The organism is Janthinobacterium sp. SUN176 (genome assembly GCF_030587335.1).
GTDB lineage: Bacteria > Pseudomonadota > Gammaproteobacteria > Burkholderiales > Burkholderiaceae_D > Janthinobacterium > Janthinobacterium kumbetense.
In genome coordinates this window covers 1081168-1135640 of record NZ_JAPWIA010000001.1, presented here as the reverse complement: position 1 = coordinate 1135640, position 54473 = coordinate 1081168, and the positions used below count along the sequence as shown (strand labels likewise).

The 54473-nt window shown below is 66.3% G+C and carries 57 protein-coding genes (2 of these 57 only partly in view); 23 read left to right on the top strand and 34 right to left on the bottom strand.

Annotation, left to right across the window (positions count from 1 at the left end):
* A protein-coding gene (locus O3299_RS05190; protein WP_305061658.1) for an alpha/beta fold hydrolase crosses the window boundary here: on the top strand, positions 1–515 show its 3' portion. The gene continues 301 nt to the left of window position 1, outside the view; only the last 515 of its 816 coding nucleotides appear in the window; its start codon lies beyond the left edge, outside the window; the stop codon is at positions 513–515.
* Entirely contained in the window at positions 506–1555 is a 1050-nt protein-coding gene (locus O3299_RS05185) for a serine hydrolase (RefSeq protein ID WP_305061657.1), read from the top strand. The genes O3299_RS05190 and O3299_RS05185 overlap by 10 nt, the downstream gene beginning before the upstream one ends.
* Positions 1556–1558: 3 nt before the next feature.
* Here O3299_RS05185 and O3299_RS05180 read toward each other — a convergent pair whose 3' ends face one another.
* Together O3299_RS05180 and O3299_RS05175 are read right to left on the bottom strand one after the other, a co-directional pair.
* A complete protein-coding gene (locus O3299_RS05180; protein WP_305061656.1) occupies positions 1559–2689 on the bottom strand; it encodes a YbfB/YjiJ family MFS transporter in 1131 nt (376 codons plus the stop codon).
* Positions 2686–3558, bottom strand: a complete 873-nt coding sequence (locus O3299_RS05175) for a LysR substrate-binding domain-containing protein (protein WP_305061655.1) — start codon at positions 3556–3558, stop codon at positions 2686–2688. Before O3299_RS05175 ends, O3299_RS05180 begins: the two co-directional genes overlap by 4 nt.
* A gap of 87 nt (positions 3559–3645) precedes the next feature.
* Between O3299_RS05175 and O3299_RS05170 the strand changes: the two genes are divergently transcribed.
* Positions 3646–4707, top strand: coding sequence for a nitronate monooxygenase family protein (locus O3299_RS05170; RefSeq protein ID WP_305061654.1), 1062 nt, complete (start codon positions 3646–3648; stop codon positions 4705–4707).
* 20 nt (positions 4708–4727) lie between these two features.
* Here the strand turns inward: O3299_RS05170 and O3299_RS05165 are convergent, their stop codons facing one another.
* Positions 4728–5819, bottom strand: coding sequence for an agmatine/peptidylarginine deiminase (locus O3299_RS05165; protein ID WP_305061653.1), 1092 nt, complete (start codon positions 5817–5819; stop codon positions 4728–4730).
* Between the two features lie 22 nt (positions 5820–5841).
* Positions 5842–6999 (bottom strand): agmatine/peptidylarginine deiminase, encoded by a 1158-nt coding sequence (locus O3299_RS05160; RefSeq protein ID WP_305061652.1) that lies wholly within the window; start codon positions 6997–6999, stop codon positions 5842–5844.
* A gap of 124 nt (positions 7000–7123) precedes the next feature.
* Between O3299_RS05160 and O3299_RS05155 the strand changes: the two genes are divergently transcribed.
* Positions 7124–8020 carry a LysR family transcriptional regulator gene (locus O3299_RS05155; protein WP_305061651.1) on the top strand — a complete coding sequence of 299 codons (897 nt, stop codon included), beginning with the start codon at positions 7124–7126 and terminating at the stop codon, positions 8018–8020.
* Here the strand turns inward: O3299_RS05155 and O3299_RS05150 are convergent, their stop codons facing one another.
* From O3299_RS05150 to O3299_RS05125, 6 genes are all read right to left on the bottom strand, one after another.
* A complete protein-coding gene (locus O3299_RS05150) occupies positions 8021–8572 on the bottom strand; it encodes a phospholipase D family protein (protein ID WP_305061650.1) in 552 nt (183 codons plus the stop codon).
* Positions 8573–8722: 150 nt separating this feature from the next.
* A complete protein-coding gene (locus O3299_RS05145; RefSeq protein WP_099667459.1) occupies positions 8723–9145 on the bottom strand; it encodes a hypothetical protein in 423 nt (140 codons plus the stop codon).
* A 162-nt stretch (positions 9146–9307) separates the two neighbouring features.
* A complete protein-coding gene (locus O3299_RS05140; RefSeq protein WP_305061649.1) occupies positions 9308–10162 on the bottom strand; it encodes a toxin-antitoxin system YwqK family antitoxin in 855 nt (284 codons plus the stop codon).
* 147 nt (positions 10163–10309) lie between these two features.
* A complete protein-coding gene (locus tag O3299_RS05135; protein WP_305061648.1) occupies positions 10310–11359 on the bottom strand; it encodes a hypothetical protein in 1050 nt (349 codons plus the stop codon).
* Between the two features lie 21 nt (positions 11360–11380).
* A complete protein-coding gene (locus O3299_RS05130) occupies positions 11381–12178 on the bottom strand; it encodes a hypothetical protein (protein ID WP_305061647.1) in 798 nt (265 codons plus the stop codon).
* A gap of 47 nt (positions 12179–12225) precedes the next feature.
* Entirely contained in the window at positions 12226–13758 is a 1533-nt protein-coding gene (locus O3299_RS05125; RefSeq protein ID WP_305061646.1) for an MFS transporter, read from the bottom strand.
* A 123-nt stretch (positions 13759–13881) separates the two neighbouring features.
* On the opposite strand from O3299_RS05125, the gene O3299_RS05120 reads away from it, so the two are divergent.
* Positions 13882–14742 carry a LysR substrate-binding domain-containing protein gene (locus O3299_RS05120; RefSeq protein WP_305061645.1) on the top strand — a complete coding sequence of 287 codons (861 nt, stop codon included), beginning with the start codon at positions 13882–13884 and terminating at the stop codon, positions 14740–14742.
* Here the strand turns inward: O3299_RS05120 and O3299_RS05115 are convergent.
* Positions 14722–16116 (bottom strand): MFS transporter, encoded by a 1395-nt coding sequence (locus O3299_RS05115; RefSeq protein ID WP_305061644.1) that lies wholly within the window; start codon positions 16114–16116, stop codon positions 14722–14724. The genes O3299_RS05120 and O3299_RS05115 overlap by 21 nt on opposite strands.
* A 93-nt stretch (positions 16117–16209) precedes the next feature.
* Between O3299_RS05115 and O3299_RS05110 the strand changes: the two genes are divergently transcribed.
* Together O3299_RS05110 and gstA are read left to right on the top strand one after the other, a co-directional pair.
* On the top strand, positions 16210–17106 hold the full coding sequence (locus O3299_RS05110; RefSeq protein ID WP_289909565.1) for a LysR family transcriptional regulator: 897 nt from the start codon (positions 16210–16212) through the stop codon (positions 17104–17106).
* A gap of 108 nt (positions 17107–17214) precedes the next feature.
* A complete protein-coding gene (gene gstA, locus O3299_RS05105) occupies positions 17215–17829 on the top strand; it encodes a glutathione transferase GstA (protein ID WP_305061643.1) in 615 nt (204 codons plus the stop codon).
* A 22-nt stretch (positions 17830–17851) separates the two neighbouring features.
* Here gstA and O3299_RS05100 read toward each other — a convergent pair whose 3' ends face one another.
* Positions 17852–18304: a PaaI family thioesterase gene (locus O3299_RS05100; RefSeq protein WP_099664278.1), complete on the bottom strand. Its 453-nt coding sequence runs from the start codon at positions 18302–18304 to the stop codon at positions 17852–17854.
* A 151-nt stretch (positions 18305–18455) separates the two neighbouring features.
* On the opposite strand from O3299_RS05100, the gene O3299_RS05095 reads away from it, so the two are divergent.
* Positions 18456–19028 (top strand): DUF4337 domain-containing protein, encoded by a 573-nt coding sequence (locus tag O3299_RS05095; protein WP_305055225.1) that lies wholly within the window; start codon positions 18456–18458, stop codon positions 19026–19028.
* Between the two features lie 12 nt (positions 19029–19040).
* Here the strand turns inward: O3299_RS05095 and O3299_RS05090 are convergent, their stop codons facing one another.
* The 3 genes from O3299_RS05090 to O3299_RS05080 form a co-directional block, all read right to left on the bottom strand.
* Entirely contained in the window at positions 19041–19661 is a 621-nt protein-coding gene (locus O3299_RS05090) for a ParB-like protein (RefSeq protein ID WP_289915463.1), read from the bottom strand.
* A gap of 48 nt (positions 19662–19709) precedes the next feature.
* A complete protein-coding gene (locus O3299_RS05085) occupies positions 19710–21371 on the bottom strand; it encodes a SulP family inorganic anion transporter (RefSeq protein ID WP_305061642.1) in 1662 nt (553 codons plus the stop codon).
* A gap of 62 nt (positions 21372–21433) precedes the next feature.
* On the bottom strand, positions 21434–21730 hold the full coding sequence (locus O3299_RS05080; RefSeq protein WP_305061641.1) for a hypothetical protein: 297 nt from the start codon (positions 21728–21730) through the stop codon (positions 21434–21436).
* 119 nt (positions 21731–21849) lie between these two features.
* Here O3299_RS05080 and O3299_RS05075 point away from each other — a divergent pair, with 119 nt between their 5' ends.
* On the top strand, positions 21850–22956 hold the full coding sequence (locus O3299_RS05075; protein WP_305061640.1) for an acyl-CoA dehydrogenase: 1107 nt from the start codon (positions 21850–21852) through the stop codon (positions 22954–22956).
* A 27-nt stretch (positions 22957–22983) separates the two neighbouring features.
* Here O3299_RS05075 and O3299_RS05070 read toward each other — a convergent pair whose 3' ends face one another.
* Genes O3299_RS05070 through O3299_RS05060 form a run of 3 tightly spaced genes read right to left on the bottom strand, consistent with a single transcriptional unit; the run spans position 22984 to position 24983 of the window.
* Positions 22984–23454 (bottom strand): cupin domain-containing protein, encoded by a 471-nt coding sequence (locus O3299_RS05070; protein ID WP_305061639.1) that lies wholly within the window; start codon positions 23452–23454, stop codon positions 22984–22986.
* 36 nt (positions 23455–23490) lie between these two features.
* Entirely contained in the window at positions 23491–23877 is a 387-nt protein-coding gene (locus O3299_RS05065; protein WP_305062946.1) for a carboxymuconolactone decarboxylase family protein, read from the bottom strand.
* A gap of 20 nt (positions 23878–23897) precedes the next feature.
* A complete protein-coding gene (locus tag O3299_RS05060) occupies positions 23898–24983 on the bottom strand; it encodes an alpha/beta hydrolase (protein ID WP_305061638.1) in 1086 nt (361 codons plus the stop codon).
* 206 nt (positions 24984–25189) lie between these two features.
* Between O3299_RS05060 and O3299_RS05055 the strand changes: the two genes are divergently transcribed.
* The 3 genes from O3299_RS05055 (at position 25190) to O3299_RS05045 (ending at position 27521) form a co-directional block, all read left to right on the top strand.
* Positions 25190–26056, top strand: a complete 867-nt coding sequence (locus O3299_RS05055; protein WP_305061637.1) for an HDOD domain-containing protein — start codon at positions 25190–25192, stop codon at positions 26054–26056.
* 92 nt (positions 26057–26148) lie between these two features.
* Positions 26149–26580: a hypothetical protein gene (locus tag O3299_RS05050; protein WP_099664287.1), complete on the top strand. Its 432-nt coding sequence runs from the start codon at positions 26149–26151 to the stop codon at positions 26578–26580.
* On the top strand, positions 26577–27521 hold the full coding sequence (locus tag O3299_RS05045) for a DUF2145 domain-containing protein (RefSeq protein ID WP_305061636.1): 945 nt from the start codon (positions 26577–26579) through the stop codon (positions 27519–27521). The genes O3299_RS05050 and O3299_RS05045 overlap by 4 nt, the downstream gene beginning before the upstream one ends.
* Here the strand turns inward: O3299_RS05045 and O3299_RS05040 are convergent.
* From O3299_RS05040 to O3299_RS05025, 4 genes are all read right to left on the bottom strand, one after another.
* Positions 27518–28786: a nucleotide disphospho-sugar-binding domain-containing protein gene (locus tag O3299_RS05040; protein ID WP_305061635.1), complete on the bottom strand. Its 1269-nt coding sequence runs from the start codon at positions 28784–28786 to the stop codon at positions 27518–27520. The two genes, O3299_RS05045 and O3299_RS05040, sit on opposite strands and share 4 nt — an antisense overlap.
* A gap of 159 nt (positions 28787–28945) precedes the next feature.
* Entirely contained in the window at positions 28946–29395 is a 450-nt protein-coding gene (locus tag O3299_RS05035; RefSeq protein WP_305055216.1) for a GNAT family N-acetyltransferase, read from the bottom strand.
* 46 nt (positions 29396–29441) lie between these two features.
* Complete coding sequence (locus O3299_RS05030; protein ID WP_305061634.1) at positions 29442–30071, bottom strand: NAD-dependent dehydratase; 630 nt, start codon at positions 30069–30071, stop codon at positions 29442–29444.
* A 46-nt stretch (positions 30072–30117) separates the two neighbouring features.
* The gene (locus tag O3299_RS05025; RefSeq protein ID WP_251349086.1) at positions 30118–31398 is read right to left on the bottom strand and encodes an arsenic transporter; all 1281 of its coding nucleotides are present in this window, start codon (positions 31396–31398) and stop codon (positions 30118–30120) included.
* A 257-nt stretch (positions 31399–31655) separates the two neighbouring features.
* Between O3299_RS05025 and O3299_RS05020 the strand changes: the two genes are divergently transcribed.
* Genes O3299_RS05020 through O3299_RS05010 form a run of 3 tightly spaced genes read left to right on the top strand, consistent with a single transcriptional unit; the run spans position 31656 to position 33097 of the window.
* Positions 31656–31943 carry a DUF6150 family protein gene (locus tag O3299_RS05020; RefSeq protein WP_305061633.1) on the top strand — a complete coding sequence of 96 codons (288 nt, stop codon included), beginning with the start codon at positions 31656–31658 and terminating at the stop codon, positions 31941–31943.
* A gap of 22 nt (positions 31944–31965) precedes the next feature.
* On the top strand, positions 31966–32541 hold the full coding sequence (locus O3299_RS05015; RefSeq protein ID WP_305061632.1) for a type VI secretion system tube protein Hcp: 576 nt from the start codon (positions 31966–31968) through the stop codon (positions 32539–32541).
* Positions 32542–32545: 4 nt separating this feature from the next.
* A complete protein-coding gene (locus O3299_RS05010) occupies positions 32546–33097 on the top strand; it encodes a contractile injection system tape measure protein (protein ID WP_305061631.1) in 552 nt (183 codons plus the stop codon).
* Positions 33098–33141: 44 nt separating this feature from the next.
* Here the strand turns inward: O3299_RS05010 and O3299_RS05005 are convergent, their stop codons facing one another.
* The 3 genes from O3299_RS05005 to O3299_RS04995 are packed head-to-tail and all read right to left on the bottom strand — an operon-like array spanning position 33142 to position 38837.
* Positions 33142–34530: an efflux transporter outer membrane subunit gene (locus O3299_RS05005; protein WP_305051681.1), complete on the bottom strand. Its 1389-nt coding sequence runs from the start codon at positions 34528–34530 to the stop codon at positions 33142–33144.
* Entirely contained in the window at positions 34530–37676 is a 3147-nt protein-coding gene (locus tag O3299_RS05000) for an efflux RND transporter permease subunit (protein ID WP_305051680.1), read from the bottom strand. Before O3299_RS05000 ends, O3299_RS05005 begins: the two co-directional genes overlap by 1 nt.
* Positions 37677–37709: 33 nt before the next feature.
* Complete coding sequence (locus O3299_RS04995) at positions 37710–38837, bottom strand: efflux RND transporter periplasmic adaptor subunit (RefSeq protein WP_305061630.1); 1128 nt, start codon at positions 38835–38837, stop codon at positions 37710–37712.
* A 163-nt stretch (positions 38838–39000) separates the two neighbouring features.
* On the opposite strand from O3299_RS04995, the gene O3299_RS04990 reads away from it, so the two are divergent.
* Entirely contained in the window at positions 39001–39750 is a 750-nt protein-coding gene (locus tag O3299_RS04990; protein WP_305061629.1) for a response regulator, read from the top strand.
* A complete protein-coding gene (locus tag O3299_RS04985) occupies positions 39750–40835 on the top strand; it encodes an ATP-binding protein (protein ID WP_099664300.1) in 1086 nt (361 codons plus the stop codon). Before O3299_RS04990 ends, O3299_RS04985 begins: the two co-directional genes overlap by 1 nt.
* On the opposite strand, the gene O3299_RS04980 is transcribed toward O3299_RS04985, so the two are convergent.
* A complete protein-coding gene (locus O3299_RS04980; protein ID WP_305061628.1) occupies positions 40836–41723 on the bottom strand; it encodes a LysR family transcriptional regulator in 888 nt (295 codons plus the stop codon).
* A gap of 115 nt (positions 41724–41838) precedes the next feature.
* On the opposite strand from O3299_RS04980, the gene O3299_RS04975 reads away from it, so the two are divergent.
* Together O3299_RS04975 and O3299_RS04970 are read left to right on the top strand one after the other, a co-directional pair.
* Positions 41839–42837, top strand: coding sequence for an aldo/keto reductase (locus tag O3299_RS04975; RefSeq protein WP_305061627.1), 999 nt, complete (start codon positions 41839–41841; stop codon positions 42835–42837).
* A 121-nt stretch (positions 42838–42958) separates the two neighbouring features.
* Positions 42959–43597: an NAD(P)H-dependent oxidoreductase gene (locus tag O3299_RS04970; RefSeq protein ID WP_305061626.1), complete on the top strand. Its 639-nt coding sequence runs from the start codon at positions 42959–42961 to the stop codon at positions 43595–43597.
* Between the two features lie 60 nt (positions 43598–43657).
* Here the strand turns inward: O3299_RS04970 and O3299_RS04965 are convergent, their stop codons facing one another.
* The 3 genes from O3299_RS04965 to O3299_RS04955 all read right to left on the bottom strand — a co-directional run bounded on the left by O3299_RS04965 (position 43658) and on the right by O3299_RS04955 (position 45881).
* The gene (locus tag O3299_RS04965) at positions 43658–44968 is read right to left on the bottom strand and encodes an ATP-binding protein (protein WP_305061625.1); all 1311 of its coding nucleotides are present in this window, start codon (positions 44966–44968) and stop codon (positions 43658–43660) included.
* Positions 44962–45627 (bottom strand): response regulator transcription factor, encoded by a 666-nt coding sequence (locus tag O3299_RS04960; protein WP_289909527.1) that lies wholly within the window; start codon positions 45625–45627, stop codon positions 44962–44964. Before O3299_RS04960 ends, O3299_RS04965 begins: the two co-directional genes overlap by 7 nt.
* Before the next feature lie 77 nt (positions 45628–45704).
* A complete protein-coding gene (locus tag O3299_RS04955; RefSeq protein ID WP_305061624.1) occupies positions 45705–45881 on the bottom strand; it encodes a hypothetical protein in 177 nt (58 codons plus the stop codon).
* A 249-nt stretch (positions 45882–46130) separates the two neighbouring features.
* Between O3299_RS04955 and O3299_RS04950 the strand changes: the two genes are divergently transcribed.
* Both O3299_RS04950 and O3299_RS04945 read left to right on the top strand, forming a co-directional pair.
* Entirely contained in the window at positions 46131–47996 is a 1866-nt protein-coding gene (locus O3299_RS04950; protein WP_305061623.1) for a LodA/GoxA family CTQ-dependent oxidase, read from the top strand.
* Positions 47993–49093, top strand: coding sequence for a tryptophan 7-halogenase (locus O3299_RS04945; RefSeq protein WP_305051672.1), 1101 nt, complete (start codon positions 47993–47995; stop codon positions 49091–49093). Before O3299_RS04950 ends, O3299_RS04945 begins: the two co-directional genes overlap by 4 nt.
* A 52-nt stretch (positions 49094–49145) precedes the next feature.
* On the opposite strand, the gene O3299_RS04940 is transcribed toward O3299_RS04945, so the two are convergent.
* The gene (locus tag O3299_RS04940; RefSeq protein ID WP_305051671.1) at positions 49146–49724 is read right to left on the bottom strand and encodes a TetR/AcrR family transcriptional regulator; all 579 of its coding nucleotides are present in this window, start codon (positions 49722–49724) and stop codon (positions 49146–49148) included.
* A gap of 92 nt (positions 49725–49816) precedes the next feature.
* Between O3299_RS04940 and O3299_RS04935 the strand changes: the two genes are divergently transcribed.
* Positions 49817–50665 carry a siderophore-interacting protein gene (locus O3299_RS04935; RefSeq protein WP_305061622.1) on the top strand — a complete coding sequence of 283 codons (849 nt, stop codon included), beginning with the start codon at positions 49817–49819 and terminating at the stop codon, positions 50663–50665.
* Positions 50666–50687: 22 nt separating this feature from the next.
* On the opposite strand, the gene O3299_RS04930 is transcribed toward O3299_RS04935, so the two are convergent.
* From O3299_RS04930 to O3299_RS04915, 4 genes are all read right to left on the bottom strand, one after another.
* Entirely contained in the window at positions 50688–51380 is a 693-nt protein-coding gene (locus O3299_RS04930) for a hypothetical protein (RefSeq protein ID WP_305061621.1), read from the bottom strand.
* A gap of 74 nt (positions 51381–51454) precedes the next feature.
* Positions 51455–52117: a DUF799 domain-containing protein gene (locus tag O3299_RS04925; RefSeq protein WP_099393391.1), complete on the bottom strand. Its 663-nt coding sequence runs from the start codon at positions 52115–52117 to the stop codon at positions 51455–51457.
* Positions 52114–52482 carry a DUF4810 domain-containing protein gene (locus O3299_RS04920; RefSeq protein ID WP_231958215.1) on the bottom strand — a complete coding sequence of 123 codons (369 nt, stop codon included), beginning with the start codon at positions 52480–52482 and terminating at the stop codon, positions 52114–52116. The genes O3299_RS04925 and O3299_RS04920 overlap by 4 nt, the downstream gene beginning before the upstream one ends.
* A gap of 8 nt (positions 52483–52490) precedes the next feature.
* Positions 52491–53165 carry a CsgG/HfaB family protein gene (locus tag O3299_RS04915; RefSeq protein WP_077403418.1) on the bottom strand — a complete coding sequence of 225 codons (675 nt, stop codon included), beginning with the start codon at positions 53163–53165 and terminating at the stop codon, positions 52491–52493.
* A gap of 311 nt (positions 53166–53476) precedes the next feature.
* Between O3299_RS04915 and O3299_RS04910 the strand changes: the two genes are divergently transcribed.
* Positions 53477–54473, top strand: partial view of a YbfB/YjiJ family MFS transporter gene (locus tag O3299_RS04910; protein WP_305051668.1) — the 5' portion only. The gene runs 203 nt beyond the window's last position; the window shows 997 of its 1200 coding nt (coding positions 1–997); it begins with the start codon at positions 53477–53479; its stop codon lies off the right edge, out of view.

The following is a 54473-nucleotide window of genomic DNA, read 5'->3' as shown; positions in this document are numbered from 1 at the left end:
AAATCGCCCGCTGCGTGCTCATCAACACCAGCATGCGGCCGTTCAATCCCTTCCATCAACGCCTGCGCTGGCAAAACTACGGCGCCCTGCTGCGCCAGCTGCTGCTGGGCGATGCCGCCAGCCAGGAAGCATTGATCTTGCGCCTGACGAGCCGCCGGCATGCTGGCGGCACTCCCGCGCTGGTGGCCGACTGGTTGACTTATCAGCAGGAATACCCGGTGAGCCGCCGCAACGCCCTGCGCCAGCTGCTGTCGGCCGCCCGCTACCGCGCGCCCCTCGTCCGCCCGACCATGCCCGTGCTGGTGATGGCCGGCGCGCAAGACCGGCTGGTCGACCACCGCTGTTCGCAGCGCCTGGCCCGCGCCTGGCAAGCCGATTGCCTGATCCACGGCGACGCCGGGCACGACTTGCCGCTCGACGAGGGGGAATGGCTGGCGCAATCGGTGGCGCGCTGGCTCGGGGTGGCAGCGGCAGGCGATGAGCAGACCAATACGGCACAATCATCATGCCGATAGCCTATCGCACGGAGCAACTGACGGCGCTGGCAAAAGCCGGCGTGCAGGAACGGATTTTCCCAGGCGCGGCCTGGGCCGTCGGCACCATCGACCATGGCGTGGCGGGCGCGGCCGGGCGGCTCACGCCGGAGCCCGCCAGCGCCGCCATGCAGGTCGACACCCTGTTCGATATCGCTTCGCTGACCAAGATCGTCAGCGTCTGGTCGCTGATCGGCAGGCTGATTGGCCAGCAACGCCTGCGCCTGGACGACCGGCTGGCCGACCTGCTGCCCGGCACGGCGGGCTACGCGCTGGCGCCCATCACGATTTTCCAGCTGCTCACGCATACGGCCGGCTTGCCGCTGCGCGCCCGCCTGCGCGCCAGCTATGGCGAGGTGTACGACGATATCGTGCGCGGCGTGCTGCGCGAGCCGCTGGAAGGCACGCCGGGCCAGGCTGTCGAATACACGGACCGCGCCGCCCTGATCCTCGGCTTTGTCATCGAGCGCCTGCTGGGCCAGCCACTGGAACAGGCGCTTGCAGAGCATGTGCTGCAGCCGCTGGGCATGGCCGCCACGGGTTACGGCCCGCTCGCGCCACGCCACGGCCAGCTAATCGCGCCGACCGAGTATTGCGAACAGGCGGGCGCCCACCTTGCCGGCGTGGTGCATGATTTCTCGGCCCGCCTGCTGGGCGGCGTGTGCGGCATCTCCGGGCTGTTTTCCAATGTGCCCGACTTGCAGCGCTTCCTGCGGGCAATGCTGGCGTCAGGCCTGCATGGCGCAGGCCAGGTGTTTGACGCCGGCTGGGTGCACGCTTCACTGACGCTGCAGACGGGCGACTTGCGGCCGTCGCGCGGCCTGTTCTGGCATCCGGCGGCAGGCACCGGGCCGCAAGACGACGTCTGGTGCCACCAGGGGTTCACCGGCACGGCCATGTGGCTCAGCCCCCGGCGCGGCCGCTATGCCGTGCTGCTGACGAACAAGCTGTATTACACGCGCGATTCCGCCCGGGTCAACGCGCTGCGGGGCGACTTCATGCGCTGCGCATTCGGCCTCTGAGGTTTACAGGCGCAAGCTCACCGCGACGGCCAGCAGCAGCGCGCCGGCCGCCGCCAATAATGCACCGTTGAAATTGTGCGACTGCGCATACAAGCTGCCGGCCAGCACGGGGCCGATAATCTGTCCGATGCCATATACCACCGTCATGATGGCCATCATGCTGGCGCCCGCCTTGACGGCTGCCCGCTGCGCAGCCGGCATGGCAATGGTCACCGTGCCGACGAACGTGCCGCCGACGAGGATGGCGCTGAGCAAATAGCCGGCGGCCGAGGGCGCCAGCACGGGCAAGGCCACGCCCAGCGCCTGCAGCAGCAAGTTCAGCCGCAGCGCCTGGCGCGTGCCCAGGCGCTCGTGCAGCCGGTGCCACAGGAAACACGAAGGCGCCGCGCCCAGGCCGAACACGGCCCACACGTGGGCGGAATTGAGATTGGCCAAGGCCACGCCCACCAGCACGGGCAGATAGGTGGCCGTGACGATGTAACCGAGTCCCGCCAGTCCATAGATCAGCACCAGCGGCCAGGGCGCCACGGGCGCCAGCGCCGGCGCGGCGGATGCAGGCGGCGCATCCGGGGTCGCCTGGCCGCTCACGGCAAGCGCGGGCGAGGCCGCCAGCCCCGCCAGCGCCGTGACGCCGGCCAGCAGCAGCCACATGCCGGCGCTGCGCCAGCCCAGGTGCGATGCCAGCACCAGCAATTCGGCCGAGACGGCAATGCCGGCGCCCACGCCCGCATACAGCAGCGGCGCGCCGCGCGCCTGCCCGCGCTGCACCAGCAGCCACAGCGAGGCCGCCACCATGGCCAGCGCACTGAAGACGCCCGCCACGCCGCGCACCGTCACGATGAGCCAGACGGGCATCGGCCAGGCCAGCACGCCCAGGCACAGGGCCGTGCCGGCCACCGACCATAAACACAGCCGGTGCGCGCCATTCGCCCGCGCGCGCATGGCCAGGATGGCGCCCAGCAAGTAACCGGCATAGTTCGCCGAGGCGGCCAGGCTGCCGTCGCGCAAGGTCAAGACGCCTTCCTCGAGCATGTGCGGATAGATGGCCGTGAAGGCGAAGCGGCCGAAGCCCATGCCGATGGCGAGGATGACGGCCGCAGCGATGGCCGCGCGCAGCCCGGCCGCCCCGCTCACGCCGACTCGCCGAGCTGCGCCAGCAAGTGCTGGAACGCGGGTACGTCGAATCCCGCGCGCCACACCAGCACGGTGTCAATTTGCCCTGCGGAAATAGTCGCCAGGGTGGCCGGCGCGCCGGACAGCGCCAGCACGCTGGCAGGCAGCAAGGTCACGCAGGCGCCGGCCGCCACGCAGGCAATCATGCAGTGATACGAACTCATTTCCTGCACCCGCCACTGCGTACTGCCGGCCACGCCCAGCACCTCTTCCGCGATGCCGCGGTAGGTGCAGCCCTGCGGAAACGCCGCCAGCGAGCGCGTGCGCACATCCATGGCGCGGCGCGCCTGCGCTTCGCTGGCCGGCAGCAGCAGGCACAGTTCCTCGCGCCACACGGCCTTCGATGCCAGGCCCAGCTCCGCCAGGGCGGCGGCGCCGCCGAATGCTGGCGGCAAGGCCACGAAAGCGCAGTCGAGCAAGCCCGTGCGCACTTGCTCGATCAGGGGCCGCGACGGCCCCGTGCCCAGCGCCAGGCGCGTCGCCGGATAGCGCGCGTGATACGCGGCCAGCAAGGCCGGCAAGCGGCTGGCCGCCGTGCTTTCCATGCTGCCGACACGCAAGGTGCCGCCCTCGCGCCCGCCCGTGACGACATGCCGCGCTTCGTCCGCCAGCGCCAGCAGGCGCTGCGCATACTCGAGAAAGCGCTCGCCCGCCGCCGTCAGGGCCATGCGTTTATTGGTGCGCACGAACAGTTCCGCGCCGATATCGGCTTCCAGCTGCTGGATGCGCGTGGTGACGCTGGACGGCGCGCGGCCCAGCCGCGCTGCGGCCTGGGTGACGCTCAGTTCACTGGCGACCGAGCAAAAAATCCGCAATGATTCCGAATCCATCGTATTCTCTTTTTGAAAATGATTATGCTATTATATTCTTAAAATACGAATTAAATGCAGCATCCTCAACCTCATGAAGGAATCATCATGACGTCAATCCAGCGTTTCCTCGACCGTCTCGGCTTGCAATTGCCCATCATCCAAGCGCCGATGGCGGGCGTTTCCACACCGCGCCTGGCCGCCGCCGTCTCGAACGCGGGCGGCCTCGGTTCGATGGGAATCGGCGCCGGCACCGTGGCGCAGGCGCGCCAGATGATCGCCGACACGCGCGCGCTGACGGACAAGCCCTTCAATATCAATGTGTTCTGCCATGCGCCGGCCGTCAGGGATGCGCGGCGCGAAGCGGCTTGGCTGGCCCATCTGGCGCCCCTGTTTGCGGAGCTGGGCGCGGCCGCGCCAGAGGCGCTCGACGAGATCTATAAAACGTTCATCGGCGACGAGGCGGCGTTTGCCCTGTTGCTGGAACAGCGTCCCGCCGTCGTCAGCTTCCATTTCGGCTTGCCGACGCAGCAGCAGATCGCCGCCCTGCGCCAGGCCGGCATCTATACGATGGCCACGGCCACCAATGTGCGCGAGGCAGCACTGATCGAACAGGCGGGCGTCGACGCCATCGTGGCGCAAGGCGTGGAAGCGGGCGGGCATCGCGGCGTCTTCGACCCGCAAGCGCCGGACGAACGCCACAGCACCACCGTGCTGCTGCGCCTGCTGGCGGGCCGCACCGCCCTCCCCCTCATCGCCGCCGGCGGCATCATGGATGGACAAGGCATCCGCGCCGCGCTGGACCTGGGCGCCGTGGCCGCGCAGCTGGGCACGGCATTCGTGCTGTGCCCGGAATCGTCGGCCAATGCGGGCTACCGGGCCAACCTGAGAAGCGAACGGGCGGCCAGCACCCGGCTGACCAGCGTGCTGTCGGGCCGCCTGGCGCGCGGCATGGTGAACCGCTTCATCGAACATGGCGAAGCGCCGGGCAGCCCGCCGCCGGCCGACTATCCCGTCGCCTACGATGCCGCCAAGCAATTGAACGCGCTAGCCAGCCAGCATGGCGACAGCGAATTCGCCGCCCAGTGGGCCGGCCAGGGCGCCCCGCTGGCGCGGGAAATGGGGGCGGAGGAATTGGTGGCCACCCTGGCGCGGGAAATGGCGGCCTGACTTTTCCGGGGCCATCTGCCTCACGCCGGCTGCTGCTGCGTGGTGCAGTGGATGCCGCCGCCACCAGCCGCGATGGCGTCGATGTTCAACTGCACGATGTCGCGCCCGGGGAATTGCTCGCGCAGGATGGCCTTGGTGTTACGGTCGGCTGCCGCATCGCCAAATTCCGGGCACAGCACGGCGCCGTTGCAGACATAGAAATTGATGTAGCCGGCGGCGAAATCCTTGTTTTCATAGCGCGGACGGACTGAACCAGGTCCGGGCAAGACCACCACCTGCAGCGCACGGCCGCGCGCATCCATGGCCTTGCGCAGGATGTCGAGGTGGCGCTGGGTGACGGCCCGTTCGGGCGACGCCGGGTCGCTGTCGAAGCCGGCCGCGACGACGCCGGGGGCGCAGAAGCGGGCATAGAAATCCGTGTGGCCATCGGTGATGTCCTGGCCCGCGATGCCGGGCAGCCAGATGACTTTCTCGATGCCCAGCAGCCGGCGCAATTCGCGTTCGCATGCTGCCTTGCCGACGCCGGGATTGCGGTTGGCGTTCAGCACGCAGCTTTCCGTGATGATGGCCGTGCCCTGGCCATCGACTTCGATGCCGCCCCCTTCCAGCACCAGGCTGCTTTCCAGCACGGCCACGCCGGCGCGTCCGGCCACGAAAGGGGCCACCCGCGCATCGTCGTCATAGTCCTGCTTTTCGCCCCAGCCATTGAAATTGAAATTCACGCCGGCCAGCGCCCCGCCCGCCTTCCTGACGAAGACGGGGCCCGTGTCGCGCATCCACAGGTCGTCGATGGGCTGCACCAGCAGCTTGACCTTGTTGCCGCACAGGCGAGCCGCCACGTCGTAGTCTTCCTCGTTGACGAGCATGTGCACGGGTTCGACGCTGGCGATCGCTTGCGCGATGCGCGCCAGGTCCGCCTGCGCGCCCGCCTTCAGGCGCTTGCCCCACACGTCGTCATTCGCGCCGAAAGCCATCCACGTCGCGGCGTGGCGCTCACCTTCGTCGGGCATGCGCCAGCCGGCACCGGCCGCCAGGGCGGACATGGCCGGCAAACCGGCCGCGGCGCTGGCCGCCAGGCCCATGGCACCGTTCAGAAAATGTCGTCGTTGCATGCTGTTCTCCTGTGCGGCGCGTTTACGCCGGTTCCTGTTGCGTGGTGCAATGGATGCCGCCGCCACCGGCCGCGATGGGGTCGATATTGATCTGGATCACGGCGCGTCCCGGATACAGCTGCGCATACTGCGCCTTGGCGCTGGCGTCCGCTTGCGCATCGCCGAATTCTGGCAGGAAAATGGCGCTGCTGGTGGCATAGTAATTGATGTAGCCGGCGGCGAAGGTGTTCGGGTTGTTTCCAGGCCGAATTTTTTCGGGGCCATCGATGACGACGATCTGCAGCGGCCGGTTATCGGCATCCGTGGCGCCGCGCAGTATCTCCAGGTGGCGCCGGGTCAGCGCGTAATCGTACGATGCCGTGTCCATCTCGCGGTGCGCCGCCACCACGCCGGGGCGCACGAAGCGGGCGTAGAAGTCCGTGTGGGCATCCGTGATGTCCTGGTTCTTGATGCCTGGCAGCCAGATCACCTTGCGGATGCCCAGCAGCCGCCCCAATTCCGCTTCGCAGTCGGCCTTGCTCCAGCCCGGATTGCGGTTACTGTTGAGCACGCAGCTTTCCGTGATGATGGCCGTGCCCTTGCCATCGACTTCCAGCGCCCCGCCTTCCAGCACCAGGCGCGTGGCCAGCAGCGGCACCCTGGCCTGGGCCGCGACCACGTCGGCCACCTGGCCATCCTTGCCGGACTGCTGCTTGTTGCCCCAGCCATTGAAGTTGAACTTCACGCCGGCCCGCTCGCCATTCGGCTTGCGCACGAAGACGGGCCCCGTGTCGCGCATCCACAAATCATCCATCTCGGCGGAAATCAGGTTCACGCGGGCGTCGAGCAACTGCCGCGCACTGGCCAGCTCGGCAGGACGCACCAGCATGTTGACGGGTTCGTAGGCGGCAATCGCGTTGGCGATGCGCACCAGCGCCAGCTGCACTTGCGGCACTTGCGCGCGCGTCCAGACGGCGTTCGAGGCGCCATACGCCATCCACGTGGCCTTGTGGGCTTCGGCCTCGTCGGGCATGCGCCAGCCGTCGGCCTGGTTGACGCCACCGCCGCTGATGATGGGCGGCACTGGCGCCACCGGGCCCGTTTCCGGCGTGCCGCCGCCGCAGCCGGCCAGCATGCCGCCCATGGCCAGCGCGCTGCCGCCCAGCATGCAATGGCGCAAGAAATATCGACGTGTGTTCATATCCATCCTTGATTAGTTAGTCAGAGTGCCGCGCAGTCGATGCGTTGGCATGGACGGCATTGTGGAGCGATCAAGATATGAAAACAAATGATATGATTTACGTAAATTGATTAGGTTTTCTCATATGTCAGAACATCGCATTCCCTCGCTGAAGTTATTGATGGGCTTTGAAGCGGCCGCCCGCCACGGTAATTTCTCGCGCGCGGCCGACGAGCTGCACGTGACGCAGTCGGCCATCAGCCATCAGGTGCAATTGCTGGAAGAACAAGTCAAGCAGCCGCTGTTCCGCCGCGCGGGACGGGGCGTGGAACTGACGGTGGCAGGCGAAGTGCTGCTGCGCAGCGTGCAGCGCTCGATGACCGTGCTGCGCAGCGGCCTGGGGCGCATCGCCACCTATCTCGATCCGGGATTGGTCGTGCTGGTGTGTCCGGCGCCCCTGCTGCACGGCTGGCTGCAGCCCCGGCTGCGGGCACTGGAAGCGCAGCTGCCCGAGCTGTGTCTGCTTTTGTCGGTCGATGAAAGCGCCCGCTTCGTCGATGAAATCGACGTCGATATCGCCATCGGCGACCGTCCCATCCTGCAGCCGGACTTGCAGGAAATCCCCCTGCTGCGCGATGAATGGGTGATGGTCGCCAACAGCGAGCTGGCGGCGCGGCTGGCCGGCGTGCCGCAGGATGCGCATCACCTGCACGCGGATCTGGTTTGCCTGGAAGAAAGCTTGACGGGCGACACTACGGCGCCATTGTTCCTGGGGCCGCTGGCGCGCTTTCGCAAGCGGGCCATCTACGACGATGCGCGCCTCTTGCTGGACGCTACGCTCGACGGGCGCGGCATCGCCTGCCTGCCGCGCCTGCTGGTCGATGCCAGCCTGGCGCGCGGCCTGCTGCACGTGTTGCCCACTTATCCCAGGGTGCCCGGCGCCACGTGGTGGCTATCGGGCGTGGCGGAACACCCGCGTTCGCCCATCGTCGGGCAAGTATTCGACTGGCTGCGCGCGCAAGGCGCGGCGCAGGGGCAATGATCAGGGCCGCGGCACGCGCGCATAGTCGATGCCGCTGGCCCAGCGGTTTTCCCAGTGCGCCAGGTACGATTGCGCCAGGCGCTCGCTGTGCCACACGACAAGCACATTTTCGCTGTTGGCGGTGGCTGCATCGGCCGTGTAATTGAAGCTGCCGTTCTGCACGGTCACGCCATCGACAACGATGTACTTGTCGTGATGCAAGGCATAGCGGGAAATCAGGCGCGTGGGAATGCCCGCGCCGACGAGCCGGTCCAGCGCGGCCCGGCTGTTCTTGCGCGCGTTGCGCCGCGTATCGGCCAGCACCCGGACATCCACGCCCCGTTGCCGCGCCCGCAGCAGGGCCTCGACCACATGGGGCGAGCTGAACGAATAAGCGGCCAGCCGGATCGTCGACGCCGCGCTATCGATGACCTTGAGCACCAGCGCCTCCGCCCCGCCATCGGGGGAAAACGCGTTCTCGATGGTCACCACGGGCGCGGTGTCGGCGGCAAGCGCCGCTGGCGAAACGCCGTTAGCCAGGCACAGCGCAACGGCAAGTACGAGATTCTTCATCGCTGGCATTTCCCTGTTTCAATAATCGGGGGTGGACGAACAAAAAATGTGGACACAGCCTGCAGGCAGACTCGTCGCTTGGGCGAGCGTCCGCTGTCGCCCCGAAGCAGACATAGATCTGACGCATTCGACATATACCACCGCAGCCGATTAAGCGTCGTGATAAACAACGCCGTATGTGTCGAACATAGCTCCAGCTAGCTCGACCATGCTTAAGCCGCTGCGCTCCCAAAAAAACAGAAAGTATTCCAACTTGTCGTAAGGTGCTTCAGCGTCCATGCCGTGCAGCGCACAAATCGTGGTTCTGATACGCAACACCTCAGGGTCATCCGACATATCACGTCCTCGGATGGTCTCCCAAAGCCTCACCCGGACAGCTATGGCCTCGCTATCCGTTGCCGCGCCCTCAAGATATCGTTTAGCAGCCAAAACAGAAGACTGCGCGGTAACGGGTAGACATTCGATCACCCGAGCCAGGGCGTTAACCATAAAGCGTTGAGCATCACCGTGCTCTACCGGATCATCCAGATCAACGGTGGATGAAATAACATCAAAAGGATCACGGTGAGACATGCTGACTTTCTGAGTAAAGCTTTATTGGTCAATTGCCGACTGTCCGCTTCTGGCCGATTTCAGCCAACCACTCCACCTTCAAAACGAACCGGAACCCCACGACGTCGTGCATCACTGCTACGTCTCTCTACATACTCTGGGAGCCTGGCACACCGCAGCAGTTCATTTTTTCGACTTCTGACCATTTGAATACACCAGCACACCTTGCTCGTTGAACTGCTGGGTACTCAGCAGCACGCCCTTATCACTGTAAACCTGAAGAATGCTTACCTTACCGTTGAGATGGTAACTATTTTGCACACCCACGGGCTGGCCATCGCGCCATTGCCCTCGGGACTCCAGCTTGCCATCACTAAAATAGGTAGTTGCTACGCCGTGTTGGCGGCCATGCTCATCTAGCTCTACCTGCGATTTGATATTGCCATCTCGATCATAATAGCGGTAACCGCCAACCATCTTGCCAGAAACAAAATCGGCTGCATTGGTCTGTCCGGAGATTCGTACCAGATCGCTCTTGATGGTATCGAAAATCTCCACCTTCCAAGTGCCGGGCAACGCTGCTTTTGGTAAGGGCAGCACCAGCACATAAGGCGAGCGATGCTTGACCTGCGGCATCAGCTGTTCGTCCAGGTAGAGGCGCGCCTTGCCGTCGGGACAGGAGTCCGGGCCACAGTCGGTCATCATGCGCGCAAACGGAATGGCCTCATCGCCGGCTTTCCCGACAGGGCAGCCAAACAAGGTCACGACCATTGCTGTCTTGTCACGGATGCGCTCGGCGAGTGCGGGTCTGAGGCTCGCATACTCATCTTTGTTTTCCAGCATCCCCTCTTTTATGCGCAGCTGATTGCCGCCGCAGGCCGTAGATTCCGCCACGGTCAGCACATCGGCGCCTTTGCTATCTTTCTCGTTAGAAATAGCCGTAAACACGTGTCGCTGAATAATATCGGCCTGCGCCACTACTGGCCACAACAGCATCGCACCTAGCGCCACGCATATCATTTTCTGATGTTTTTTCAAGTACATCTCTAATCAAGTGCATCTGTAATATTAGCTGGGTTAGCGGAAAAGTGCTTTCCCATGGCCGCTTGTGGCTGCTGTCATTGGCAGCTTCCGCCCCATTGTGCCGCTCGAAATCACATTCAACGTCAAAGTGATCGCCGCGCTTCAGCGCGTCAAATGCGCCATGGTGTTATCCATTTGCTTCAACTTTGCTTCGATCTGATCCAAAGCATGTAGCTTTTCTTCGCGATGAGACCAGTCCCCCGCGGCCAGCGCCTGGGCTCTTTGCTGCCCGATAGCGTCCAATGCCAGTTGTCGCGCCTGTTGGTTGCATGCCGCCCTTAACTTTATATCCGCAAATGCGAGAGCAATCGACGCTTCGCAGCGCACGTCATCGTCCATGGCGTGTATGTTGGCGTATCCCCACTGCTTTGCCAGTTTCTCGAGGAATCGAATTGGCGTGACATCCTTGTGCGTCTTGTGCCAATCGCGATAGCTCTCCAGAAGATCAGCGCCAGTATCATTGCCGTTCGGCGAGAAATCATCCGTGCAATTCCAAAAAAATGGATCATCCAATATCTCGCGTGCCTTGGGATGAAAGTCTTCCCAGTCGATTCCCAACTGCTCCCAGGCCGACATTCCATCACGCTTGGCTTGTGCCGCTGCCTCCAGCCCGGATGCAAGGAGTTGCAGAGCTTCCTCGGAATCCGGGACGCGTTTCCTGGCAGCTTCACAGTGGTCCAGAAATTTCTCCAAGCTAAAATCATCAGTGCGCTTCAATCGCTTGCTCAATAGCCCTAATGCATGGATGACTTCATCAACACCTGCTTTAAAAAGTGGCAAGGACAATGTTGAAGAATGCGTCCAGTCCCGGCCTTCCATCAAATCGCTGGCGATGGCGATCTCGACCTTGCCCTTTGCTCTTCGATAAGTGACCTTGGGTAGCGTTGCGCGGAAATTATTGTGCGCCTCCAACAGAGATTCCAGCGTCTTCTTTGCCGGACCAGAGTCCCTGAAGTGAAGCGTGACCGCAATTTCCTGAATCGCGGCGCCAAAACTGCCGCTGCCCGCCAGAAGAAAATCCCCGATCGGAGACAACGTTGTGTGACCGCCGTAGCAATTATAGGAATTTGCGACTACATGGAAATCCATTGAATACTGCCTTTCATCCGAAATTTCAATTGTTCTGAATGTCGATATATATTGCTTGTTCACCTCAAGCCAGCCATGCCGTGGCTACGACAGCCGGTGCCGGAAGGTCGGTTCGATGTTGCGCGCATGCAGCCAGCGCACGATGTCTTCCAGGGTGGCGTCCTGCAACAGCAAGCCTGGCGCGGTGGCGGAAGATGCAACAGGCGATGCGGCCACGGGAACAGGCGCTGGCGAAGACTCCGAAAGGCCCGCATGTCCCTGCAATTTCGCCAGCGCCTGCGCGAACTGGGCTGGGTTGATGCTGCGCAAGCTTTCCAGGAAGCCCAGCTGGGCGGCGGGCGGCGGCGGCATGTCCAGGCCAGGTTCGTCGACGAAGGCGGCGCCCATGCTGGGGTGGATGAAGGCGGCCCACTTGCCCGACGGCTGCAGGCTTGGCGGCAGCGCCACCTGTTCCACGTCGGCGGGCGGCGCGGCGGCGAGGATGTCGGTCGAGGCAGGCAAAAAGGTCGAGCGCAGCAGTTGCACGAACTGGCGCGCCTGGGCGACGGGCACGGGCGTGGCCAAGGATAACCACAGCTGGAACGCCGTGCCGGAAATGCTGACGGCGGGCGCGGGCAAGTCCAGCTCGTGCTGCACGGCATTGGCGATCGCGCACAGTGCGCTCCAATGCGCCTCGCCGCCGCCCTTGCCGCCAAACTCCAGCACCAGCGCGCGCGTCAGGCCGCTCCCGGTCACGAGTCGCACCGCTACCGTCTGCTCGCCCGACAGATGGCGCGCCAGCACGGCCGGCGTCAACGGCTGCACGCCGCCCTCGCCATCGACATAGTGCTGCTGTTCATCGAACAGGTACAGGCGGGTGAGTTCGGAAATCAGTTTATGCATGGACGGCCTCGTAATGACGTTGAGCAACACTTGTCAACGTGCCCAGATTATAGCCTCCCAAGCCTTGGCGCACCCGCACGTCCGACGCCAAACACGAGCCAGCTGGCCACGGCGAACAGGCAGGCGGCCACGCCGCCGTACAGCATCACGGCGCCGAAGCCTTGTGCCAGCGCAAGCTTCGCCACGCCGGCCGGCAGCGCACCGCCCTTGCCTGCCGACACTGCCTCCGCCAACGCCCGCAATGCCGCCCCGTCAATCTCGGCAGGCACATGCCGGCGCAAGGCGGACTGGATGGCTGCGACGAGCATAAAACCCATCAGCGCGATATTGATCGACAGGCTGACCATGCGCGCACTGATGTCGATGCTGGACGCCATGCCGGCCCGCTCGCCCGGCACGGCGCCCGTCGTCGTGTTGGTGACGGGCGTGTTGGTCAGCCCCAGGCCCGCGCCCGCCAGCAGGCAGCCGGGCAAGATCGTCAGCCAGCTGGCGGCCTCCGCGCGGCTGCCCCAGCACATCAGCAGCAAGCCCGTGCCGATGGCCAGCAAGCCGGCGGGAATCACCGCATCGGCCCGGTAGCGCAGGGCCAGCCGCTCGGCCAGCGGCGGCACGAGCAAGGTGGGCAAGGTGTAGGCCAGCAAGGTCAGGCCCGTGTCCAGGCTGCTGTAGCCGAGGCCATGCTGCACGTACAGGGGCAAATAGATCATGAGCGGCCAGAAACTGCAATTCATGCCCGCCGAACCGAGCAGCGCGCCCGAGAAGCGGCGGATGCGAAATACGGAAAAGTCGATCATCGGTTCCGCCTGACGCTTCTCGATCACGACAAACAGCATCAGGCTAACCAGCGCCACGGCCAGGCTGGCCAGCGTACGGGGATCACTGAAACCCAGCGCCGGCCCCTGCGTGAGGCACCACGCCAGGCTGAACACGGCCAGCGACAGCGTGGCGATGCCGGCCACGTCCAGCTTGCGCCGCTGCGGGTCGCGCGATTCGCTCACGCCCAGCGCCGCCAGCAGCAGGGCCGCCAGCGCCAGCGGGCCGTGCACGAGAAATACCCACTGCCAATTCGACAGCGCGACGATGGCGGCGCCGATGATGGGGCCGAAGCCCAGGCCCAGGCCAAACACGATGCCCCAGGCGCCGAACGCCCTGCCCCGCGCCGCGCCGGCCGGGAACTGCTGCGACAGCACGGCCACCTGGCAAATCAGCATGGCGCCGCCGGCCATGCCTTGCAGCGCGCGCGCCGCGATCAGCACGCCCGTGCCGCCGGCCCAGCCGCAGGCCAGCGAACTGAGGCCGAACAGCGCCAGGCTGGCCAGCAGCAGGCGCTTGCGGCCATAGCGGTCGGCCAGGGTGCCCGTGGCCATCAGCACGGTGGTGCACGCCAGGGTGTAGGCGTTCATGATCCACTGCAAGTCCTTGAAGTCGCCATGCAGCACGGTTTCCAGGGCGGGCAGGATGACGGGCACGCTGGAAATTTCCAGGCCGAACATGAGCGAGGCCAGGCACACGGCGGCCAGGGTCAGTGCGTTTTGTTGCGAAGTAGTCGGTAGCATCGAAGCCTTGATGTCGGTAGTCATGGTGGGACGCGTGGTGCCGGGGCACCGGGAGCCCGCATTCTAGAAAACCCCGACTCATGAGGGAAATGATAAAATTTCGTACAATTCATTCATTTTCATCATGAATCACGGGAGCGTCACGCCATGGACTTCGATACCGCCCTGCTGCGCGCCTTTGTCGCCGTACAGGACACGGGCGGCTTTACGCGCGCCGCCGAACGGCTGCACCTGAGCCAGTCCGCCATCAGCCACCAGATCCGCCGCCTGGAAGAGCAAGCGGGCACGGAGCTGCTGGTGCGCACGACGCGCAGCCTGCGCCTGACGGAAGATGGCGAGGATTTCCTGCGCCACGCGCGGCAGGTGCTGGCGGCCCAGGAAGCGCTGTCGCGCCGCTTCCAGCGCTCCTCACTTGCCGGCGCCGTGCGCTTCGGCGTGCCGGAAAATTTCATGGGCGCGCGCCTGCCGGCCCTGCTGGCGCAATTTGCCCACCTGTTTCCCGCCGTACGCCTCGATGTGACGGTCGGCACCTATCTTGACTTGCAAAAACTGGTCGCCGCCGATGCGCTGGACCTGGCCGTCGTCATGGCCCTGGCGGACGGGCAAGATGAAGCGGCCGTGCTGCGCCGCACGCGCTTCGTCTGGGCTGCGGCGCAGGATTTCCGGCACGACGGCGCGCTGCCGCTGCCGCTGGCGTTTTCACCGGCGCCCTGCATGCACCGGCAAGTGGGCGTCGACGCCCTCGAGGGCGCCGGCATCGACTGGCGCGTGGCGTTCACCTCGCCCAGCCAGCAGGGCTTGCGCGCCGCCGTGCTGGCGGGCCTGGCCGTCACGGCCCTGCCGCAAGGCGACCTGGAGCCCGGCATGGTGGTCATCGATGGCCGGCATGGCTTGCCCGCCCTGCCCGCCGCCCGGTTCCAGCTGCTGTGGCGCGCCGCCGGCGCCACGGCGGCGGCCGAAGCGTTCGGACAGTTGCTGCGCGAGTGGTCAGCCGCCGCGGCGGCTTGACAGCACCAGCAGCAAGGCCAGCGCCAGCATGACGCTCGCGCCGCCCAGGGCCACCGTCACGCGGTGCGCCAGCAGCGGCACGCCAACGAGCTGGTGCGCGCCAAAGGCCGAGATCGCCACCAGCGCCGCCAGCCCCAGCGAACTGCCCAGCTGGTGCGCCACGCTGACGACGCCCGAGGCGGCGCCCGCATCCTGCGCCGGCACGCCGGCCACGCCGGCCGCCGTCAGGGGACTCAAGGCCATGCCCTGCCCCGCGCCGATCAGCACCATGGGCAGGGCCACGCCCAGCCAGTAGGCCGTGCCAGCGTCGACACGGCTCAGCCAGGCCATGCCCAGCAGGGTCAAGCCCAGTCCCATCGCCAGCAAGCGCGCATTGCCGAGCCGGCGCGTCAAGCGCGGCACGCACAGGGCCACGCCGAAGTTGACCAGGGTCATGGGCAGGAAAGCGAGGCCCGTCAGCGAGGGCGGATAACCGAGCACCACTTGCAGCAATTGCGTGGTGAAGAAGAAAAACCCGATCATGGCGCCCATGAACAATACCCTGGCCCCGTACGCGGCATTGCGCTGCCGATCGGCAAACAGGCGCAGCGGCAGGATGGGCTGCGCGGTGCGCCGTTCGATCAGGATGAAAGCGGCCAGCAACAGCACGCCCGCCGCCAGCGCAGCTTGCGTCAAGGCATCCCCCCAGCCGGCGCCGGCCGAGCGGATCAAGCCGTACACGAGGGCCGACATGCCGAGGGTGGAACTGGCCGCGCCGGCCACGTCGAAGCGGCCCCGGATGGTTTCACTGTCGGCGATATAGCGGCGCGCGGCCACCAGCATGGCGGCGCCGATGGGCAGGTTGATGAAGAAGCCCACGCGCCACGACAGCCACTCGGCCAGCACGCCGCCCAGCACCAGGCCCACGCTGGCGGCGATGCCTGCCACCGCGCTGTACAGGGCGATGGCCCGCGTGCGTTCGCGTCCCTCCGCAAACGTGGTTTGCAGCAAGGCCAGGGTCGATGGCGCCAGGATGGCCGCGCCCACGCCCTGGACGGCGCGCGCGGCGATCAGCATGGCTGGCGAGCGCGCCAGGCCGATGGCCAGCGATGCCAGCGTGAACAGCGCCAGGCCCAGCTGCAGCAGGCGGCGCCGGCCAAGCACGTCGCCGGCGCGCGCGGCCAGCAGCAGCAAGCCGCCAAACGTCAGCGTGTAGGCGCTTTGCACCCAGGCCAGGTCCGTATCCGTAAAGCCCAGTTCCTGGTGGATGTTCGGCAAGCCCGTCAGCACGATGGACGTGTCGAGCACGATCATCACGTAACTGACGAGAATGATGGCGAGGATGGCCGCCTTGGGCGGCGCGGCAGAGGGAGTAGCAACTGGCGGATTGTTCATGCCATCACTGTAAGCCGTATGCATTACCATGAATAGATGGTAAAGTCCGCATGAACTTATTAGCACAACTAATGAATTGGAAAGACATCCGCCATGGCACAGACCAACTTCAACGACATACTCGCCTTCGTGGCCGTGGCCCGCGAAGGCAGTTTTACTCGGGCGGCGGCCAAGCTGGGCGTGTCGCAGTCGGCGCTGAGCCAGACCGTGCGGGCGCTGGAGGAACGGCTCGACTTGCGCCTGCTGGTGCGCACCACGCGCAGCGTCTCGCCCACGGAGGCGGGCGAGCAGCTGCTGCGCACGGTGGCGCCCCGCTTCGACGAGATCGAGGCGGAACTGGCCCTGCTCAGCGCACGGCGCGACAAGCCGGCCGGCAACATCCGCATCAGCGCGGGCGAGCATTCGGCACTGACGGTGCTGCAGCCGGCCATCGCCCGCCTGCTGCCCCACTACCCGGACATCCACATCGAAGTCATCGTCGACAACGGCATGACCGACATCGTGGCCGCGCGCTGCGACGCGGGCGTGCGCCTGGGCGAGCAAGTGGCCAAGGACATGATCGCCATGCCCATCGGTCCCGATTTCCGCATGGCCATCGTTGCCTCGCCAGCCTATTTCAGCCGGAATCCGCCGCCCGTCACGCCGCAGGACTTGATGGCGCACAATTGCATCAACATGCGCCTGCCCACCTTGGGCGGCCTGTTTGCCTGGGAATTTGCCAAGGATGGGCAGGAACTGAAGGTACGCGTGGAAGGTCAGATGATCTATAACAACATGGCCATGCGTTTGCATTCGGCGCTCGATGGCCTGGGCCTGGCCTGCATGCCGGAAGATGTGGTGCTGCCCTACGTGGCCGATGGCCGCCTGGTCCGCGTGCTGGACGACTGGTGCCCCGCGTACGCGGGCTACAAGCTGTATTACCCGAGCCGGCGCCACCCGTCGCCCGCGTTTACCTTGCTGCTCGACACCTTGCGCTATCCCCGCGTTTGAGCCAGCGCAATCGTCCACCGGGCGTGGACAGTCGCCAAACGAACATGCGTTTACCGTGCGGCGGCGCAGGACTATAGTGGCTACTTTCCCACCTGTTCAAGGATCGCCATGAAACTCTTTTATTCGCCGGGCGCCTGCTCGCAGGCGCCGCACATCATCCTGCGCGAAACGGGCACGCCATTTACCCTGGTCAAGGTCGACCTGGGGCAGCACCGGACGCAGGAAGGCGGCAATTACTACGAACTCAACCCGAAAGGCCAGGTGCCGCTGCTGGCGCTCGCCGATGGAACGACCTTGAGCGAAGGCCCCGTCATCGCCCAGTACATCGCGGAACAGGCTGGCCGGCAGGACTTGCTGCCGTCCGTGGGCAGTTTTGCCCGCTACAAGGTGCTGGAATGGCAGAACTACATCACGTCCGAGCTGCATAAATCGTTCAGTCCCCTGTTCGATCCGCGCATCGACGCGGCCGCCAAGGCCTTGTTCGTCGAGCAACTGGGCAAGAAATACAAATGGGTGGACAGCCGCCTGGAAGGCCGGGCCTACCTGACGGGCGACACGTTCACGGTCGCCGACGCCTATCTGTTCGTCATCACGGGCTGGGCGCCAGGCGTGGGCGTGGACTTGTCCGCGCTGGCGCATGTGCAAGCCTTCCTGGCCCGCGTAGCCCAGCGCGACAGCGTCAAGGCGGCTTTGGAAGCGGAAGGACTGGGCAAGGCGGCTTGAGCGCCATCGCCCGGTGCACGGCTCACGTCTTTTCCGACTTGCCGTGCATCACCATGATGGTTTGCTGCATCAGCGCGCACAGGGTTTCCTTGCCATCGCGCACGGCGAATACTTCGGCTTGCGTGACGATCAGGGTGCGCCCCGGGCGCACCACCTTGCCGCGCGCGATCAGTTTCTCGCCATCGGCGGGCGCCAGCAGGTTCATCTTGTATTCCACCGTCAGCACGGATGCGCCGTCGGCCACCATGGTCATGGCCGCGTAGCCGGCGGCCGAGTCCGCGATCATGCCCACCACGCCGCCATGCACGAAACCGTGCTGCTGCTCGATGCCGCGCCAGTGCGGCACGTGGATTTCCGTGCTGCCGTGGCTGACCACAGGCAGGCTGGCCTGGATCAGGGTCATGGCGTTTTGCAGATCGAAACTGGCGCGGACTTTCTCGGCGAAGTGCGGGTCGGGCAGACGGGACGTGCTCATGGGCTGTGCGCTTTCAAGGGGAGAACGCCTTACTGTACCCGCTTATGCCCGTTCGCACCATGTCGCGGCGCCCGCCAGCTTGCACGGCGGATGCGGTAGTATCACCATGTCGACACATGATCCCTCCTCCTGCCCCCGCGAAAGGTCCGCCATGGAAGAAGAATACGAAGTACCCAGCCCCCATGAGCACGCCGTGGAAGAGGCGACGGAGAGGGAGCGCGATGGCCTGACGCAGAAAATCGCCCTGATGACGGCCATCCTCGCCACCATCGGCGCCCTGATCAGCTACCAGAGCGGCAATGCGCAGAACGAGGCCATGTTCCTGAAGAACGAGAGCATCCTGAAGCAGGCGCAGGCAAGCGACCAGTGGGCCTTGTACCAGGCGAAGTCGACGAAGGGCCATATCGCCGAAGCGACGGCCGCGCTGGCCAGCGTACCCGAGGTGCGGGCCCGCTTCCTGGCGGAACAGGCGCGGCAGGAACGGGAAAAGCCCCTGGTGCAGGCGCAGGCGCGCCAGCTGGAAGAGCAGTCGAGGAAGCTGGGCGAGGCATCGGAAGCCAAGCTGCGCCCGCACGAACGGCTGGCCATGGCCCTGACCTTCATCCAGATTGCCGTGGCGCTGGCCGCCATCACCGTGCTGACGCGGCGGCGCTGGCTGCTGTGGGGCTCGGTGGGCGCGGCGGCGGCCGGCATACTGGCGGCCGGCAGCGCCTTCCTGCTGTAGCGGCAGGCGGGGTCAGGCGGGCGGCAGGACGCCGCTCCAGCCTGGCAAATAGCGCGCCTGCTGGCTGCGCGCCAGCTTCATGGCCTGCGCCAGTGCCTTGGGGAAATTTTTCTGCAGGCTGGCGGGCGCGATGCGGCTGCGCAAGAAATCGGCCCACAGGAATTCGCTGAACGGCGTCACGTCCTTGGCGTAGCCGCCCGCGCTGCGCAATTCGCCGGCCAGGCTGCGGTAGGGATCGTCGTGCAAGCCGCTCAGGTGCCGGGGGATGGCGGAAAAATCGCGGCGCAAGCCTTCGCTGTCGTACGGGTGCACCCACTGGTGGTGGTCCATCACATGCCAGAAGTGCAGCGGCTCCAGCCAGGACAAATCCTTGAGGATCATCAAACTGACGCTTTTCACGCCTTCCTGGTGCAGCGCCAGGCCGAAATGGTGGTGGTCGACGATGTAGTGGCGCCCTTCCGGACCGATAATGCTGGGAAACCAGTGGTCGGCCAGCGCCGCCGCCCGCGCCTTCCGGCCCAGGCTGGCCCAATGCGCGCGCTTGAGCGCCACCTCGGCCATGCCCACCGTGATTTGCGTGGGCAGCAGCTTGTTCAGCCGTCCCTTGACCAGTTGCGGTTTCGCGCTTGTCATACCGTCTCCCAGATGCATGGCCTGGCCGCCAGCGTAGCATAGTCGCCGCTACTTTTCAGGCGCGGCGCAGCCCAGCAGGCGCACGGCCTCGGCCACGCTCAACTCACTGAGCAGCAGCGCTGGCCCCGCCTGGGCAGCCAGCATGTCGCGCAGCGCCAGTTGCAGCACGGCGCACGCCGGCTCCTTCAGCCGCGCCAGCGCCAGGGCCAGCCCCCGCTGGCGCGCAAACGCGGCAAAGTCACGCAAGGCTTCGACGCTGCTGCCATCGAGGTCGGGCGACTCTTCCAGGCTGAGGATCACCTTGCGCAGCGGACCGGACCGCTCTTCCAGCATGGCGCGCGCCAGGTGCAGGCTGCGCTCGGCATTGACGAAGAACAAGGGTTCATCGAGGCGCAGGATCAACGTGTCGGGCTGCGCGCGGGCCGCCGGGTACAAGGCCAGCTTCACGTAATCGTGGCTGTCGCCCAGCCGGCCCAGCACGGACAGGCCCGGCCGCGACAGGCGGCGCAGCATCAGCAGCAGGCTCATGGCGATGGCTGCCAGCAAGCCGTCGAGTACGCCGAACAGCAGCACGCCGGCAATGGCCGCCAGCGCCAGCAGGCGGTCGCGGCGCCAGGTGAAATAAGGCCGCAAGGAAACAGGGTTCAGGGTATGGCTGACGGCATGGATGACCACGGCAGCCAGCACGGGCACGGGAATCAGGGCCACCAGCGGCAGCAGGGTCAGCACGATGACGCCCACGACGGCGGCCGCCACCAGCCCCGCCAGGCGCGAGGTGGCGCCGGCCGCCTCGTTGGCGGAGGTGGCCGAATAGCCGGCGCCCACCGGCATGGCCTGGAACAGGCCCGCCGCCACGTTCGCCGCGCCCAGCGCCAGCAAGTCGCGCTCGGGCGCCACGGCGTCGCCATGCTTCAAGGCAAAACTGCGGATGGCGCCATACGATTCCGCATACAGGATCAGCGCCAGCGCAAACGCCAGCTCGGCCAGGCGCGTCCATTCCTCCTGCGTCAGGCGCGGCAGGACAGGCATGGCCAGGCGCACATCGATGGCGCCCACCAGGGCCACGCCATGGCGCGGCAAGTCCAGCCATTGCCCGGCGGCGATGCCCAGCGCGATGACGATCAGGCCGGCAGGCCAGCGCTGCAGCCGCCGCAGCAGGAACAGCGACAGCAGCGCCGCCGCGCACAGGCCGGCGCCGCTCCCGTTCCACTGCCCTTCGCCTGCCAGCAGGCCCGCCAGCAGATGCGGCACGTCGCCGTGCGCCGGCTGCACGCCCAGTACGCCGGGCAACTGTTTCACGATGATCACGATGGCCAGGCCGAAGGAAAAGCCCCGCAGCACGGGCTTGGCGATGAATTCCGTGATGCTGCCCAGCCTGGCCAGCCAGGCCAGCAGGAAAAATGCCCCCGTCAATATCACCAGTCCCGCCATCAGCATCAGCCGGTGCCCCGCCGTGCCGCCCGGCATGGATGCCATGGCGGCGGCCAGCACGGCGGCCGAGGACGACGTGGCCGAGACGATGGCAAAGCGGCTCGTGCCCAGCACGCCGTAGCACAGCAAGCCCGCAAACAGGGCCAGGATGCCCGCCTGGGGCGCCATGTTGCCGATGCTGGCATACGCCACCGCTTCCGGCAGCAGCAGGCCGGCAATCGACAGGCCGGCGCTGGCATCTTGCCAGCGGTTCATTTGCGTCGCAGCCGATGCGCTCATGGAAGCTCCTGGTGGGTGGCGCCGGTCCGCGCCATGATGCGGTAAAACGGCGGCATGCAGGCTTACGGCGCTGCCGCGCCGTCCACTTCCGACACTTTCCTGCCGGCGCGGAAGATGGAATAGATCACGGCACCGACGCGCTCATACGGCACGTCCGGCTGCGTGCGCAAGGCAACGCTGGCAATGTGCTCCTCGGACAGGACGGCCAGCATCTCGTCCACCGTGTGGACGCGCCGGCCCGCCACGGTAATGTCTTCCTTGCCCAGCATGACCACGGGCGGCGGTGGCGGCACGCTGGCGCAAGCCTCCAGGCACAGCAGCAATGCCGCCGCGCTTCCCGCATGGACGAATCTGCACATGTTTTTCCCCTTTTCCTGCAGCTTACAGGCGCGGGACTGGCGCCGCAACAGGCGCCGACTACCGCCGGCACCCCGCGCCGTGCGAAAATGCCCGCCTTCGCCATTGCCGGATTCTGCCCATGCCGCACGCTGCCCTCGCTACCCCTGCTACCCTTTCCGGGCGTGACGCGCGCCGCATCGCGCGCCATGCGCCGGCCGCCGACGCCGCCCGCTTCCTGCATCCGGCCCAGCAAGCCTTGCTGCACCGGCGCGGCTGGCTGACGATGCTGGCGCCGCGCGGCGCGGGCGGAGCCGAGCTGCCCTTGCCGCAAGTGGTGCGCCTGGAGGAAGCCGTGGCCGCCGTCGACGGCAGCATGGGCTGGGTGCTGACCCTGTGCGCGGGCGCGGGATGGTTTGCGGGCTTCCTGGCGCCCGACATGGCGCGGGCCATCATCGGCACGCCCCGCGTCTGCCTGGGCGGCAGCGGCGCGGCCACCGGTGATGCGGAAGAGGAAGGCGACGGCTACCGCATCACGGGCAGCTGGGACTACGCCAGCGGCGCGCCGATGGCGACCCACTTCACGCTGAACGCCCGGCTGCGGCGCGATGGCCAGCCCCTGCTCGATGCAGATGGCAAGCCGCGCATCCGCGCCTTCCTCGTGCCCGCCGCCCTGGTGCAGCTGGTGCCCTCGTGGAACAGCATCGGCATGCGCGCCAGCGCCTCGCACAGCTACCGCATCGACGGTCAATGGGTTGCCAAGGAGCACGGTTTCACCATCGATCCTTCGGCCGCGACGGCCGGCGGCCCCCTGTACCGCTATCCGTTCTATTCGCTGGCCTACGTAACCCTGGCCGCCAACGTGGCCGGCATGGCCAGCCATTTCATGCAGCTGGCCGAAGAAGGCATGCGCCACCGCCGCCATGCGCGCGCCGGCTTGCCGCTGCTCGATGTGCCGGAAGTGGCCGCCATGCTGCAAGCCAGGAAACAAGCGTTCACATCCGCCCGCACCCGCTTCTATGCCGTGCTGGACGACAGCTGGGCGCAGGTGGCGGGCGGCGCGGCGCTCGGCGCGGATGCCATGCAAGCCGTGCAGGACCGTTCGCTGGACCTGGTCGCCGCATGCCGCGCGGCCGTCGGTGATGTGTATCCGTATTGCGGCCTGTACGCGGCCCGCGAAGACAGCGCCATCAACCGCGTGTGGCGCGATTTCCACACGGCCAGCCAGCATGCGCTGCTGCTGCCGTAATCTGCCTGAACGCCCGGCGCGGCATCGTCATTGAGCGCCTTGGCGGGGATAGCTATCGTCCGCCACCTGTTCCAGCCACGTCACCGCCGTGCCATCTTGCGCCTCGGCAATAGCGACGTGCTGCATGGCGGACGTGGCCGTCGCGCCATGCCAGTGCTTGACGCCGGGCGGTATCCACGCCACGTCGCCCACGGCCAGCGCCTGCAGCGGGCCCTGCCAGTGCTGCACCCAGCCCTGGCCTTCCGTGACGATCAGAGTCTGGCCCAGCGGATGCGTATGCCATGCCGTGCGGGCGCCGGGCGCGAAGGTGACGATGGCGCCGCCCACGCGGGCCGGCGCCAGACGCTGGAACCGGGCGTCGACTGCGACCTTCCCCGTGAAATAGGCGGCGTCGCCCATGCTGGCCGGCATGGCGGCGGCGCGCGTGACGGTGACGGCGGCGGACGCGGCCCCGGCGGGCAGGCAAAGCGGCAAGAGTGCCGCGGCGTATCGGTGCATGTAGATATCCTTTCTTGCCGCGCGGGGCGGCGGTCGTTATTTGCGGAAGACTTCTTTCGCCACGGCCAGCGCCGAGACGGCGTTCGGCCAGCCCGCATAGAAGGCCAGGTGGGTGATCGCCTCGACCAGCTCGTCCTCCGTCAAGCCGTTCTGGCGCGCCAGCAGCAGGTGCGATTTCAGCTGCTCGGGACGGTGCATGGTCACCAGCGCGCTGACGGTCACCAGGCTGCGGTCGCGTTTGGACAGCTGGGGACGCTCCCAGATGTCGCCGTACAGCACCTTGTCCGTGAGGTCGGCCATCTTCGGCGCAAGGTCCCCCATCAATTGCTGCGCGCGCGAGGGCGGCTTGCTCTGCGCATCCAGCGTTTGCGCTGGCGCAAAGACGGGCAGCGCCAGGCAGGCCGCCAGGAAGCCCGCTTTCATGCCGTTCAAGAAAACGCCCATCACGCCCCCAGGTGCTGGCGAAAGAAGGCGTCCAGCCTGGCCAGCGACTGCGCGATATGGGGCGGCCGATCGTACAGGTCCACGTGCGAGGCGCCGGGCACGACAAACAGTTCCTTCGGCTGCGCCGCCCTGGCGTACGCATCCTCGCTGAAATATGCCGAGACGGCGCGCTCGCCCACGATCATCAGCAACGGGCGCGGCGCGATCGTCTCGATCTGCGCGAACGGGAAGAAATTCATCATCAGCGCCAGGCTCGTCAAGGCGTACAAGCTGGTCGAGTGCGGGTGCTGGCCCCGGGGCGTGGCGTAATAGTCGAGGAATTCGCGCACGATTTCCGGCGCGTCCGGCCCGGCCGACTCGGGCAGCGCGCGGATGTCGCGCCGCGGCTCGCCGCGCGCCTCGCGCGTGCGCTGCTCGCCGACCTCGGCCAAGGTCTTCATGCGCTGCTCGTAGGTGAGCGTGTCGCCCAGCCCCTGGCGGCGCGCGCGGCCCATGTCGTACATGCTGACGGTGGCGATGGCCTGGATGCGGTGGTCGACCTGCGCCGCGCTGACGGCATAGCCGCCGCCACCGCAAATGCCCAGCACGCCGATGCGCGCCGGGTCCACGGCCGGATGATTGCTGAAGAAATCCACGCAGGCGCTGTAATCGCCCACGCGCGTGCCCGGCACTTCCGTGTAGCGGGGCAAGCCGCTGCTGTCGCCGTAATGCGAAGCGTCGAACGCCAGGGTCACATAGCCCAGTTCCGCCAGTTTTTGCGCGTGCAAGCCGGCCGTCTGTTCCTTCACGCCGCCGAACGGGTGGCCGATGACGATGGCGGGATATTTTTTGGCCGCATCGAATCCGGCTGGCGTGAACAGGTTGGCCGCGATGACCGTCTGCGCGCTGGTGTTGGGGAACGCGACGCGTTCGATAGCGACGCCGTTGCGCCGGGGATGGCCCACGACCATGGGCCGGGTGGGCGCGGACGCCGGCCCTTGCGCCTGGGCCGCGCCTGCCAGGGCCATGCCGGCGCCGCCGGCCACCATGGCCAGCGAGGTGTTCAGGAAGGTGCGCCGCTGCAGCTGGGGAACTTCATCACGCATCTGTATTTTCCTTGTAAACATTGATATGGAACAAGCCGCGTACGAGGCACGCTTGTGGCAGATCAAGCGTACCCGCCCTCGCCCACCGTGAATAGACAGGCAAATCCACTAAAGTCTATAAGTACAGCTTATGAATGGCGCCACCGGCCAGCCGTGCCTGACAGCAAAGGCAGCCGGGCGCCATGCGGCCTGGATTGCCTGATAAGATGGGGACATTGCTACTTCCCGCTCCCCTATCCATGCACGTCAACACGCTCAGCAGCCTGGCGCAACTTTTGGCCAGCGCCGAAACGGAAACCCTGGCTTTTCCCACCAGCATCAATACGGCCCTGCTCCTGCAAAAGGAACTGGCCAACCCGGATTGCCACTCGGCCGACATCAGCCGCTTGCTGCTGTGCGAACCGACCTTGTCGGCGCGCGCCGTGGCGCTGGCCAATTCGGCCCTGTTCTCGCCCGGCCAGGCGCCCGCCATCACCAGCGTACGCGCCGCCGTCGAGCGGCTGGGCCACCGCAACCTGTATGCGCTGGTGACGGCGGCCGTCATCCGCCAGCTGAACGCGGGCATCCGCGACGAAGCCTTGCGCGCCCGCGCCACCCAGCTGTGGGCGCACACCGTGCACGTGGCGGCGCTGGCGCACGGGCTGGCCACAACCGTCACGCAGACGGATGCCGATACGGCGCTGTTCGCCGGCATCGTGCATGAAGTGGCCGGCTTTTATTTGCTGGCCCAGGCCGACAAGACTCCGGGCCTGTACGCCCAGCTGGAAACGCAGATGGCATCCACGCTGGAAGTAATCGGCCGCGCGCTGATGCGCCAGCTGGGCGTGCCGCTGCCGGTGGCCGACGCCATCAACGCCTTGCCCGGCTCGACCATCATGCTGCCGCCCGAGGGCTTGCGCGACACCCTGCTGCTGGCCAAGGCGCTCTCTCCCGTCCCGTCGCCGCTGCCGCAGGCCGGCGTCACCGTCAGCGAGGCGCTGCAAACCTATCTGGAACACGATCCCGTGCTGCAGGCGCTGCGCACGCAGCCGTCGGCCGAAGCGAAGGGCCTGATCGAGGTACTGCTCAGCTGATGGCCGATCTGCTATGATGGCGCGAGCCGGGATGGACCCGGTCCGCTTTCATTGATGCTCACTGGAAAACTGCCTTGACTACCTCCTTACGCATGCTCGGCCTGGCCGCAGCTCTGACCATGGCGTGCAACGCCAACGCCGACAGCTTCGTTTCCTCGGCCTCCAGCGCCGGTTCCCAGTCGAGCGGCAGCATTTCCGATTCGCTCAACGGTTCGAGCAACAGCTCTTCGCGCGACAACAAGGTGGCCAATGGCCCCTACCGCATCATCGACGTGGCCGCCGTGCCGGGCCGCGCCGGCATGACGCGTTTGACCATGCAGGCCGACGCCACGGCCACGCCGCTGGTGCTGGACTTGCCGCAAGCGGCGCTCGACAAGCAGCAGCTGGCGCAGGGCGACGTGGTGCATGCGCAAAACCGCGCCTACGGCATCGAATTCTCGCGCAACGACACGCGCGCCGCCTTCTTCCTCGTGCTGGCCGACGACTGGTACGGCGAAATGGCCACGCGTCCCGTCAGCCTTTGATTTTGCGCAAACTGGCGCCGCTGCTGGCCGGCTGCGCCGCACTCGTCCTGGCTGGCGCCGCCCAGGCGGGCACCTCCATGTCCTCCTCGCGCTTTTGCGACCGCGCCCAGGAACTCACGGCCACGGAACAGGACCGGCTCTTGCGCTTTGCCGCCGTCGTGCGCGAAGAACTGGCCGCCAGCGAAGGCAGCGTGGCCCTGATCAGCCGCTCCGGCCTGGACCTGGCCCGCTTCGGCATCCGCTATTCGCACGCCGCGCTGGCCTGGCGCCACGACAATGACAGCGGCTGGTCCGCGCGCCAGCTGTACTACGCCTGCGACGAAGGCCGCCCGCGTATCTTCGACCAGGGCACGGCCGGTTTCGCCATGGGCACGGAAAACCCGGCGCTCGGCTACATCTCGCTCGTGAAATTGCCGGCCGAAACCGTGCCGCCCCTGCGCCGCGCCCTGCTCGACCCCGTGCGCGTGCAACAGTTGCTGGCGGGCCGCTACAGCGCCAACGCGTATGCTTTCAATTTGACATACCAGAATTGCAATCAGTGGGTGGTGGAAATGCTGGCCTCGGCCTGGGGCGAACTGGCGGCAGGCGGCGACTTGCGCGCCCGCGCCCAGGACTGGCTGCGCGCCGCACCATATGCGCCCGCCCCCGTCGACGTGGGTGCGCGCTGGCTGATGCTCGGCTCCATCTTCGTGCCCCTCGTGCACATGGATGACCACCCGCCTGAGGCAATTCGCTCGATGCAGCTGGCGGTGAGCCTGCCGGCCAGCCTGGAAGCGTTCGCGCGCCAGCGCCTGCCCGCCAGCGAACGCGTGGAAATCTGCCACGACGGCAAGCAGGTGGTGGTGCACCGGGGCTGGGAACCGATCGCCGACGGCTGCGTGCCCGGCGCAAACGACCGGGTCATCGCCCTCGACGACACCTGGCGTCCCCAGGCAGACTAAGCGGCCAGGGCCGCTTCGACGTGATCCAGCAGGCGCGCTGATTCAAGCCCCTGACCCATCCGGCGGGCCACCTCGCCGCACGCCAGCCTGACTTCGGGCGCGGCCAGCAGGCGCGCCAGCTGCCGCTGCATGCGCCCGGCAGACAAGCGCCTGGCCAGCAAGACTTCCCCCACACCGAGCCGTTTGGCGCGCCAGCCATTGTCGAACTGGTCGTACGCGAACGGCACGATCAGTTGCGGGATGCCCGCGCGGAAGGCGTCCGCGCTGGTGCCGATGCCGCCGTGGTGCACCACGGCCGCCACGCGCGGCAACAGCGCCGCGAACGGCACGTACGCCTGCCACATGACGCTGGGGGGCAAGTGCTGCGGCACCTGCGCCGCATGGGACGTGAGGAACAGGCCGCGCCGTCCCAGCCGCCGCAACACGTCCAGGGCGATGCTGAAATAGCGCTGCGCGTGCTGGTGACCGGTACCGGGCGTAAACACGATGGGCGGCTCGCCCTCGCCCAGAAAACGTTCCAGTTCCGCTGGCAGCGCTACGGCGCCAGGCATGGCGGCGGCGGTGAAATCGGCTTGCGCGAAGTGCGGCGGCCAGTCCGCCTGCGGCGCGGCGAACCAGGCGGGAAACAGTCCCAGCGAGGCGTCCGGCGCGGCCAGCATGTGTCCAAAAAAATGCGCTTCCGGCGGCAAGCCGTGCTGCGCGCGCGCGCCGTTCAGTCCAGGCAGCAGCACCGGGTCGATCATGGCGCGGTGGATCATGCGCCACAGGGCCTGGCGCCAGGCCAGCGGCACCCACGCGGGAATGCGCAGCGAACCTGCCGTCAGGAAATCATGGCTGCTGCACAGGTTCGATGGCGCGAGATACGCCGCGACGATGCGCAAGTCCGGGCGCACGGAACGCGCCAGGGCCGCCATCGGCACGAGGATGGGATGGCACAGCACCACGCAAGCCTCATCGGCCGGCAAGCCTTGCACGATGTCGCGCACGGCGCCCAGGTGCGGCACGAGGCCGTTCCACACCACGCCCCAGCCCTTGCGTTCATCCCACAGGCCGGGGTTGCCCAGCATGGCCTGCCCCTCTTCCGCGCTGCCGAAGGTACGATACGGCAACTTTGACGCCTGCGCGGCCGCTTCCTGCCAGCCCGGCACCAGCAGCAGCACGCGCCGGCCCCGTTGCTGCAAGCCCTGCGCCAGCGCGATAAACGGCTGCATGTCGCCGCCGGTGCCGCTGCTGGCGATGATGACGAGCGGAGATGGATCAGCCATGCAGCCATCCGTGCCTGGCGGCAATTTTCAGCGGGAAATCAAGCAAGAACGAGGGGTGCATGGGCATCTTTCCTAGTTGAAACACCCAACGATAGTAAGCGATTAACGTTAGCATTTCAATCAATTATTGAGCGCGGCACGGCGCCATGCCTGCCGCTGCTACACCGGCAGTTGCAGCACCATGTCCCATTGATCGATGCCCGGCCCGAAGCCGTCCGGCGTCACGTTGACCGTCACGAAACCGTAGCCCGCATAAAAGCCTTGCGTGTGCTGGCTGGTATTCATGCGCACGCTGGCGATGCCCGGCACGGCGCGGATGGCGTCCAGGCGCGCCTGCGTCAGCGCCCGGCCCAGTCCCTGGCCATGCGCATCCTGCGCCACCATGCCCCAGCACAGGCTGGCGACGCTGCCGCCCGCCTCGATGGCATGGCCGCCGCAGGCGACGATGCGGCCGTCGCGCAGAATGACCAGGTAGGGATGCGTCGAGGTATCGAGCCAGGCGGCAAAGTCCGCGCGCTCGGACGGGTCGAAAAAGCGCGGTGTATTGCCGTCGAACAGGGCCAGGCAGGCATCGCGGTCGCCGGCCTGGTAAGGGCGTACAGTCTGCATTGCTATCCTTTTCAGAAACAGGAAGGGAGATTACACGGGCGCGCACTCACAGCAGCTGCTCCGACGTCACCGCATGCACGCCCGGCGCGGCGGCCAGCGCCGCTTCCAGCAAGGCGCTGGCGATGCGCGGCGCGGGATTGATGCGCCAGCGGCGCGGCAGCACGGGACCGAGCACGCGCAGGATGCGCAAGGCGGCGCCCTCGCCCGCCCGCGCCACGGCGCGCTCGCCGCCGATCAGCCCCGGGCGCACGTGCGTGAGCGAACGAAAACCCAGCGCTTGCAGGTCGCGTTCCAGCTCGCCCTTGACGCGGTTATAGAAGATGCGCGAAGCGGCGTCGGCGCCGGCCGCGGAATTGAGCACATAGACTGGCGTGCCGGCCGCCAGCGCCAGCCGCGCCACGGCCAGCGGATAGTCGTGGTCCACGCGCGAAAATATTTGCCGCGTGCCGGCCACCTTCATCGTCGTGCCCAGGGTGCAGATGACGGCGTCCGCCTGCCACCACGATGCGTCCGGCGGCAATTGATCGAAATCAATGACAGGCGCGGCCAGCTTGGGATGCGACGGCAAGGGCTTGCGCACGGGCGCCACGATGGCCGTGATCCGCGCATCCATCAGCGCCAGGCGCAGCACTTCGCTGCCGACGAGACCGGTAGCGCCTACGAGCAGTAATTTCATTGCATCCCAATATAAAGTTGCTCACAGCCACCACCATACACGGAACTCAGGACAGGCGCAGCGCCAGCGCGGCCAGGGTCACCAGCAGCACGGGCACGGTCAGCACGATGCCGACGCGGAAATAGTATCCCCAGGAAATGTGGATGTTCTTGCTATCGAGCACGTGCAGCCACAGCAAGGTGGCCAGGCTGCCGATCGGCGTGATCTTCGGCCCCAGGTCGCTGCCGATGACGTTCGCGTAAATCATCGCTTCGCGCACGGCCCCCTGCGCCGTCGTCGGGTCGATGGCCAGGGCGCCGACGAGCACCGTCGGCAAGTTGTTCATCACGGACGACAATAACGCCGTCAGCACGCCCGTGCCCATGGCCGCGCCCCACACGCCGTACTGCGCAAAGTGGTTCAGCATGCCCGTCAGGTAAGCCGTCAAGCCCGCATTGCGCAAGCCGTACACGACCAGGTACATGCCCAGCGAAAAGACAACGATGTGCCATGGCGCGTGGCGCAGCACGTAGCGCGTGGAAATCACGTGGCCCTTGCCGGCCACGCCCAGCAGCAGCGCGGCGCCCACGGCGGCGATCAGGCTGATGGGTACGCCCAGGGATTCCTGCGAGAAAAAGCCCACCAGCAGCAGCGCCAGCACCAGCCAGCCGGCGCGGAAGGTGGCCAGGTCGCGGATGGCGGCGTCCGGACGTTTCAGCTGCGCCACTGCATAATCACGGGGAATATCCTGGCGGAAAAAGAGCAGCAAGGCCGCCAGGGTGGCCAGCACGGCGACGACGTTGACGGGCACCATCACGGCCGCGTACTCGGCAAAGCCGATCTTGAAGAAATCGGCCGAGACGATATTCACCAGATTCGACACCACCAGCGGCAGGCTGGCCGTGTCGGCGATGAAGCCGGCCGCCATCACGTAGGCCAGGGTGGCCTTGGCGGAAAACTTCAGCGCCCGCAGCATGGCGATGACGATGGGCGTGAGGATCAGCGCGGCGCCGTCGTTGGCGAACACGGCGGAAACGAGAGCGCCGAGCAAGACCAGCAGCACGAACAGTTTTCGTCCGCTGCCGCCGCCCCAGCGCGCCACGTGCAAGGCGGCCCATTCGAAGAAACCGGCCGCGTCCAGCAGCAGGCTGATGATGATCACGGCGATGAATGTGCCGGTGGCGTTCCACACGATGTGCCAGACGACGGGGATGTCGCCCCAGTGGATGACGCCCGCCAGCAAGGCGACACAGGCGCCGATGACGGCGCTCCAGCCGATGCCCAGGCCACGCGGCTGCCAGATGACGAGGATGAGGGTGGCGAGGAAGATCAGGAAAGCGGTCAGCATGCGGTAATGGTCCCGTGCAATGCGGCGTCGCGGGCACCATGCGCCGCAGCCTGTGAAATAAAACAATACTTCTATATTACTGGAATTATTGAATCAATGCAAAACCGCAGTGCTTGCGCCTCACTGCAGCGCCATGCCAGCCGGGAGGCCGGCGGCGCAAAAAAAAGTGGGCGCCACCATTTATGATTGTCTTTAAGCAATTTAATCGGTGTATAGTCGCAGCACCGTTGACACCAGGATCGAACAAGGAAGCATACATGGCGCGCATTTACCAGACCAACAATATGGGCGAAGCGGACGTGCGCGTGGCCATCGTGCAGCGCGGCAACGCCGACTTGCTGGTGCAACGGGTGAGCAGCTGGGGCCTGGCGCATGGCGACGCCCATTGGTTCCTCACCCGTGAGCGGCAGGACGCCTCGGCCAGCGTGTATTTCACTTCGCCAGGCTTCGCGCAACTGACCATCTGCTTTGTCGACCACGCGGGCGAGGCAGGCTGGACCCGGCCACACCGATTTAAAGGTTGCCTGTCGCACGGCGGCACCTGACCATCAAGCGGAGGAGTTCGTCATGGATTTGATCTTACTGGAACCCGGCGACGGGGAACTCGTGTTCGGCAAGGCGCCTGACGGTGAAAGCAAGAGCGGCGGTATCGACGCCATCTGGCGCGACGACGCCGCGCTGCGGGGCATGGGCCGGTGCATCGAGCTGGTGTCATTACATCAAGGCATGAAGCAGCAAATAACGACCGACGTCAGCAACTCTGCGCGCACGTCCGGCCGGCCCGTCATCACCGAATTTACCTGCGTCAAGTATGTCGATGCGACCTCGGTCAAGCTGTACGATCTGTGCCTGCGGGCGAAGCCGCTGGGCAGCGGCCCGGACCAGCCGACCAGGCTGTACATCACCCGCCAGACGGGCGACAAGACGGCCAACATCATCACCATCGCCCTGCGAGACGCCCTGATCAGCGAAATCCAGCTGCAAACCCATCCCGACGACATGCCCACCGAGCAGTTCAAGCTGAACTTTACGGAAATCCTCTGGACGTACAGCGTGCAGCAGGCCGACGTCCAGCTCGGAGACCAGCAGACGACGGGCTGGAGCCTGGCGCGCAACCGCCCGATCGGGGCATTTACAGGATAAGCACATGAACGACGCTGTACACGCGACTGACATCGCCGACATCGGCAACGCCGGCCTGGCGCTGCTCCACCCGTTCCTGCCGGCAATGTTCCAGCGGCTGGACTTGCTCGCCACTGGCGGCGATGGCAGGCCGCAGCTGCGCGGCGAACACGGCGCGCGCGCCGTTCACTTGCTGCAATACCTGGTCGATGGCAGGAGCGACGCACCGGAGCAGGAGCAGGAGCAGGCACTGTCGCTGAACAAGCTGCTGTGCGGCCTGGAACCGGACTTCCCTGCTCCCCCTGTCGACCTCGGCGAAGAAGAACGGGCCCTGTGCGAACAAGTGCTGGCCGCTGTGATGCGCCATTGGCCAGCGGTGGGACAAACCTCGCCCGAGGGATTGCGCCAGGTATTTCTGCAGCGCGAAGGCCGACTGCAAAAAGGCGACGGGAAATGCACGCTGGCTGTCGCGCGCAATCCCTTCGATGTACTGCTGAGCCGCTTGCCGTGGAACCTGGCTGCCATCCGGCACCCGTGGATGCCGCAACCGCTGTTGATCGACTGGCCCGGCGCGTAGCCTGGCAAGCCCACGCCCGGCTGGCCGCCCCCCCGCAAGGCGGGCTACTCTTCCAGCCCGCCCCCCAGCGCCTTGTACAGGGCCACGGCCGACTTGAACTGGTCGCGCCGCGCGTCGAGCAAGGCTTGCTGCGCCGCATACGACTGACGCTGCGCGTCGAGCAATTCCAGCCGGCTGTCCTGGCCCGCGTCGTAGCGCAGCTGCGACAGGCGCTGGCGCTGCTGCGCCGCCGTCACCACGCGTTCCTGCGCGGCGATCTGCTGCGCATACGTGGCGCTGCCCGCGAGGCCGTCGCGCACGTCGCGGAAGGCCGCCTGGATCGCTTGCTCGTATTGCAGCACGGCCACGTCCTTGCGCAGGCGCGACAGCTGCAGCTCCGCGCGCAGCTGGCCGCCCTGGAACAGCGGCTGCGTCACTTGCGGCGCGAACGACCAGCTGCGCGCGCCGCCGCGGAACAAGTCGCCCAGTTCCGGGCTGGCCAGGCCCAGCTGCGCCGTCAGCGACAGGCGCGGGAAGAAGGCGGCGCGCGCGGCGCCGATTTCCGCATTCGCCGCCACCAGCGCGTATTCCGCCTGCAGGATGTCGGGACGGCGCGCCAGCAAGTCCGACGGCAGGCCGGGCGGCAGCTGCGTCAGCACGGGCTGGCCATCGAGCGGCCGGCCCGCCGGCAAGTCGGCGGGCAACGGCGCGCCCAGCAGCAATTCCAGGTTGTTGCGCGCCAGGGCAGTCGCCCGCTCGCGGGCCTGCACGTCCGCTTCCGCCGTGGCCGCCTGCCCTTCGGCTTGCGCTACATCAAGACCGCTGCCCTGCTGCGCGCCGTGCAGGCGCTGCGTCAGGAGCAGCGCCTGGCGCCAATCGAGCAGGGTTTGCCGGGCCAGCGCCAGCTGTTCCTCGGCTAGGCGCTGTTCCAGGTAGGCGTCGGCCACGGCGCCGATCAGGGCCATGTGGGCGGCCCGCTGGCCCTGCTGCGTGGCCAGGTAGCGCGCAAAGGCGGCCTCCGACAGCGAGCGCAGGCGGCCGAACAGGTCGATTTCGAACGCGCTCATGGCGATGCCGGCCGTGAACTGGTTTTGCACCGTGGGATTTTGTCCCGTGGCATCGGCAGCGCGCTGGCGCGTGCCGCCGCCGTTGAGACCAATCGCCGGATAGTGGCCCGCATCCTGGATCTGGTACTGGGCCCGCACGGCTTCCACGTTGAGGGACGCCACGCGCAGGTCGCGGTTGTTTTCCAGCGCGATGTCGACCAGGCGCTGCAGGCGCGCGTCGAGCAGCATCTGGCGCCAGCCCAGGTTGGCCGCCGTGTCGGCCGTGCCTGGCGCGGCGGCCTCGGCATATGCGGCGGGAATCGGCGGCGCCGGCTTGACCAGCGGCGGCGTCAATGAACAGGCCGACAAGGCCAGCGCGGCCAGCGGCGTGATAAAAATCAAACGCATTACAACTCTCCTTCCACCGCCTTGACGGCGATGCGATTACTGCGTTTGTTGAAATAACGGTCCATCTTGTCGACGGCGCCCAGCACCACGACAAAGAACACGGGCACGAAAAACACGGCAAGCACGGTGGCGGTGATCATGCCGCCGAACACGCCCGTGCCGATCGCATGCTGCGTCTCGGCGCTGGCGCCCGTGGCCAGCATCAGCGGCACCACGCCCAGCGCGAACGCCAGCGACGTCATCAGGATCGGGCGCAAGCGCAATCTGGCCGCTTCCACCGTCGCCTCGACCAATCCCTTGCCCTGCGCCTGCAACTGGCGCGCATACTCGACGATCAGGATGGCGTTCTTCGCGGACAGGCCGATGATGGTGATCATGCCCACCTTGAAGAACACATCGTTCGGCATGCCGCGCAACATCACGGCCAGCACGGCGCCCAGCAAGCCCAGCGGCACGACCAGCATGACGGAGACGGGAATCGACCAGCTTTCATACAGGGCCGCCAGCACGAGGAAGACCACCAGCATCGACAGCGCCATCAGCATGGGCGCTTGCGAGGCCGATTCCTTCTCTTGCAGCGATTGCCCCGTCCACGCCAGCGCGAAGCCGGGCGGCAATTGCTTCACGAGCCGCTCCATTTCCAGCATGGCGTCGCCGCTGGACACGCCGGGCGCCGCGCTGCCCGAAATGCGCGCGGCAGGATAACCCTGGTAGCGCACTAGCTGCAGCGGCGATTCGCTCCACACGGGGCGCACCAGTTCGCCCAGGGCCACCATGCCGCCCGCGTTATTGCGAATGCGCAAGGCCAGCACGTCGTTCAGCTGCATGCGCGACGGCGCATCGGCCTGGATGATCACTTGCTGCATGCGGCCCGCATTCGGGAAATCGTTGACGTAGGTCGACCCCATCGCCGCCGTCAGCATGTCGGCGATGGCCGTAAACGACACGCCCAGCGCTTCCGCCTTGGTGCGGTCGATATCGAGGCGCACGCTGGCGCCGGGCGGCAAGCCGTCCGGATACACGCCCGCCACCTTGGCGCTTTGCGCGGCCAGGCCCAGCAGCTGGTTCTGCGCCGCCTGCAAGGCAGCGATGCCCTGGTTGGCGCGGTCTTGCAGGCGCAGGGAAAAGCCGGACGAGTTGCCCAGTTCATCGATGGCAGGCGGCATCAGGCTCATGATCACGCCCTCCTTCGCCTGCGACATGGCGGCCTGCGCCAGCGCCACTTCTTCCTGCGCCGTGGCGCCGTTGCGCTGTTTCCAGTCCTTCAGCATGGTGAACGCCAGGCCCGCATTCGGCCCCGCGCCGGAAAAGCTGAAGCCAAGGATCGATTGATTTACCTCAATACCGGGCCGCGTGGCCACGTGCTGTTCGTACAGCTTGACGACATCGAGCGTGCGCTCCATGGTGGCGTCGGACGGCAGCTGGATCGAGGTAATGAAATAGCCCTGGTCTTCTTCCGGCAGGAAGGCCGACGGCAGCTGCATGAAGGCCACGCCCAGCGCCGCGACGATGGCGCCGTACAGCACCATCGAGCGCCCAGCGCGTTTGAGCATCGCCACCACGCCCTTTTCATAGCGCGCCGTCATGCGCTCAAACTGGCGGTCGAACCACAGGAAGAATCCCTTCTTGTCATGGTCGTGCGGGCCGATGGGTTTCAACATCGTGGCGCACAGGGCCGGCGTCAGGGTCAGCGCCAAAAACGCCGAGAACAGGATCGACACGGCCATGGCCAGCGTGAACTGGCGGTAGATGGCGCCCACGGAGCCGCTGGCCAGCGCCATCGGGATGAACACGGCCGTCAGCACCAGGGTGATGCCCACTACCGCACCGGTGATTTCGCGCATGGCCTTGGAAGTCGCTTCCTTCGGCGACAAGCCTTCGGTCGCCATCAGGCGCTCGACGGCTTCCACCACGACGATGGCGTCATCAACGATGATGCCGATGGCCAGCACCATGCCGAACATGGTCAGCACGTTGACGGAATAGCCGGCCAGCAGCATCACCGTAAACGTCCCCATCAGGGCGATCGGCGCGACGATGGCGGGAATCAGCGTGTAGCGTATCTTTTGCAGGAACAGGTACATGACGAGGAACACCAGCACCATCGCTTCCAGCAGGGTGACGATGACCTTCTCGATCGAAATCTTGACGAACGGCGCCGTATCGAAGGGCACCGAATACTTGATCCCGGCCGGCATGGTGTGCGCCAGTTCGGCCATGCGCGCGCGCACGGCGGCCGCCGTCTGCACGGCGTTGGCGCCGGGCGACAGCATGATGGCGGCGCCCGACGCGGCTTGCCCGTTTTCGCGGATGCTGAAATTGAAGCTTTGCGCGCCCAGCGACACTTTCGCCACGTCGCCGATGGTCACTTTCGAGCCATCGGGATTCGCGCGCAGCACGATGGCGGCAAATTCCGCCGGCGTTTGCAGCTGGCCCTGCACCGTCAGCGGGATGGTCACGCGCTGGCCGTGCACGGCGGGCGAGTCGCCCAGGCGGCCCGGCGCGATCTGCGCATTTTGCTGCGCGATGGCGGCCGTCAGCTCGCCCATGGCGATGTTGTACGACACCAGCTTGGCCGGATCGACCCAGATGCGCATGGCGCGCTCGGAACCGAACAGCTGCACCTTGCCCACGCCGGGAATGCGGCGCAGTTCTTCCGTCACGTTGCGCGCCAGGTAGTCGCCCAGCGCCACTTCATCGTGCTGGCCATTGTCCGAGATCAAACTGACGATCATCAAAAAGCCGGACGACGCCGACTCCACCGTCAAGCCGTTTTGCCGCACGGCTTGCGGCAGGCGCGGCTCGATGGCTTTCAGGCGGTTTTGCACGTCCACTTGCGCCATTTCCGGATTCGTGCCGGGCTGGAAGGTGACGGTGATCGAGGCCGAGCCCGACGTATCGGTGGACGACTCGAAATACAGCAGGTGCTTGACGCCCGACAGTTCGCGTTCGATCAAGCCCACCACGGAATCGTTCATGGTTTGCGGCGTGGCGCCGGGATAATTGGCGCTGATGCTGACGCTGGGCGGCGCCACCGAGGGGAAGCGCGCAATCGGCAATTGCGGTATGGCGATCAGTCCGAACAGGACGATGAAGACCGCCACCACCCACGCGAAGACGGGGCGGTTGATGAAAAATTGAGGCATGTGCTTAGACTTTCATTGTATTCAAAGTGTGCATCAACGCGCCCTGGCGGCGGCCGCCGTCGCCACGACGGCTGGTTTCCACGGTTGCGGCGCGGCCGTGGCGCCCGGCTGCAGGCGTTCCTGGCCTTCGATGACGACGGTTTCGCCAGCCTTCAAGCCGCCGTTGACCACGTACTGGTGCTCGATCACGTCGCCCACGCTGATGGCTTTAAGACTTGCTTTGTTCGTGCCATCGAGCACCCAGGCCTGCGCCTGGCCGCCGCTGCTGTGCAGGACGGCTTGCTGCGGCAACAGCACGCCATTCGCCTGCACGGCGCGGGCGATGCGGGCCCGCACGAACATGCCCGGCAGCAACTGGCGCTGCGGATTGTCGACCAGCACGCGGATGACGGCGTCGCCCGTGCCCGCATCGACGCTGATGCCGGAGAACAGGATGCGGCCCGTGACGGGATGCGGCTGGCCATCGGCGCCTAAAATGGTCACGGGCAGCTTGTCGGCGCCGCCCGTGCCGGAGGCTTGCAGCGCGGCCAGCGCGGCGGCCGGCTGGCGCACGTCGACATACACCTTGTCGATCTGCTGGATGCGCGCCATCGGCGTGGCATCGGCCAGGCCCACGAGCGCGCCTTCCGTCACCAGTTCGGAGCCGATGCGCCCGGCAATGGGCGCCTCGATGCTGGCGAAGGCCAGGTCCAGGCGGCGGCGCGCCAGGGCGGCGCGCGCCTGGGCCACGGTGGCCACGGCTTGTTCGCGCTGGGCCACGGCGTCGTCATACGCCTGGCGGCTGATGGCGTCCGCCTCCACGAGCGGCTTCAACCTGTCGGCCTGGCTGCTGGCGCGGTTCGCCGTGGCCACCGCATGCTGCAGGGCGGCGGCGGCCGAATCGACGTCCGCCTGGAACGGCGCCGGATTGAGCTGGAACAACTTCTGCCCCGCCTTCACTTCGGCGCCCTGCTCGAACTGGCGGCGCAGCACGATGCCGCCCACTTGCGGACGGATATCGGCCGTGCGGAAGGCGGCCACCCTGCCCGGCAATTCATCGCTGAGGACGACGGGTGCCGCTTGCAGCTTGAGTACCGTCACGGCGGCGGGCGGCGCCGCGCCTTCTTCCGGCGCGGGTTTGGAACAGGCGGCAAGGCTGAGCAGTGCCGCGGCGATCAACATGTTTTTCCTGGTGAGGTACTTTACTGGCATGACTTTTCTCTATGACTGATCCCAACCGGCGGTCCGGTCGACAGATAACAAGAGCATAGAAGGCCAACATGGATGTTCCGTCAAAGAAATGTGGAGATTCGATGGAGAGCGCGAAGAATGCTAGACTATTTGCATGAACTATCATCACAGCGCCAGCCAGCCCTCGTTTCTTGCCACCACACCCCCTTCCGCCCTCGTCCTGATCGCCGAAGATGAACCGCAAATCGCCCGCATCCTCGCCGGTTACCTGGAGCGCGACGGCTACCGCACGGCCTTCGCGCACGACGGCCAGGAAGCGCTGCAGCAGCACCTGGCGCTGGCGCCGGACCTGCTGCTGCTCGACGTGCAAATGCCCAGGGTCGATGGCTGGGGCGTGCTGGCGGAAGTGCGGCGGCGCGGCGAAACGCCCGTCATCATGCTGACGGCGCGCGACCAGGATGCCGATAAACTGGCCGCCCTGCGCGTGGGCGCCGACGACTACATCATCAAGCCCTTCAATCCGGCCGAGGTGGTGGCGCGCGTGGCGGCCGTGCTGCGCCGCTCGCGCGTGCGCCACCACCCGGTGGGCGGCCAGCGCCTGCGCTGCGGCCCCATCGAGATCGACCAGGAAACGTATGTGGCCAGCGTGCTGCGCGACGGCGCGCCCGTGCCCATGAGCCTGACGTTGACGGAGTTCCGCCTGCTGGCCCACCTGGCGCGCACGCCGCGCCGCGTCTGCAGCCGCCTGGAATTGCTGGAGTCATGCATGCCCGAGAGCAACTCCATGGAACGCACGGTGGACAGCCACGTCAGCAAGCTGCGCAAGAAACTGGAAGAAGCTGGGGTGATGAACATGCCGGCCAGCCTGCGCGGCGTGGGCTACCGCCTGGAAAGCGACCTCTGATGCGCTTCACGGGCTTGAACCGGCAGATCGTGCTGTCGATGTCCGTGCTGATGGTCAGCGGCATCCTGATCATCTGGATCGGTTCCTGGACCTTCTTCGCCATCGCCTTCAAGATCGACCCCGGCATGCTGTCCGAGCCGGACGACTGGTCGCCGACGACGGCCGAATGGCTGTGGATCTTCGCCATCACCATCTTCGGCCTGGGCCTGGCCGCGTTTTTCGCCATCAAGCTCGCTTCGCGCATTCTCAAGCCGATCAATTCCGTGATGGACAGCGTGCGCCGCGTGGCGCATGGCGACCTGTCCGCGCGCGCCTTTGCGGGCGACCGCAGCCTGGGCGAGACGGCCATGCTGGTCGACGATTTCAACAGCATGGCCGAGCGCCTGCAGCGGGCGGCCAAGGAAAGCGAGACGTGGAATGCGGCCATCGCGCACGAATTGCGCACGCCCGTGACGATCCTGCGCGGCACCTTGCAAGGCGTCGTCGACGGCGTCTTCAAGCCCGAGGAAGTGCCGTTTTCCAGCCTGCTGGCGCAAGTCGAGGACCTGGGCCGCCTGATCGAAGACTTGCGCACCCTGAGCCTGGCCGACAGCGGCCACATGCAGCTGCGCATGGCGTGGACAGACCTGACCCTGGAAATCGGGGAAGTGCGCCGCCTGCTGGCGCAGGAGATGGAAGCGGCCGGTTTTACGCTGCAACTGCACCTGTCCGACCATCCCGTCTGCTGCGACGCGGCGCGCATCCGGCAAATCGTGCTGGCCCTGCTCGACAACGCGCGCCGCTACGCGCATCCGGGCTTGCTGCGCGTGCGCACCCGCGTGCAGGCCGGCCAGTACTACCTGAGCGTCGAAGATGCGGGTCCCGGCATTGCCGACGACCTGGCGCCGCACGTGTTCGAAGCGTTCCGCCGCGGCGACAGCGCCAGGGTCGACTTGAACGCGGGCAGCGGCCTGGGCCTGGCCGTGGTGGAAGCCATCGCGCGCGCCCACGGCGGCAGCGCCGTCTGCACGCGTGGCAAGGCGGGCGGCAGCCTGTTTACCATCAAGTGGCCGGTCGAGCATGGCGCCCCGCCGCCCGCCGGCTGACTACGCGAGCGGCGCGCGCAGCATGTCGACGAAGGCGCGCAGCACGGGCGGCATCTGGCGCCGGCCCGGGTAGTACAGGAAATACCTGGGCGGCGGCGGCAGGCAGCGCTCCAGCACGCACGCCAGGCGCCCCGCCGCGAGATCGGCGCGCGCATCGGCCTCGTACACATACGCCAGTCCCGCGCCATCGCGGGCCGCGCGCAGCATCAATTCATCGTCGTCGAACACCAGCGGGCCGCCGACGGCGATGCTGACGGCTTCCCCTTCCAGCTCGAACTCCCACGCATACTGGCGCCCGCTGGGAAAACGCCGGCCGATGCAGGCATGGTCCAGCAAGTCGCGCGGCGTGCTTGGCGCCCCATGCGCCGCAAGGTAGGCGGGCGACGCCACCACGACGAACGGTTGCGGCGCGCCCACGGGCACGGCGATCATGTCGGCCGCCACCTGCTCGCCAAAGCGGATGCCCGCGTCAAAGCCGTCGCGCACGATATCGATCATGCCGTCATCCGTCACCACGTCCACCTGCACGCGCGGATAGCGGGCGACGAAGCTGGCCAGCATGGGCGCCAGCAGCAGCCGCGCGGCCGGACGGGGCACGTTCAGGCGCAGCTTGCCTGCGGGCACATCCTGCAAGGCGCTCAGGTCCAGCAAGGCATCGTCGATTTCCCGCATGGCCGGCGCCAGCCGCGCCAGCAGCTGCTGCCCCGCCTCGGTCGGCGTGACGCTGCGCGTGGTGCGGTTCAGCAGGCGCACGCCCAGGCGCTCTTCCAGCGTCCGCAGCGCATGGCTGAGGGCGGAAGCGGAGACGCCCCGTTCGAGGGCCGCCTTGCGAAAGCTGCGCAGGCGGGCAACGGCGGCAAAGGCCGTCAATTCATTCAGGTCAGCCATTATTCGGAAAACAATTCATGAGCAATATTCAGTAATACATGCAGGATTAGGCATCTTATCGCATGCTGTTGCTTCATCCATACTCCTCGCATCTTTTTTTGAAGAGGAGTGAAAAATGGAACACAGAACACTGGGCAAGTCCGGCTTGCGCGTCGCCCCCATCGGCCTGGGCTGCATGGGCATGAGCTTTGCCTACGGCGGCGCGGACGAAGCCGCCTCGCTGCGCGTGCTGCACCGCGCCGTGGAATTGGGCGTGACCCTGATCGATACAGCGGAAGTCTATGGCCCCTACGCCAACGAGGACTTGATAGGCCGCGCCCTGAAGCAATTTCGCGGCAAAGTCAGCATCGCCACCAAGTTCGGCTTCAATATCTTGCCTGAAGGAAAAGGCGTGGCACGCATGGCGGGCGTCGACAGCCGCCCCGAGCATATTCGCCAGGCGGTGGAAGCGTCGCTGTCCCGGCTGGGCATCGAGTGCATCGACTTGCTGTACCAGCACCGCGTGGACCCCGCCGTGCCCATCGAGGACGTCGTCGGCGCCATGGCCGGCCTGGTGCGCGCGGGCAAGGTGCGCCACCTGGGGCTGTCGGAAGTGTCGGCCGCGACTCTGCGCCGCGCCCACGCCGAGCACCCGATTGCGGCCGTGCAGTCCGAGTATTCGCTGTGGAGCCGCGACGCGGAAGCGGAGGTGCTGCCCGCCTGCCGCGCCCTCGGCATCGGCTTCGTGCCCTACAGCCCGCTGGGCCGGGGTTTCCTGACGGGCCAGCTCACGTCCAGCGCGATGCTGGCGCCGGACGATTACCGCCACAGCCTGCCCCGCTTCCAGCCGCAGGCGATGGCGGCCAACGCGCACCTGGTGGCAGAACTGCAGCGCCTGGCGGCGGCGCGCGGCGTCACGGCGGCCCAGCTGGCCCTGGCCTGGCTGCTGGCGCAAGGCGACGACCTCGTGCCGATACCCGGCGCCCGCAGCCTGGCGCACCTGGAAGAAAACGTGGCCGCCGCGCGTATCCCCCTGGGCGACAGCGAGCTGGCCGCCATCGGCGCCGCCATCGCGCCCGCCGGTGTGCAAGGCGCGCGCTATCCGGACGTGGAACTTGCCATGCTTGGCCTGTAGACAAGCGTACTCGAGTACGCTAATTTGAGTACGAATACCGCTTCTTTTTGCCCGCCGCACTTGAAATGCCTGAATCCGCTATCATTTCCAATCTGAACTATTCATTATGAAAGGGATTTACATGTCCGATTTGCTCGAAACACTGCAATGGCGCTACGCCACCAAGAAAATGGACCCGACGAAAACGGTGCCGCAAGACAAGGTCGAGCGCATCCTGGAAGCCGTGCGCCTGACGGCCAGCTCCAGCGGACTGCATCCTTATGAAGTCTTCGTCGTGACGAATCCGGCCCTGCGCGAGCAGATCAAGCCGCACGCGTGGAACCAGGGCCAAGTGACGGACGCCTCGCACCTGCTGGTGTTTGCCGCCTGGGACAATTACACGGTGGAACGCATCAACGCGCGCTTCGACCTGGTCAACGAGGTGCGCGGCTTCAAGAATGAAGGCTGGGAAGCGTATCGCCAGCAAATCCTGGCCACGTATCCGCAGCGCGATGCCGAGACCAACTACCAGCACGCGGCACGCCAGGCCTACATCGGCGTGGGCACGGCCCTGATCGCCGCGGCGCAGGAACAAGTCGATTCGACGCCGATGGAAGGTTTTGATCCGGCCAAGGTCGACGAGATCCTGAACTTGCGCGAAAAAGGCTTGCGTTCCGTCGTCATGCTGCCGCTGGGCTACCGCGCCGACGAAGGCGACTGGCTGGTGGACTTGAAAAAAGTGCGCCCTGCGCGCGAGCAATTCATCACCGAGCTGGCGTAAGCGCTACGCCAGTGACTGAAAAGCGGATGCCCTGACCGGCATCCGCTTTTTTTTTACCGTTCAGGCCGCCTGCGGGAAACGCACCGTCACCTGCAATCCCCTTCCAGCCTCGCCGTCGGCCAGCGCGATATCGGCCTGGTGGTGCTCGGCGATGTGGCGCACGATGGACAGGCCCAGGCCGCAGCCCCAGGCGTCGTTGCCGTCGGGACGGAAGAAGCGGTCGAACAGGCGCGCATGGTGCTGGCGCGGCACGCCGGGGCCGTTGTCGGACACGCGCAGCAAGGGCCTGCCCTCTTCCACTGCCGCCAGCAAGTCGACCCGGCCGCCCTGCTGCGTGTAACGCAAGGCATTGTCGATCAAGTTGTTCAGCAACACTTGCAAGCCGTCGGGATCGGCCTGCACCAGCACCCTGGCGGGCAGCGCTTCCACCACGCCCAGGTCGATGGCGCGGCTGTCGGCCAGCGCGCTATGGTCGCCCACGGCCGCTTCCAGCAATTGTCCCAGGTCCACCGTGTGCAGTTGGCTGACCGTGAGCGCCGTTTCATGGCGCGCCAGGCTCAGCAACTGGCGCACCAGGTGCGTGCTGCGGTCCAGCCGTTCGTGCAGCCGCGCCAGCGCCACGCGCCGTTCTTCCTCGCTGCCGGCCCGTTCGGCCACCTGCAGCTGCAGTTTCAGCGCCGTCAGCGGCGAACGCAATTCATGCGCGGCATCGGCGACAAAGGTGCGCTGCGCCGTCAGCGCCGCCTCGAACTGCCCCATCAGGCTGTTGAGCGCCAGCGCCACGGGCCGCAGTTCGGGCGGCATGTCGTCGGCCGCCAGCGGCGTCAGCGCGTCCGGCGAACGGCCCGCCACGGACTCGGCCAGCCGGTGCAGCGGCGCCAGCGCGCGTCCCACGACAGCGACGATCAGCAGCGCCAGGATCAGCGCGAACACCAGCAGGGGCGCGCCGGCCCGCATCGTCATCCGCCAGGCCAGCTGGTCGCGCACGGCCTGCGCCTGCGCCACCTGCACGTAGCGGCCGCGCCGGGTTTCGCCGTACAGGCGCCAATCCTCGCCGTGCAGCTCGACATCGGCGAAACCGGCCAGCGCATAGCGCGGCAGTGCCGGCTGCTCCTGCAGGACGGGCAAGGGCTGGCCATCCTCGTCCCACGCCTGCAGCACGAACGCTTCTTCCGGCTCTTGCGCGGCGGCCAGTCCCTCCTGCGGCTCGAACTCGTCGGGCAAGGCCACGGCCAGCTGGCGCAGCTGCAAGTCGGCCAGCTCATTGGTTTCTTCCAGCAACGAACGGAACAACGAAATGCCGGCGCCCAGCACGCACAGCAGGGTGGCGGCCAGCAAACCGAGCAATAATTGGCGGCGGATGGTCAGCAAGATGCTACCCGCATCTTGTAACCAACGCCGCGCACGGTCTGGATGCAATCCGCACCGAGCTTCTTGCGCAGCTGGTACACGTACACGTCGACGGTATTGCTTTCCACTTCGCTATCCCAGCCGTACAGCTTTTCGCTCAGCTGGCGCTTCGACACCACCTTGCCCGGATGGTCGAGCAAGGCGCGCAGCACGGAAAACTCGCGCGGCGGCAGCTTGATCAGCTCGCCTTCGAACGTGACGTCGTGGCTGGCCAGGTCGAGGATCAGCGCGCCATGCTCGATGACGGAGCGCGAACGGCTGACGCGGCGGCGCAGCAGCGCGCGGATGCGCGCCAGCAGCTCGTCGAGGTCGAACGGCTTGACCAGGTAATCGTCGGCGCCGCTGTCGAGCCCTTCCACGCGGGCCGGCGTGCCGTCGCGCGCCGTGATGATCAGCACGGGCAACTCGGCGCCCCGCGCGCGCATGGCGCGCAGCACGTCCATGCCCTCCTTGCCGGGCAAGCCCAGGTCCAGCAGCATCAAATCGTAGGCGAAGCCGGCCAGCGCCAGCTCCGCATCGTGGCCATCGCGCACCCAGTCCACGGCATAGCACTCGCCGCGCAAGCCCTCGACCAGGCTTTCCCCGATCATCGGATCGTCTTCCACCAGCAACACGCGCACGCGGGCCTCTCAAAGTCTTGAAAAAGCCACCATCTTACCTTGACTGGCGCCGCGCCGCAGGGGCTGCCGCGGTAGCCTTACTTGGACCCGGACCCGCGGAAAGGCGGGATATTGCCTTCTTGCGGATACAGCGCCACGCCTGTCGCAAGCGGTGCCGCCGCAGCGAGCGCCTTGCCGGGCTGGGCCGCTTGCGATACGGGCAGAACGGCCAGCAGGGATACCGCGCCAACACAGAAAATAGCCTTGATTTTCATATCATTCCTTCAAAGGTTGCATAGAAAAATATCGGATCAATACATTGTTTCGTATATTGATAAACAGGCAATGCCAGTCCAAGATAGCTACATGCCGGCAACAAGTCAATCTCCGCAGCAACTGAATTGCTCCCGTGTCCGCCCATGCCAGGCATGGCGTGAATTCGCGATACCGTGACTATGTGCGCATTTGGCGCGTTTTTTATGCGGTATATTTTCCTTCCCTCCACGCATCTGGAAAGGCATGCCATGTCCAGTTCCACCCAAGATACCGTCATCGTCAAGGCGGCGATTTATCCGCCCATCGGCATTGCCCGCGTGGGCAACAGCCCCAGCGAATACTTTATGGGACCGGAGGTGCCGGAACCGGCGCCGCGGCCGGCCGGCTATTACCGCGATGCGTCCGGGGCCATCAAGCGCCAGGCGGCGGGCTTTCGCATCTACGGCTTGAACGCCGCCGGCGTGGCGGTGGCCGAGTTGAACGCCAGCAATGCCGACATCGAATGGTCCGTCACGCTGGCCAACACCAAGGCGGCGTGGTACCAGTTCCAGATCGCGCTCGACATTCCCGAGGCGAATGCCACCCAGCCCTCGTTCCTGCGCAACATGGCCGTCACCGACCGCGCGCAACTGTCCATCACGCCGGGCGAGCGCAAGATCGGCGGCAGCGAACAGCCGGCCGTCGCCTTCGACAGCGGCCGCTTCATGGGCACGCCCGTCTACCTGGGCGAGTTGCGCACGGACGCCATGGGACGGCTGATCGTGCTGGGCGGCCATGGCAAGTCCGCCTCGTGGAATGGCGCGCGCGCCATCACCTTCGCCAACAACGAAGGCTGGCATGACGACACGGCCGACGGCCCCGTCTGCGCCACGGTGCACTACCAAGGCCAGGCCTTGCCCGTCGACATGGCCTGGGTGGTCGTCGCGCCGCCCGACTACGCGCCGCAGCAAAAGTCGGTGCGCACCATGTGGGACTTGATGCGCGACCTGTTTGTTTCCGAAGACAAAATTACCGCGCCTGCCGTTCCCTCGTTCCAGGACGACATCCGTCCCATTTTCGAGCGCCTGTCCAACCTGCAATGGGTCAACGCCGGCTTCGCGGCCGCCTTCGGCTGGGATGGCAGCACGCCGTTCAGCCGCGACGAATGGATGGCGCGCCTGGCCAGCCCGTCCGAAAACCGCAAGGAGTGGCGCAACGTCATCTATAACCAGTTCCGCCAGTTCGAGCGCGACGCCTGGGCGCCATCGCCGTGGCCGTGGCTGTATGGCGACGCGATGGCCATCCCGCCGGCAGACACGCCGCGCCAGAACTGCGCGCTGAGCAATTTGCAGTTGCGCTTCCTCAAGCAATGGGCCGACGGCAAGTTCACGGACGACTACGCACCCGGCAAGACGCCGCCGCAAAGCCTGGCCGACGTGGAAGTGGCGCAGCAACCGGACACCCTGCTGCGCGCGGCCATGGAATTCTGCCTGGCCGACGCGTTCCACCCCGGCTGCGAAATGACCTGGCCCATGCGCCAGGCCAGCATGTACAGCGCGCCGTTCCGCCTGGCGCACCGGCCTCCCGGCTGGGTGGAGCCGGATTACGGTGCCGTATTGACGCCGGACAATATCGGCAGCCCCTGCTCGGCGCAGATCGCCGGCGGCGTCACGCGCTGGATGGCCGTGCCTTGGCAAACGGACACGGCCAGCTGCCGCTCCGGCTACCAATCCGACTACGATCCCTATGTGCCGACCTTCTGGCCCGCGCGCGTGCCGAACCAGGTGATGAGCAAGCTCGCCTACGACACGGTGATGAACCGGGAAGCCCCCACCGACGACCGCCTGGCCGCCTTCGCCCGGCGCGCCGCGTGGATACGTCCGCTGGGCAACATCAACTATGAAGAGCAAATCAACAACATGATCGCCGACCTAGCGCAAGTGGGCGTGGTCGAGGTGCGCCCCGGCCCCACGGACGTGAGCGGCTTCCCCGCCTTCCTGCAGGTGGAAAACCTGCCGCAAGCGATCGCCGGCAAGCATACATTGCGTGCCGCGGCGCCCATACCGGACGAGTTTGTCGACGTCGACCTGGAAGGCACGGAAAAAGCGCGGCATCTGCAGCGGCACCGCTCGTGACGGTGCTGCAGGCCGACGTGCTCGTCGTCGGTGCCGGTCCGGCCGGCGCCACGGCCGCCCTGAACCTGGCGGGGCGGCACCGGGTCTTGCTGGTCGACCGGCTGGCCGCGCCGCTGGCGCGCATCGGTGAATCGCTGCCGCCCGCCGCCGCGCGCCTGCTGCAAGACATGGGCTTGCTCGACGCCTTCCTGCGCCAGGGCCATGCGCCCTACCACGGCAACCGCGCGTGGTGGAACGGCGCCTGGGCGGAACACCACTTCCTCAGCGACCCCGATGGCCACGGCTGGCACCTGGCGCGCGGCACCTTCGACCTGTGGCTGCGCGACGAGGCGCGCCAACGCGGCGCCGCCCTGCTGGCCTCGGCCAGGGTCGCGGACATCGCGCCGGACGATGGCGGCTGGAGAGTACGGCTGGAAACGCAGCACGGCCCGTGCGACGCGGCGGCGCGCATCGTCATCGACGCCACGGGACGCAGCGCCCGGCTGGCCCGCAAAGCGGGCGCGCAGCGCCGGCACAGCGACCGGCTGATATCGATATGGCAATACGGACATGAACGCACGCCCTCCGCGCGGGGCTTTGCCCACATCGAGGCGTGCGAATACGGCTGGTGGTACAGCGCGCCCCTGCCCGGCCAGCGCCGCGTGCTGGCCCTGCATACGGATGCAGACTTGCTCGGCAACACCGCCCTGCGCGATGCCGGCTGGCTGGAAGCGGCGGCGCGGCGCTTGCCGGCCACGCGGGAATTGCTGGAGCAGCAAGGCTACGGGGCAGATACACCGGCCCTGGCCACGCCCGCCCATACGGCCGCCCTGGACGCCGCCGCAGGACCAGGCTGGTTCGCCGCCGGCGACGCGGCCCTGAGCTTCGACCCGCTGTCGTCGCAAGGCATCTTCAACGCCCTCTACACGGGCCTGGCCGCCGCCGAAGCGGCCGACCGCACGCTGCAGGGCGACGCCACGGCTTGCCAGCAATACAATGCGGAACTGGCGGCCATCGGCGCGGCATACGGACGCCACCTGGCATACTGTTACGGCCAGGAAACACGCTGGCCGTCGGCGCCATTCTGGAGCCGGCGCCGGCCGCTCGCGGCCCGCTGACCCGCCGGCCCGCAAAAAAATCGCCGCGCCGCCGTGCTGCCACGCGCTGCCGCTATGGCTGCATGGCCAGCGCCCCGATCACCAGCGCGCGCATGCCCAGGTCGAACTCGGCCTCGATGAGCGCATCGTCCTCTGCTTCCCAGGCGTCGCCGGCCGGCGCATACACGGTGTCGGCCAGGGCCACGCAGTGGAAGGCCACGGTCGACAGCAGCCAGCGGGCGCGCTCCCTGGGCAGCCGGTAGCTGTCCGCCACTTGCGCCTGGTGGGCGTCGATCCGGGCCAGCATGGCCGGCGTCGTCGCTTTTCTGCGCAGCAGGTACGGCGCCAGCCCCGGATGCGACTTGACCAGCGCGCGCAGCGAGGCGCTGAAACGCAGCAGGTAGCCCTCCAGGTCGTCGTTGCCCGTCGCCGGCAGTTTCCATCGAACAAAAATTTCCTCGGCCACCAGCAGCTTGAGCGCCGCCAGGTTCTCCACATGCTTGTACAACGCCACATGGCTGACGCCGAGCAAGGTGGCGACACCAGTGAACGTCATGGCGGGCAGGCCCAGCGCCATGCCGGCGTCGGCGATGCGTTCGCGCGTGATGCTGGGGGGACGCCCGGGGCGGGGCGAAGTGCTTGCAATAGTCATCGTTATGGTCCGTGGCGGCAGCTGCGTTGTCGGTTTCAGTTAATTAGTTTAGCATGATGAAACTAATTACCCAATACCAAGGAGTACTTACCATGGCAACACCAGTAGAACAGCAATTCAACGGTCCCTTGCGCAATGCCGAGCATGACCGCAGCCTGCATGACGTCACGGCCGCCGTCGTCGCCATCGCGCATCCCGTTCCCAGCGTGTTGCGCGTCACGGCCCGCCTGGACCGTTCCGGCGACGATCCCCAATGGGCGTTGCCCAACGTGGCCTTCCGCATCCACCTCGACGGACCAGCGTATGGCGGCGCGTCGCGCATCTACACCGTGCGCAGCTTTGACGCGCAGGCAGGCGCGTTTACCTTCGATATCGTGCGGCATGCACACGCGAGTCCGATGATGCACTGGGGTAACAACCTGCGCGTGGGCGAGGTCTTCCGCCTGACGGGGCCGCGCCCGCAGTTCGTCGTTCCTGCCGGTGCCGAAAAGAAAATCGCCCTCTTCCTCGACGAAACGGGCATACCCGCGCTGTACGCCATGCTGCAGCAGTGGCCCGCCGGCGCGAGCGGCATCGGATGGGTGGTGACGGATGATGCGGCCGCCTTTGCCGAGCTGCCCACCGTGCCGGGCCTGGCGTTGCAACGCCTCGGCACGGCCCACGTGGCGCCGGACGGGCCGCTGGCGGCCCAGGCCAGGGCCTTGCAATATCCGCACGATTACGCGATCTGGGGCGCGGGCGAGCGCGATGAAATGCGCGCCATCCGCCAGCATTTTCGCGTCGACGCCGGCCTGTCCAAGGAACAGGTGCTGGTGGCAGGCTACTGGAAACGGGGCGTCAGCAACACGGACATCGATCTGCGCCGCCGGCAAAATTTCGAGCAGCTGATCGCCGATGGCGGCACCTTGGCCGACTTCGACGACCTGGCCGTCGAAGTGTGAGCAGCGCCGGTCGCGGCGCGCGCTAGCGGGCGGCGAAGTCGAAGCGCCACGCGTCCTGGCTGCGGTGCAAGGTAACGTCCACTTCGGTCACCGAGACCGGCATTGCATACTGCGTCATGTCCTGGAAACTCTCCAGGCTGTAGGTCTGGCCCGCTGCCGGCCGCATGGCCACGACGAAATACAGGCTGGGCAGGTATTCGAAACCGACCGTCATGTTGACATCGACATCGGGCATGGTCGCGACCGGCCGGTCGTTCACGTACCAGTTGCAGCTGAATGGGATGAATGGGCTGGTCTCGTTCATGACGCCGCATTGTGCCGGCGTCAGCTTCGATTGCGCCAGCGAGGCGGCGGCCGGCTGCAGCAGCGGCGACAAGCCATGCGGGCTCACGGCCGACAGCAGCTGGCCCGGCGCGATGACCTGGCGGCCCGAGACGATCTTGTTCCCGGTGATGCCGAAACTGTTCACGTCGGTCGAGATCCTGTCCTCGTAGTGGAACGATTCGGTGGCGCCGGCCGACCCCGTCAACACCTGCCAGGCATGGCTGCGGTAATGGCCCTGCGGGTTGTGCAGCTTCAGGAAAACCAGCACGGAGTTGCCTAGCAAATCGTCTGTTTCCACGTTGTAGCGGACGTTGAATTGAATGCCCATCGCTTGCTCCCTGCCTGGAATCTGCACGAACTCAGGAAAGACAGCGCCGGAGGACGAGTCCACGATTTCCTCCGGCGCCGGTTGTCACTGCCCCTGCCCTGGCTGATGCAGGGCGTGAGCACGCTATTCGCGAACGATTACTGCGCCAGGTAGCGTTCCGAACGGGGACCGTACAGCAAGCCATTCGGCACGCCGGCCGACAGCATGCGCGCGTTTGCCGTGCCGGCGAGCGGATGGCTGGCATCGGTGCTGGTGTTGATGATCTGCTTGACGGCCGCCGTCACCAGTGCGCCGATCAAGCCGCCGCCACCGCTGTTGTTGCCTTCGTTGCTCGACGCGCTGGCCGCGCCCTGCCACAGCAAGGCGCCCGTCTTCAGGTCGACCAGCTTGGCATCGACCGACACCACCGTCACGCTGTCGATCACGGCGTAAGTGGTGCCGTACTTGGAGATCGTCACGTACAGGCCCGCATCGGCGCCAAAGATCTCGTTGAGCTTTTTCGCATCGACGCCGTGGATATCGGCGGCGTTCGTCAAGCCGTTCTGCTTGAAGGTTTCACCGACCACGGCCACCGGCAGCACATAGTAGCCCGCTTCGGCCAGCGGATACGTCACTTGCGCGTAGACGCTGTTGCCGGCATTGACTTCCGGCGAGTTGTTCAACGGCGGCAAGACCACGATGGAGCGGGGCTTGGCCGCCTTGAAGGCGGTGTAATCGTAGGCCGCCTGCTTGGTGGCGCAACCGACCATGAAGATGGCGGGACCCAGGCACAAGGCCATTTTCAACATGCGCGACATCATAATTTCTCGCCTTTTTTCATTTTACCCAACAGGAAGTCCATGTACGGCGTCGATTCCGGGAACAGTTTTTTCTCGTCTTCGAACTGCGCTTCGACTTGCTCCGGTTTGCCAGCGATCGAGTACAGCATGCCCAGGTGGGCATGGAAACCCGGCGGCGCGTGGTTGCCCTTCGCGCCGATCACTTGCAAGTCTTTTTCCATGGCGGCGATCTGCTGTTCCGGGCTTTCACCCTTCAGGTATTCGTACACTTGCGGCTGGTAGCCTTCCCATTGGTACAGGGTCTTCGATTGCGTGGCGCAACCGGTCAGGGCGGCACAGGCGAGCAGCGCCAGCAGGGCTGCGCCCTTGTTCATCATTGTTTTCATGGGATACCTTATTGTTTGCGCATTGCGCCCGCTTCGACACCAGCCACCAGGCGCTCGACCGCTTCGCGCATTGCCAGGTCCAGCACCTTGCCGTTGAGGGTGGCGTCATAGCTGGCTGTGCCGCCAAAACCCAGCACTTCGCGGTTCGACAGGCTGTATTCACCGGCGCCGGCGGCCGAAAACACGACTTCCGACGTAGCGATGTTGACGACGTTCAAGGTGACCTTGGCATATGCCACTTGCGTCTTGCCGCGGCCCATGATGCCGAACAATTGCTTGTCGCCAACTTCCTTGCGGCCGAATTCGGTCACGTCGCCCGTGACGACGAAATCCGCGCCCTTGATATTCTGGCCCTGCTTCTTGAACTCGGCTTCCTGCTTGAGTTCCGCCATGTTGTCGCGGTCGAGCACATTGAAACGGTTGGACGTCTGCAGGTGCGCAATCAGGATCGTTTTCGACTGGCTGCCCAGGCGGTCGACGCCATCGGAAAAGATGCCGCGCATGAAGTTCGAGCGGTTGTCGAATTTGCCGACAGCGATCAGGGTGCGTGGACCAACGTAGGGACGGGCTGCGCTGGCAACCGTGGGGACAGCCAAAGCTTGCGAGGATTCGGAAGCGCAACCAGCCAACGCCGCGCCAATCAGCGCTGCAATCAACAACGCGCCGGGTTTATTCTTGTTCATAGTGCCCTTATGATATGGAGGATCAGGAGCAACCTGCGAAATTGATTTTTGGCAAGTTAATTTCCTAATGGCAATTATATGGTATTGCATGTCTCACAATTCTCTCCAAAAGTAACGATGGCAAGGATTGCATGATTGCCGGCGCTACTCAGGCGCGGCCCTGCTTGACTTCCTGGGGCCGATTCATTAACTTAGTAGTAAAAAAGCGCGCCGTCAGCGCCCTGTGCCACTGTCCCTCTCGGACTTCGCCCGCCGGCCCGCCCCACTCCGGCGCCAACTCCACGTTTTCCACCTGGACGGGTCTCCTGGCCATGCCGATACACGATCATTCCCCGGCCCATCCGCTGGCCACGGCGCTGGCGCTCTCGCTGGGCGCGGCCGTCGCCCTGGGCCTGTCGCGCTTTTCCTATGGCTTGCTGCTGCCGCCCATGCGCGCCGACCTGGGCTGGTCCTACCTGCTGGCAGGGGCCATGAACACCTTCAATGCGCTCGGCTATTTTCTCGGCGCCCTGGCCACGCCGGCCCTGATGCGCCGCCTGGGCGTGTGGCGCTTGCTGATCGTCGGTTCCGTGCTGGCCAGCATCTTCATGCTGATGTCGGGCCTCGTCAGCGATACGGCCACCCTGTTCCTGCAGCGCGTGTGCGCGGGCGTGGCAAGCGCCTTCATCTTCATCGCCGGCGGCGTGCTGGCGGCGCGGCTCGGCTCCATACACAGCCAGCGCGCCGGCTTCTACATCGGCCTGTATTACGGCGGCACGGGATTCGGCATCGCGCTGTCGGCCCTGCTGGTGCCGGCCGCATTGGCGTCCGCCCAGCAGCACGGCGCCGCTCATGCCTGGCAATGGCCGTGGCTGGCACTGGGCATCGCCTGCCTGCTCGCCACCGCCGTCATGGCCTTGCCGGCAAAAGCCATCGGCGAAGCGCCGCGTGCCGTCGACACGCCGCGGCGCTTCGCCTGGCGCGACTTTTCCCCCAGCCTGGCCGGCTACTTCATGTTCGGCGTCGGCTACATCGGCTACATGACCTTCGTCATCGCCCTGCTCAAGCAGCAAGGCATGCCGCCCACCTTGATCACGGTGTTCTACACGGTATTGGGCCTGGCGGTGGTGGCGTCGTCGCGCATCTGGGCGCGCATGCTGGACCGTTACAAGGGCGGCGAATCGCTGGCGATATTGAATGGCGTGCTGGGCGCGGCGACCATCCTGCCCGCGCTGACGAGCTTTGTCCCCGTCGTGTTCCTCTCCGGACTCGTCTTCGGCGCCGTGTTCCTGTCGGTCGTGGCGTCGACCACGGCCCTGGTGCGGCATA

What these genes read in the sequence shown, in the direction of transcription:
- O3299_RS05185 (WP_305061657.1), top strand. Translation starts at nt 506, where the DNA reads ATGCCGATAGCCTATCGCACGGAGCAACTGACGGCGCTGGCAAAAGCC.
- O3299_RS05175 (WP_305061655.1), bottom strand. Translation starts at nt 3,558, where the DNA reads ATGGATTCGGAATCATTGCGGATTTTTTGCTCGGTCGCCAGTGAACTG.
- O3299_RS05170 (WP_305061654.1), top strand. Translation starts at nt 3,646, where the DNA reads ATGACGTCAATCCAGCGTTTCCTCGACCGTCTCGGCTTGCAATTGCCC.
- O3299_RS05165 (WP_305061653.1), bottom strand. Translation starts at nt 5,819, where the DNA reads ATGCAACGACGACATTTTCTGAACGGTGCCATGGGCCTGGCGGCCAGC.
- O3299_RS05160 (WP_305061652.1), bottom strand. Translation starts at nt 6,999, where the DNA reads ATGAACACACGTCGATATTTCTTGCGCCATTGCATGCTGGGCGGCAGC.
- O3299_RS05155 (WP_305061651.1), top strand. Translation starts at nt 7,124, where the DNA reads ATGTCAGAACATCGCATTCCCTCGCTGAAGTTATTGATGGGCTTTGAA.
- O3299_RS05150 (WP_305061650.1), bottom strand. Translation starts at nt 8,572, where the DNA reads ATGAAGAATCTCGTACTTGCCGTTGCGCTGTGCCTGGCTAACGGCGTT.
- O3299_RS05145 (WP_099667459.1), bottom strand. Translation starts at nt 9,145, where the DNA reads ATGTCTCACCGTGATCCTTTTGATGTTATTTCATCCACCGTTGATCTG.
- O3299_RS05130 (WP_305061647.1), bottom strand. Translation starts at nt 12,178, where the DNA reads ATGCATAAACTGATTTCCGAACTCACCCGCCTGTACCTGTTCGATGAA.
- O3299_RS05125 (WP_305061646.1), bottom strand. Translation starts at nt 13,758, where the DNA reads ATGACTACCGACATCAAGGCTTCGATGCTACCGACTACTTCGCAACAA.
- O3299_RS05120 (WP_305061645.1), top strand. Translation starts at nt 13,882, where the DNA reads ATGGACTTCGATACCGCCCTGCTGCGCGCCTTTGTCGCCGTACAGGAC.
- O3299_RS05115 (WP_305061644.1), bottom strand. Translation starts at nt 16,116, where the DNA reads ATGAACAATCCGCCAGTTGCTACTCCCTCTGCCGCGCCGCCCAAGGCG.
- O3299_RS05110 (WP_289909565.1), top strand. Translation starts at nt 16,210, where the DNA reads ATGGCACAGACCAACTTCAACGACATACTCGCCTTCGTGGCCGTGGCC.
- gstA (WP_305061643.1), top strand. Translation starts at nt 17,215, where the DNA reads ATGAAACTCTTTTATTCGCCGGGCGCCTGCTCGCAGGCGCCGCACATC.
- O3299_RS05100 (WP_099664278.1), bottom strand. Translation starts at nt 18,304, where the DNA reads ATGAGCACGTCCCGTCTGCCCGACCCGCACTTCGCCGAGAAAGTCCGC.
- O3299_RS05095 (WP_305055225.1), top strand. Translation starts at nt 18,456, where the DNA reads ATGGAAGAAGAATACGAAGTACCCAGCCCCCATGAGCACGCCGTGGAA.
- O3299_RS05090 (WP_289915463.1), bottom strand. Translation starts at nt 19,661, where the DNA reads ATGACAAGCGCGAAACCGCAACTGGTCAAGGGACGGCTGAACAAGCTG.
- O3299_RS05085 (WP_305061642.1), bottom strand. Translation starts at nt 21,371, where the DNA reads ATGAGCGCATCGGCTGCGACGCAAATGAACCGCTGGCAAGATGCCAGC.
- O3299_RS05080 (WP_305061641.1), bottom strand. Translation starts at nt 21,730, where the DNA reads ATGTGCAGATTCGTCCATGCGGGAAGCGCGGCGGCATTGCTGCTGTGC.
- O3299_RS05075 (WP_305061640.1), top strand. Translation starts at nt 21,850, where the DNA reads ATGCCGCACGCTGCCCTCGCTACCCCTGCTACCCTTTCCGGGCGTGAC.
- O3299_RS05070 (WP_305061639.1), bottom strand. Translation starts at nt 23,454, where the DNA reads ATGCACCGATACGCCGCGGCACTCTTGCCGCTTTGCCTGCCCGCCGGG.
- O3299_RS05065 (WP_305062946.1), bottom strand. Translation starts at nt 23,877, where the DNA reads ATGAAAGCGGGCTTCCTGGCGGCCTGCCTGGCGCTGCCCGTCTTTGCG.
- O3299_RS05060 (WP_305061638.1), bottom strand. Translation starts at nt 24,983, where the DNA reads ATGCGTGATGAAGTTCCCCAGCTGCAGCGGCGCACCTTCCTGAACACC.
- O3299_RS05055 (WP_305061637.1), top strand. Translation starts at nt 25,190, where the DNA reads ATGGGGACATTGCTACTTCCCGCTCCCCTATCCATGCACGTCAACACG.
- O3299_RS05050 (WP_099664287.1), top strand. Translation starts at nt 26,149, where the DNA reads ATGCTCGGCCTGGCCGCAGCTCTGACCATGGCGTGCAACGCCAACGCC.
- O3299_RS05040 (WP_305061635.1), bottom strand. Translation starts at nt 28,786, where the DNA reads ATGGCTGATCCATCTCCGCTCGTCATCATCGCCAGCAGCGGCACCGGC.
- O3299_RS05035 (WP_305055216.1), bottom strand. Translation starts at nt 29,395, where the DNA reads ATGCAGACTGTACGCCCTTACCAGGCCGGCGACCGCGATGCCTGCCTG.
- O3299_RS05030 (WP_305061634.1), bottom strand. Translation starts at nt 30,071, where the DNA reads ATGAAATTACTGCTCGTAGGCGCTACCGGTCTCGTCGGCAGCGAAGTG.
- O3299_RS05025 (WP_251349086.1), bottom strand. Translation starts at nt 31,398, where the DNA reads ATGCTGACCGCTTTCCTGATCTTCCTCGCCACCCTCATCCTCGTCATC.
- O3299_RS05020 (WP_305061633.1), top strand. Translation starts at nt 31,656, where the DNA reads ATGGCGCGCATTTACCAGACCAACAATATGGGCGAAGCGGACGTGCGC.
- O3299_RS05015 (WP_305061632.1), top strand. Translation starts at nt 31,966, where the DNA reads ATGGATTTGATCTTACTGGAACCCGGCGACGGGGAACTCGTGTTCGGC.
- O3299_RS05010 (WP_305061631.1), top strand. Translation starts at nt 32,546, where the DNA reads ATGAACGACGCTGTACACGCGACTGACATCGCCGACATCGGCAACGCC.
- O3299_RS05005 (WP_305051681.1), bottom strand. Translation starts at nt 34,530, where the DNA reads ATGCGTTTGATTTTTATCACGCCGCTGGCCGCGCTGGCCTTGTCGGCC.
- O3299_RS05000 (WP_305051680.1), bottom strand. Translation starts at nt 37,676, where the DNA reads ATGCCTCAATTTTTCATCAACCGCCCCGTCTTCGCGTGGGTGGTGGCG.
- O3299_RS04995 (WP_305061630.1), bottom strand. Translation starts at nt 38,837, where the DNA reads ATGTTGATCGCCGCGGCACTGCTCAGCCTTGCCGCCTGTTCCAAACCC.
- O3299_RS04990 (WP_305061629.1), top strand. Translation starts at nt 39,001, where the DNA reads ATGAACTATCATCACAGCGCCAGCCAGCCCTCGTTTCTTGCCACCACA.
- O3299_RS04985 (WP_099664300.1), top strand. Translation starts at nt 39,750, where the DNA reads ATGCGCTTCACGGGCTTGAACCGGCAGATCGTGCTGTCGATGTCCGTG.
- O3299_RS04980 (WP_305061628.1), bottom strand. Translation starts at nt 41,723, where the DNA reads ATGGCTGACCTGAATGAATTGACGGCCTTTGCCGCCGTTGCCCGCCTG.
- O3299_RS04975 (WP_305061627.1), top strand. Translation starts at nt 41,839, where the DNA reads ATGGAACACAGAACACTGGGCAAGTCCGGCTTGCGCGTCGCCCCCATC.
- O3299_RS04970 (WP_305061626.1), top strand. Translation starts at nt 42,959, where the DNA reads ATGTCCGATTTGCTCGAAACACTGCAATGGCGCTACGCCACCAAGAAA.
- O3299_RS04955 (WP_305061624.1), bottom strand. Translation starts at nt 45,881, where the DNA reads ATGAAAATCAAGGCTATTTTCTGTGTTGGCGCGGTATCCCTGCTGGCC.
- O3299_RS04950 (WP_305061623.1), top strand. Translation starts at nt 46,131, where the DNA reads ATGTCCAGTTCCACCCAAGATACCGTCATCGTCAAGGCGGCGATTTAT.
- O3299_RS04940 (WP_305051671.1), bottom strand. Translation starts at nt 49,724, where the DNA reads ATGACTATTGCAAGCACTTCGCCCCGCCCCGGGCGTCCCCCCAGCATC.
- O3299_RS04935 (WP_305061622.1), top strand. Translation starts at nt 49,817, where the DNA reads ATGGCAACACCAGTAGAACAGCAATTCAACGGTCCCTTGCGCAATGCC.
- O3299_RS04925 (WP_099393391.1), bottom strand. Translation starts at nt 52,117, where the DNA reads ATGATGTCGCGCATGTTGAAAATGGCCTTGTGCCTGGGTCCCGCCATC.
- O3299_RS04920 (WP_231958215.1), bottom strand. Translation starts at nt 52,482, where the DNA reads ATGAAAACAATGATGAACAAGGGCGCAGCCCTGCTGGCGCTGCTCGCC.
- O3299_RS04915 (WP_077403418.1), bottom strand. Translation starts at nt 53,165, where the DNA reads ATGAACAAGAATAAACCCGGCGCGTTGTTGATTGCAGCGCTGATTGGC.